This window comes from Terriglobus albidus (assembly GCF_008000815.1).
GTDB classification, from domain to species: domain Bacteria; phylum Acidobacteriota; class Terriglobia; order Terriglobales; family Acidobacteriaceae; genus Terriglobus; species Terriglobus albidus_A.
Genome location: NZ_CP042806.1, coordinates 57,672 through 115,342 on the forward strand (window position 1 = coordinate 57,672; position 57,671 = coordinate 115,342).

The 57,671-nt window shown below is 58.6% G+C and carries 45 protein-coding genes (1 of these 45 only partly in view); 22 read left to right on the forward strand and 23 right to left on the reverse strand.

Annotated elements, in window-relative coordinates; translation table 11 throughout:
• Positions 1-327 precede the first annotated feature (327 nt).
• Positions 328-1,473: a radical SAM protein gene (locus FTW19_RS00255; protein WP_222705512.1), complete on the forward strand. Its 1,146-nt coding sequence runs from the start codon at positions 328-330 to the stop codon at positions 1,471-1,473.
• Here FTW19_RS00255 and FTW19_RS00260 read toward each other — a convergent pair.
• The 7 genes from FTW19_RS00260 to FTW19_RS00290 form a co-directional block, all read right to left on the reverse strand.
• A complete protein-coding gene (locus FTW19_RS00260; RefSeq protein WP_147645711.1) occupies positions 1,413-2,276 on the reverse strand; it encodes a phosphatase PAP2 family protein in 864 nt (287 codons plus the stop codon). The two genes, FTW19_RS00255 and FTW19_RS00260, sit on opposite strands and share 61 nt — an antisense overlap.
• A gap of 232 nt (positions 2,277-2,508) precedes the next feature.
• On the reverse strand, positions 2,509-4,146 hold the full coding sequence (locus tag FTW19_RS00265) for a DUF6531 domain-containing protein (RefSeq protein WP_187143178.1): 1,638 nt from the start codon (positions 4,144-4,146) through the stop codon (positions 2,509-2,511).
• A 387-nt stretch (positions 4,147-4,533) separates the two neighbouring features.
• The gene (locus tag FTW19_RS00270) at positions 4,534-7,413 is read right to left on the reverse strand and encodes a bifunctional YncE family protein/alkaline phosphatase family protein (RefSeq protein ID WP_147645713.1); all 2,880 of its coding nucleotides are present in this window, start codon (positions 7,411-7,413) and stop codon (positions 4,534-4,536) included.
• Between the two features lie 360 nt (positions 7,414-7,773).
• Positions 7,774-8,181, reverse strand: a complete 408-nt coding sequence (locus tag FTW19_RS00275) for a putative toxin-antitoxin system toxin component, PIN family (protein WP_147645714.1) — start codon at positions 8,179-8,181, stop codon at positions 7,774-7,776.
• Positions 8,178-8,474 carry a type II toxin-antitoxin system Phd/YefM family antitoxin gene (locus tag FTW19_RS00280; RefSeq protein WP_147645715.1) on the reverse strand — a complete coding sequence of 99 codons (297 nt, stop codon included), beginning with the start codon at positions 8,472-8,474 and terminating at the stop codon, positions 8,178-8,180. Before FTW19_RS00280 ends, FTW19_RS00275 begins: the two co-directional genes overlap by 4 nt.
• 79 nt (positions 8,475-8,553) lie before the next feature.
• Complete coding sequence (locus FTW19_RS00285) at positions 8,554-8,787, reverse strand: KTSC domain-containing protein (protein ID WP_147645716.1); 234 nt, start codon at positions 8,785-8,787, stop codon at positions 8,554-8,556.
• Positions 8,788-8,842: 55 nt separating this feature from the next.
• Positions 8,843-10,027: a GGDEF domain-containing protein gene (locus FTW19_RS00290; protein ID WP_187143179.1), complete on the reverse strand. Its 1,185-nt coding sequence runs from the start codon at positions 10,025-10,027 to the stop codon at positions 8,843-8,845.
• 314 nt (positions 10,028-10,341) lie between these two features.
• Here FTW19_RS00290 and FTW19_RS00295 point away from each other — a divergent pair, with 314 nt between their 5' ends.
• The 5 genes from FTW19_RS00295 to FTW19_RS00315 all read left to right on the forward strand — a co-directional run bounded on the left by FTW19_RS00295 (position 10,342) and on the right by FTW19_RS00315 (position 19,236).
• On the forward strand, positions 10,342-11,967 hold the full coding sequence (locus FTW19_RS00295; protein WP_147645718.1) for a putative bifunctional diguanylate cyclase/phosphodiesterase: 1,626 nt from the start codon (positions 10,342-10,344) through the stop codon (positions 11,965-11,967).
• 65 nt (positions 11,968-12,032) lie between these two features.
• On the forward strand, positions 12,033-13,196 hold the full coding sequence (locus FTW19_RS00300; RefSeq protein ID WP_246153499.1) for an alpha/beta hydrolase: 1,164 nt from the start codon (positions 12,033-12,035) through the stop codon (positions 13,194-13,196).
• 127 nt (positions 13,197-13,323) lie between these two features.
• Positions 13,324-14,052: a phosphatase PAP2 family protein gene (locus tag FTW19_RS00305; RefSeq protein WP_147645720.1), complete on the forward strand. Its 729-nt coding sequence runs from the start codon at positions 13,324-13,326 to the stop codon at positions 14,050-14,052.
• A gap of 58 nt (positions 14,053-14,110) precedes the next feature.
• Positions 14,111-16,705 (forward strand): TonB-dependent receptor, encoded by a 2,595-nt coding sequence (locus tag FTW19_RS00310; RefSeq protein ID WP_147645721.1) that lies wholly within the window; start codon positions 14,111-14,113, stop codon positions 16,703-16,705.
• A 77-nt stretch (positions 16,706-16,782) separates the two neighbouring features.
• A complete protein-coding gene (locus FTW19_RS00315) occupies positions 16,783-19,236 on the forward strand; it encodes a RelA/SpoT family protein (protein ID WP_147645722.1) in 2,454 nt (817 codons plus the stop codon).
• 222 nt (positions 19,237-19,458) lie between these two features.
• Here FTW19_RS00315 and FTW19_RS00320 read toward each other — a convergent pair whose 3' ends face one another.
• Positions 19,459-19,899 carry an RES family NAD+ phosphorylase gene (locus FTW19_RS00320; protein WP_147645723.1) on the reverse strand — a complete coding sequence of 147 codons (441 nt, stop codon included), beginning with the start codon at positions 19,897-19,899 and terminating at the stop codon, positions 19,459-19,461.
• Positions 19,896-20,378, reverse strand: coding sequence for a type II RES/Xre toxin-antitoxin system antitoxin (gene parS / locus FTW19_RS00325; protein ID WP_187143180.1), 483 nt, complete (start codon positions 20,376-20,378; stop codon positions 19,896-19,898). The genes FTW19_RS00320 and parS overlap by 4 nt, the downstream gene beginning before the upstream one ends.
• Here parS and FTW19_RS00330 point away from each other — a divergent pair.
• The 4 genes from FTW19_RS00330 (at position 20,377) to aspS (ending at position 24,169) form a co-directional block, all read left to right on the forward strand.
• On the forward strand, positions 20,377-21,342 hold the full coding sequence (locus FTW19_RS00330; RefSeq protein WP_147645725.1) for a VWA domain-containing protein: 966 nt from the start codon (positions 20,377-20,379) through the stop codon (positions 21,340-21,342). The genes parS and FTW19_RS00330 overlap by 2 nt on opposite strands.
• Before the next feature lie 10 nt (positions 21,343-21,352).
• Positions 21,353-21,757, forward strand: a complete 405-nt coding sequence (locus FTW19_RS00335) for a RidA family protein (RefSeq protein ID WP_147645726.1) — start codon at positions 21,353-21,355, stop codon at positions 21,755-21,757.
• Positions 21,758-21,794: 37 nt separating this feature from the next.
• A complete protein-coding gene (gene msrB / locus FTW19_RS00340) occupies positions 21,795-22,229 on the forward strand; it encodes a peptide-methionine (R)-S-oxide reductase MsrB (RefSeq protein ID WP_246153500.1) in 435 nt (144 codons plus the stop codon).
• Positions 22,230-22,312: 83 nt separating this feature from the next.
• Positions 22,313-24,169, forward strand: coding sequence for an aspartate--tRNA ligase (gene aspS / locus FTW19_RS00345; RefSeq protein ID WP_147645727.1), 1,857 nt, complete (start codon positions 22,313-22,315; stop codon positions 24,167-24,169).
• A 317-nt stretch (positions 24,170-24,486) separates the two neighbouring features.
• On the opposite strand, the gene rbsK is transcribed toward aspS, so the two are convergent.
• The 5 genes from rbsK to FTW19_RS00370 all read right to left on the reverse strand — a co-directional run bounded on the left by rbsK (position 24,487) and on the right by FTW19_RS00370 (position 30,929).
• Positions 24,487-25,392 (reverse strand): ribokinase, encoded by a 906-nt coding sequence (rbsK, locus tag FTW19_RS00350; protein WP_246153501.1) that lies wholly within the window; start codon positions 25,390-25,392, stop codon positions 24,487-24,489.
• A 244-nt stretch (positions 25,393-25,636) separates the two neighbouring features.
• Positions 25,637-26,953 (reverse strand): peroxiredoxin family protein, encoded by a 1,317-nt coding sequence (locus tag FTW19_RS00355; RefSeq protein ID WP_147645729.1) that lies wholly within the window; start codon positions 26,951-26,953, stop codon positions 25,637-25,639.
• A 90-nt stretch (positions 26,954-27,043) separates the two neighbouring features.
• The gene (locus FTW19_RS00360; RefSeq protein ID WP_147645730.1) at positions 27,044-28,438 is read right to left on the reverse strand and encodes a hypothetical protein; all 1,395 of its coding nucleotides are present in this window, start codon (positions 28,436-28,438) and stop codon (positions 27,044-27,046) included.
• 702 nt (positions 28,439-29,140) lie between these two features.
• Complete coding sequence (locus FTW19_RS00365) at positions 29,141-30,088, reverse strand: aldo/keto reductase (RefSeq protein ID WP_147645731.1); 948 nt, start codon at positions 30,086-30,088, stop codon at positions 29,141-29,143.
• Between the two features lie 13 nt (positions 30,089-30,101).
• Positions 30,102-30,929 carry a rhomboid family intramembrane serine protease gene (locus FTW19_RS00370; protein WP_147645732.1) on the reverse strand — a complete coding sequence of 276 codons (828 nt, stop codon included), beginning with the start codon at positions 30,927-30,929 and terminating at the stop codon, positions 30,102-30,104.
• Between the two features lie 125 nt (positions 30,930-31,054).
• Between FTW19_RS00370 and FTW19_RS00375 the strand changes: the two genes are divergently transcribed.
• Entirely contained in the window at positions 31,055-31,414 is a 360-nt protein-coding gene (locus tag FTW19_RS00375; protein ID WP_147645733.1) for a carboxypeptidase-like regulatory domain-containing protein, read from the forward strand.
• Between the two features lie 201 nt (positions 31,415-31,615).
• On the opposite strand, the gene FTW19_RS00380 is transcribed toward FTW19_RS00375, so the two are convergent.
• Positions 31,616-33,667, reverse strand: coding sequence for a glutaminase family protein (locus FTW19_RS00380; protein ID WP_147645734.1), 2,052 nt, complete (start codon positions 33,665-33,667; stop codon positions 31,616-31,618).
• 169 nt (positions 33,668-33,836) lie between these two features.
• On the opposite strand from FTW19_RS00380, the gene FTW19_RS00385 reads away from it, so the two are divergent.
• Entirely contained in the window at positions 33,837-34,892 is a 1,056-nt protein-coding gene (locus FTW19_RS00385; protein WP_147650393.1) for a hypothetical protein, read from the forward strand.
• Positions 34,893-34,940: 48 nt separating this feature from the next.
• Here the strand turns inward: FTW19_RS00385 and rpmA are convergent, their stop codons facing one another.
• From rpmA to hisS, 5 genes are all read right to left on the reverse strand, one after another.
• Positions 34,941-35,201 carry a 50S ribosomal protein L27 gene (gene rpmA, locus FTW19_RS00390; RefSeq protein WP_147645735.1) on the reverse strand — a complete coding sequence of 87 codons (261 nt, stop codon included), beginning with the start codon at positions 35,199-35,201 and terminating at the stop codon, positions 34,941-34,943.
• A 49-nt stretch (positions 35,202-35,250) separates the two neighbouring features.
• Positions 35,251-35,568, reverse strand: a complete 318-nt coding sequence (gene rplU, locus FTW19_RS00395) for a 50S ribosomal protein L21 (protein WP_147645736.1) — start codon at positions 35,566-35,568, stop codon at positions 35,251-35,253.
• A gap of 261 nt (positions 35,569-35,829) precedes the next feature.
• Positions 35,830-40,173, reverse strand: a complete 4,344-nt coding sequence (locus FTW19_RS00400) for an FG-GAP-like repeat-containing protein (RefSeq protein WP_147645737.1) — start codon at positions 40,171-40,173, stop codon at positions 35,830-35,832.
• A gap of 110 nt (positions 40,174-40,283) precedes the next feature.
• Positions 40,284-41,978: a M20/M25/M40 family metallo-hydrolase gene (locus FTW19_RS00405; RefSeq protein WP_147645738.1), complete on the reverse strand. Its 1,695-nt coding sequence runs from the start codon at positions 41,976-41,978 to the stop codon at positions 40,284-40,286.
• 469 nt (positions 41,979-42,447) lie between these two features.
• Positions 42,448-43,755 carry a histidine--tRNA ligase gene (gene hisS, locus FTW19_RS00410; RefSeq protein WP_147645739.1) on the reverse strand — a complete coding sequence of 436 codons (1,308 nt, stop codon included), beginning with the start codon at positions 43,753-43,755 and terminating at the stop codon, positions 42,448-42,450.
• A 178-nt stretch (positions 43,756-43,933) separates the two neighbouring features.
• Here hisS and FTW19_RS00415 point away from each other — a divergent pair, with 178 nt between their 5' ends.
• From FTW19_RS00415 to FTW19_RS00445, 7 genes are all read left to right on the forward strand, one after another.
• The gene (locus FTW19_RS00415; protein ID WP_147645740.1) at positions 43,934-46,489 is read left to right on the forward strand and encodes a TonB-dependent receptor; all 2,556 of its coding nucleotides are present in this window, start codon (positions 43,934-43,936) and stop codon (positions 46,487-46,489) included.
• Positions 46,490-46,618: 129 nt separating this feature from the next.
• Positions 46,619-47,410, forward strand: a complete 792-nt coding sequence (locus FTW19_RS00420; RefSeq protein WP_147645741.1) for an SDR family NAD(P)-dependent oxidoreductase — start codon at positions 46,619-46,621, stop codon at positions 47,408-47,410.
• Positions 47,411-47,429: 19 nt separating this feature from the next.
• Complete coding sequence (locus tag FTW19_RS00425; protein WP_147645742.1) at positions 47,430-48,260, forward strand: hypothetical protein; 831 nt, start codon at positions 47,430-47,432, stop codon at positions 48,258-48,260.
• Positions 48,261-48,320: 60 nt separating this feature from the next.
• On the forward strand, positions 48,321-48,827 hold the full coding sequence (fabZ, locus tag FTW19_RS00430; protein WP_147645743.1) for a 3-hydroxyacyl-ACP dehydratase FabZ: 507 nt from the start codon (positions 48,321-48,323) through the stop codon (positions 48,825-48,827).
• A complete protein-coding gene (gene lpxA / locus FTW19_RS00435; protein WP_147645744.1) occupies positions 48,824-49,609 on the forward strand; it encodes an acyl-ACP--UDP-N-acetylglucosamine O-acyltransferase in 786 nt (261 codons plus the stop codon). The genes fabZ and lpxA overlap by 4 nt, the downstream gene beginning before the upstream one ends.
• A complete protein-coding gene (locus FTW19_RS00440; RefSeq protein ID WP_147645745.1) occupies positions 49,606-50,472 on the forward strand; it encodes an LpxI family protein in 867 nt (288 codons plus the stop codon). Before lpxA ends, FTW19_RS00440 begins: the two co-directional genes overlap by 4 nt.
• Positions 50,473-50,520: 48 nt before the next feature.
• On the forward strand, positions 50,521-51,066 hold the full coding sequence (locus FTW19_RS00445; protein WP_147645746.1) for a peroxiredoxin: 546 nt from the start codon (positions 50,521-50,523) through the stop codon (positions 51,064-51,066).
• 312 nt (positions 51,067-51,378) lie between these two features.
• On the opposite strand, the gene FTW19_RS00450 is transcribed toward FTW19_RS00445, so the two are convergent.
• Positions 51,379-52,134 carry a hypothetical protein gene (locus FTW19_RS00450; protein WP_187143181.1) on the reverse strand — a complete coding sequence of 252 codons (756 nt, stop codon included), beginning with the start codon at positions 52,132-52,134 and terminating at the stop codon, positions 51,379-51,381.
• Positions 52,135-52,259: 125 nt separating this feature from the next.
• On the reverse strand, positions 52,260-54,065 hold the full coding sequence (locus tag FTW19_RS00455) for a lytic transglycosylase domain-containing protein (protein ID WP_246153502.1): 1,806 nt from the start codon (positions 54,063-54,065) through the stop codon (positions 52,260-52,262).
• Between the two features lie 102 nt (positions 54,066-54,167).
• On the opposite strand from FTW19_RS00455, the gene lepA reads away from it, so the two are divergent.
• The gene (lepA, locus tag FTW19_RS00460) at positions 54,168-55,970 is read left to right on the forward strand and encodes a translation elongation factor 4 (RefSeq protein ID WP_147645747.1); all 1,803 of its coding nucleotides are present in this window, start codon (positions 54,168-54,170) and stop codon (positions 55,968-55,970) included.
• A 371-nt stretch (positions 55,971-56,341) separates the two neighbouring features.
• Here lepA and FTW19_RS00465 read toward each other — a convergent pair whose 3' ends face one another.
• Positions 56,342-57,001 (reverse strand): OmpH family outer membrane protein, encoded by a 660-nt coding sequence (locus tag FTW19_RS00465; protein ID WP_147645748.1) that lies wholly within the window; start codon positions 56,999-57,001, stop codon positions 56,342-56,344.
• Between the two features lie 311 nt (positions 57,002-57,312).
• Between FTW19_RS00465 and FTW19_RS00470 the strand changes: the two genes are divergently transcribed.
• Entirely contained in the window at positions 57,313-57,519 is a 207-nt protein-coding gene (locus FTW19_RS00470; protein ID WP_147645749.1) for a hypothetical protein, read from the forward strand.
• Positions 57,503-57,671, forward strand: the 5' portion of a protein-coding gene (locus FTW19_RS00475) for a sensor histidine kinase (protein WP_187143182.1). It continues 929 nt past the right edge of the window; the window shows 169 of its 1,098 coding nt (coding positions 1-169); it begins with the start codon at positions 57,503-57,505; the stop codon falls past the right edge of the window. The genes FTW19_RS00470 and FTW19_RS00475 overlap by 17 nt, the downstream gene beginning before the upstream one ends.

Here is a 57,671-nt window from a genome sequence, read left to right on the forward strand (position 1 = left end):
GAGTCCATCCCTCGTACAGGACCGTTCTCACCCGGCATCGCAGGTGCACGCGCGCAGCCATTCATCTGAGAACTTACTTCTGCTTCCGAAGTGGAGGCATGAAGCTGCCCCGCAGGCCTGTGATATTGGGGACAAACCTATGTCTTGGTCAACATCTTTTTCCAATCATTTGTAAAAGGCCCAGGCCACCGGAAGTGTGCAAACAATTGCACACTTTTGGGCAGAGCTGAAGGAGAACAGACCACGCGTCACCGCGGCAGAAGAACTACGACGGGCGTAGACTCAAGTCGGCGTTCCTCGGATTCTTTTCGAGGTCGCGAGGTCTAAATGGGACTTGCGCGCGCATTTAGAAAAGTGCGTTCACTGCCACGCAGCTTTCGTTATGCGCGAATGGTGGCGCGCGCACTTAAATCACGCCGTCATCCCATCCTCGCCCACATCATCCCGATCCGACGTTGCAATCTCGCCTGCGCCTATTGCAACGAGTATGACAAAGTCTCCAGCCCGGTGCCCACAAGGGAGATGGTACGCCGCATCGATCTTCTCGACGCCTTGGGAACGGAGATCATTACATTCAGCGGTGGAGAACCGCTATTACACCCCGATCTCGACGACTTGATCCGGCGTATTCGCAGCCATGGTCGTATCGCTACCCTTATTACCAATGGATATCTGCTTACTCCAGATCGCATTCGGCAGTTAAACCGCGCCGGCCTGGAGCACTTGCAGATCAGCATCGACAACGTGAATCCCGATGACGTTTCCAAAAAGAGCTTGAAGGTTCTGGATCAGAAGCTGAAATGGCTTGAAGAGCATGCCCAGTTCGCCATCAGCATAAATTCCGTAGTGGGGGCCGGAGTAAAGGATTCCCGAGATGCGCTCATCATTACACGACGTGCTCTGGAACTGGGCTTCGATACAACCGTTGGAGTGATCCACGATCATGGCGGTCAACTGCAACCATTGCCAGAAGCGGATCGGGCTGTTTACGAGCAGATCCAAAACGAGCGAAAGCCGGGATTTTGGGCATTCTCGTATGACAACTTATTCCAGAAGAATCTGATGGCCGGAAAGCCGAACGACTGGCAATGCCGTGCGGGAAGCCGATACCTCTATATCTGTGAAGATGGACTTGTTCATTACTGTTCGCAACAGCGAGGGTACCCTGCAATTCCATTGGAGAAGTACACCTTCGAAGACCTGGACCGTGAATACTGGACGAAGAAACCGTGCGCTCCTTATTGCACTGTTTCCTGCGTGCACCGGGTAGAAATGATCGATATGGTTCGGGTGGATCCTCGCACGGCTCTGAAGAAGTTCTTTCCGCCGGGGGCACAGGGTGAAGCCCCCAACCTCCCAGTGGGCATAAAAATCCTCTCCTCACTGTTTCTCCCACCGGAGACTGACAGACCTCAGAGTGGAGTAACGAAAGCCGTGGCCGGCGCGGTAATGAGAGTGCTTGGAATCAAATGAGCAAGCCATGCCAGATACATCGCCAGCGCCAGAACCGCTCCCAGCAGGACATCGACGGCGTAGTGATACCTTTCCACGACGGCGGCTACGGCAATCCAGAGGGAGATGACCAGGAAGAAAATTCCTGCCGCCAAGACTCTGTGCAATAGGAAGAGGGATATTGCCAGGGAGGCGGCGACGTGCGCGCTGGGGAAGGAAATCGCATGGATGCTTCCATGCTTCTGAATCCATAGGTTGAAGATCTTGCTTTTCGTGGCCTGAGATTCCTTATGTTCTGATTCGAGAAAGCGAGGGGGCATCGCGGGCACAAAGGGTGTGATGGCATAGCAGAGGTACGTCGGTAAGAGGACGAACGCCCAAAAAGAGTCTGCTTCGCGGCTTAGTCCAGCCGCGTAGAGTGTCGCCAACCCCAGGAGCGGCAGCGGATAGCACAGCATGTAAGCCCACTCCATGGAGAGATGGGCAAACCGGCCGAGCGTCCAGCCGCTATGCGACGCGAAGTTCCATAGCCTGCGATCCGATTGCATGAGCCATGCCTGAATCTTCTCGTTCGGTCCGAGGAAGAATTGGCCAGTCTGCCAATAAGGGATGAGCATCAAGACCGCGGGCAGCCAATCACGGAGAATTGAAACCTGAACCGGTGCGAGGATGTACACGGACAATCGCGCCAGCGCGATGACGAAGATTGCGCCCGCGGCGAGCGAGGTTATGATCAATCGCCGACGGGCAGCAAGCGGGTAAACCCATGCCGCCACAGCGAATATGCTGGCGAAGCCTGCCTGGATCCACTCCGAAATTCGCATCGATCTCCCAAGATCTTTCTGTGGCCGACCTTACTACAGAGAACGTGAATAGAGCATTTTTCCTGTTGCTGGGTATCCCGGAAGGAGCGTGCAGCGGCGTTTTCATTGAGGAAAACGCCCATAGATGCAAAAGCCCTGCACTACTACACCTACAGGAAAATACTCCAACGTATTGCAGGCGGTGCTAACCCGGGGACAGTCCCGGCACAGTGAGCTTGCGAGGCCGTCTCGATCAATTTGTGGGAACGCGCTCTTTCACAATGGAGGAATCGCCTCCAGTAATAAGGACATCAAAGGTACGTCCGTCAGGGTCACGGACCGTAGCGCTCACGACAGAGTCGTCCCTGGTCAGGCCGTACTTGTAGCTGAACACAGATCCATCAGCGAGAGTCTGCTTTGCGAGCCGCCCGCCGGCGTAGCCGTTTGTCAGTAGCAGACGAGGAGAAGCCTGTGCATTCTGCGCGACGCTGAAAGTCAGCAGGTGCTGCGTTCCGTCGTAGGTATAGGAATAAACCTCCCCTGAGGGATACGTGACTGTCGTGAGCAGGTCACGTTCGTCATAGCTGTAACGAACCACATGCCCCTTGCTGTCTTCGATTAAAACGATGCGGCCACCGGGATCGTAACTTAGATGCAGCCAGTTCTTGTTCGGAGACATCAGCAGCGTCAGCCGGCGCTCGGAGTCGCGAGTAAACTTAAGCTCTTCGCCACGGCCGTTGCGATAACCCGTCATATAACACATCGTCTTGTTATCGCAGGGAAGATACGTGGTCACTTCTCCGTCAAACCGCCTTAGTTCGTAGTGCTCAAAAGGGCCACTGTGCCAACGCATCTCCAAGAGCCTTCCTGAGTAATCCGTATCAACGTACTTGGCAAAAGCCAGCGGAACTCCCCATCTCGGGACACGAATCAGATTGTCCCGCCCGCCATCGGCATATGTGACTGAGATCTGGATATTGTCATCGGAGGACAAGAATCCATCGTAGTTATGGGTTCCGCTCCCAAATACATTCACACGCCTCCAACCATCCCGCGTAGCCCGCTGAAACTCAATCGGGACTACATCCGGCAGATTGAAGTCCATGTGCTTATCAACGAGCAATCCAAGGCGCAGGTCAAGCTGGAAGATCTCCGCTGAGGTATCGTCATATAGATCACGGCCCAAGCAGTCCCGGACCAATCTTCCCGGCGCCGCATGGATACCGTCCTTTTCTGAATAGCGAAGAAAAACACACGGTTCGCTCTCATACTGGCCCCACTTTGTTCGCATCGGATCAAGATCTGACGCAAAAATGTCTTCGGCCGGGATATCCGGATCGAGATTATTCTGCAGCACGCTTGTTGCGTCGTTGTTGAGTAGTAGATGCCAGTAGACGATTCCAACATCCTTCAGCAGGATGCGCCGCAAGCGTGCACGAAGATGCTCCTCAGAGACTTTGGGATCCACACGGAATCGCTGCCACCAGGCATCCTTCATCCTGTTGCTGGAAATGACGGCCGCACGCTCCGAGCGCACGGTAAATGTAAAGCGCCCGTTTGCATAGACGTTGTACATATCGGCGTCAGTGAAACCGATGAAGTACGCGTTGGGATCACCTGCAAGATCTGAATGTTCACGCTTCATCTGCTCGATCAACAATTGGGAAATGTACTGTGTTCGCTTGGGGTCCCAAGCTGACGGCGCCAGCCGCATCGGCGATAACAGCTGCACCTGAAGTCCGTACTTGGAACGCAGCCAATCCCCAAAATCGTTCAACGCATAAGGAGCGGTATGCGGCCCGATCTGGACAAGATAAATACGCCCATTGCCCTTCAGATCTTTGCGATCGGCTATTGGGCCCTTGTGGAAGGCGGCTCTGGAACGAGCCAAGCTTGCCTTTTTGCCCACCAAGGTAAGGACAAAGGCCACAGAGGACAGCCCCACGCATACCACCAGTAGAAAAGCTATGACGAGCAGGACGATCCAGCTCAATCGACGCACAGGTTTTGCTTCGCCGTTCGTGGGCGGCACGCCTGCGGCTTCACAGCGTGAGCAAACCCCTTCATGCATCCATGTATTGCATCGCGGGCAAGCTTGGCTTGGCGGCATGCCCACAATCATGCATCAAGGTTTATTGAAAACAAAGGATTAAGCGATCTGAGTTTCCGTACCCGTCATACGAGGCAAAGCATCCACGAGAGCGTTCCCTGTTTTGGATATCCCGAAAGGACGTGTAGTGGCGTTTTCATTGCGGAAAACGCCACTACACGGAAGGCTCTAGTCGTCGTTGTCGTGATACTTTTTCGCGGCTTTGACGAAGGGGCCGGGCATCAGCACCTTGTCTTCGCCCGGATAGGGACGATCCCATCCTGTTGTCGCATACCAGGTCACGTGATTGAGGAAGTTCGGATCGACTGAATCTGCTTTGTCGTACTTGCCTTTCATCACCTCCGCAGTGGCCTTCAACCAGGCCTTTTGTAGCGGAGTCTCCGAAGCGTCCTTGCCGGCCTTCAAACCGGGCCCCTCGTCCAGAGCAATCACAGCAGGACAGACGTCGTAGGGCGTCAGGTCCGGCGTGTTCTGGAATGCGTCAAACATCGGCGAAGCCACCAGATCGAACTGCGTGAGCGGTTGCGTGCCCAGGATGTTCTCGATCGTGCGGTTGATATTTTCCGCGGTATAAGTCGTGTGAATCGTCTTGCCCTTCCCTGGCTCCTTCGGAGCCGCCGTATACGGGCTGATTACATAGACCGGCTGACGGTGGCCATCAACATGGTCGGTACCACCTTGCGAGTCGTCCTCCTCGACAAAAATGGCCGATTGAGCCCAGACCTTGCTATGGCTGATGGCTTCCACCATGCGGCCGAGAGCCAGATCGTTATCTGCCTGGTAGTTGATGGGATACGGATGGCCCTTCGAGGTGCCGGCAGTGTGATCGTCGGGAAGCCAAAGAATCGTGAGATTGGGAACCTGACCGGCCGCGTCCAGCTGCTGGAAGTCCTTGATCCAGTAGTCGACGCGGTACTGGTCTGGAATGTCGAGGTTGAACGGCGGATAGTGCGGATCCATGATCTTCGCCGCCGAGGGGATCGACGAAGTTACTTTGACGGCGTCATCCGGAACGATGCAGCTCTCAGCCGGCGCCTTCCCTTCCTTGCACAGTGAGGTGTTATAGAAATCGGTCCAGGTGTAGGCGGAACCGTCCGCCTTACGGGCGATGGTCGTGCCGCTGCTCCACTCGCCATACAGCTTCGACGTAAGTCCCTTGGCTTCCGCAGCTGTCCATAAGAAACCTTTCGGCGTGTAGGTCAAAGGATCGTCTGCCCCACCACCTGGATAAGAACGAATCCAGTCCGGAGACAAGATGTCATTGGAGTAGAACGATCCCGACATCCCGATCCACGGATGGCCGTCCGCGGACTGGCGGCTTGGCGCGTAGACGTTGTCGAGCAGCGGGAAGCGCTTCACGAAGGCATGCTGATTCGGCACCGCTGAGGCAAAAACCGCAAGCGCGGGAGCGCCATTGCCCCAGGCAACATCACCTAGTATCTGGTCGTAAGTACGATTCTCTTTAATGATGAGAAAGACATGCTTGATGAGTGAGGGCTCGCCGATGTGTTTGGGAACCGCAACCGCCACCGCATGGAGATCAATGTACTCTTTTCCGACTTCGATATTCGTCGTCAGGTTCCAATGATTGTTGTCAAAGACCTGCTTGCTGAGCTTCGCCAACTCGCCGGCGTTTGGCTCGGGAATCAGGTTCACGACGCCCATGTCGGCATGGGTGTTATAGTGCGGGATCCCATCCTTCATGTTCGCGATCTCCCGCGCTCCCAGTCCCTTGTCGTCAGCCACCACAAGTTGCTTCTGCGCTGTGTCGTAAGAGATGGAAGTCGGGAAATAGGCAGTCGGAATATAACCGATGACTGGGTGCGCATCACGGGTCAGGAGATTGATGACAGCCACGGCATTCGCCTGGCCCAGCGTCACATAGGCCTTCCCATCGCCGGTTACGGCAACACCATTGGGCCCAGAACCGAATACGCCACCGGCGATCGGAACACTCAGGTTAATGGCGCGTACGACCTTATCCGTCTTGAGATCAATCACCGACAAGCTGTCACTATAAGCATTGGCCACGTACAGAGTGGAGCCGAAGATCGTCATGCCGGCCGGATGCAGACCAACGGAGATCGTTTTCTCTTCCTTGCCCAGCGCGAGATTTACGACAGAGACCGTGCCGGTGAGAGTAAAGGCATCCTTACGGTCGACCACAATCGGCGTGCCGTCAGAATAGTTCGTGAAGTCAGCGCTGGTTGCCGGCCGGCCACCCTCGTTGCTGACATAGGCGTAGTTCCCCCGAACCAGGACGCTGTTCGGAACATTGCCGACAGGGATCTGGCTGATAAGCCTGGCAGGAGACGCCGTCAGGTCGATTACGCCGAGCGTGTTCGTGACATTCAACGCCACATAGGCGCGCTTATTGTCCTCAGAAAAGGCGATGCCGCCAGGGTTGATCGACTTCGCGTTGTGATAGGGACGACCGTCGGCAGGTGGCTCAGGCAAACTAACCCTCTGCGCGTTGCTCAACAAGCCTGTCTGCCGGTTTACATTCGCGATGACGACGTAATTGTTGTCCTGGCTGAAGAGGAGCTTCGTGCCGTCGGCGGAGTAGGTGACTCCCGTAAAGGAGCCCGCTGTCAGTTCTTTGGCGGAGGCTGCCGCATCCGCTGGAATGAAGCGCTGCAGAACCTTCCCGGTTACGGTGTCGAACACAATGATTGGCTGCGGCGACCCCATAAGCAGCACGGCAGCGCTGTGAATTGCTCGATTTGGATTGAGCGCAATCGCCTTGGCGCGTACGGGCGAGCCGAGTTCAACAATCTTGCCGGCCGGGGTCAGCGTCTGGTTGTCCGATGCGACGATCGAACCATCCTGCTGCAGACCCACGGTACGGTTCGGACCGCCTGATTGGGATGTTGCCCCATGCCCTGAAGCCGTAACCGTTCCGGCCGAAACCGCCTCATCCTTCGGCGCCGCGGTGTTGAAATCGGGACTGCCTGTCTGCGCAGGCGCCGCTTGACCGAACGAAAACGCCGGGCCAAGAAGTAAAGAAACAGCCAGAACGCCAACTTGCCTAGACCTTGCGAATTCCATCGAATCTCCTCTTCAACTGTTTACATCCCGCAAGATAACGAGATATTTGTTTTTTTGCCCCTGCCTCTAAGCAAAACGGCAATCTCACGGTTGTTCCAGCAATCGAATCGATCTATGCAACTTAGGGGCTGTATTGCCGGCTTTGTCTAACCCGGGCATGATTCGGCGGAATACCGCTGTCCATCGCCTGAATCTCACGCCGAGTTCCGAAAAAATATATCACCACAACTTGCAATGAATGATGAACTCCAACGATGGCACAACGATGTAAATATCGTGGGTTGGGTGCCCGCAAAACTGCCCACCGTGTGCATCATCTGCAACTTGCACTACGAAATTCCGCTTGATGGAATTTTCTCTCTAACCCTCGGTCAACCGATTCAGGTATTCCGTCGGTGAAAGCACCATAACTCCGCGCCGGGCTGAAACTGGAAAATCTTTCAAGTTACCAGTAATAAGCCACGCACCTGCCATATGGGCAAGGGAAAGAAATGGAGCATCCTTTGGATCTGGCATTAGGAGAGGCCAAGCCGGCGGGTCGGACAGATGCAGGCTTTCAGCAATCAGGAACTCCAGCCAGAATGGCGGAAAACCATAACGACGAAACTTTTCTCGCTGGGCGACTTCTCGATATTCAGCTACGGTCCACGGACTGGTCACAGTCTGAACTAGCCCCTCCAGCACCCAATCCATCACAAGTGCAGGGGCTGCACCTGTGTTAATGCCAGCAGAGATTACAACATTCGTATCAAGAACGATCAGCCTCATTTGTTCTTTCGTTGAATACGGCGAGAACGAACAGTCTTGATCTCCTGCTCGATTTCCTCTTCGCTCAGCTTCGAAGCTCGGGACTTTTCAGCGAGTCTCCAACTCTTACGCAGGCTAGCCTTTGCCAGCGCTCTACGAAGCTCGCGGTCTTCCGCAATCACATCATCGAGTACCGGGACAAGGAAATAGACAGGACCATCCTGCCCAGCCAGCAGGACTGTCTCGCCCTGTGGTACCTCTTTCAGCGCCTTTGAGCCTCGCGTACGGAATTCCCGTAAAGACACCTGTCGCATAGGAATGCCTCCGAAACCTCAGTGTAGCCATTTTGGCTACACTGAGCAAACGTATTGCCCAAGGGAATGATGCTGTCGCCTACCTTTGGCCGCCCTCGCGCACCACAATATACCGATGCTCTCTGGGTTTAAACACCTGGTTGAGATAGGTTCCCTTAGATTCGGCTGCCATAAATTCGATGTACACCTCAGGTGACACCCCGAAATACCGATACACCGATCCGTTTTGGCGAAACTCGATCTCTAACTCGTTCCGGCTCGCGTCGTAGCCAATTGAGGCGATGCTCTCCGACTCCACCGCTCGCCGCCTCATCTCTCAGGAGTACCCCCACCATGGATAAGACAGGTTCCGGAAACGGATGTACGACCTAAGCTAACTGCTCGCTCGTCTCCGCAGACGAAGGATGCTCTTCTCCCGTGACGACCCGGTTGCGGCCGGCATTCTTTGCCAGATAGAGCGCGGCATCGGCACGTTTCACCATCGTCGTCCAGCTTTCAGCTGCTCCATTCCAACTCGCCACACCCAGGCTGGCGGTAACGCCGACCTTCTTGTTTTCTACCGGCACCACGATCTGCGAGATACGCTTGCGCAGACGCTCAGCCAGATGCAACGCGGTGGCATTGTCCGTATGAGGCAGAAGAATCAGAAATTCTTCTCCACCCGAGCGGCAGAGAAGGTCCGTCCCGCGAAGCGCCGATTGCAGATCACGCACCACCAGGCACAGAGCGGCGTCACCGGCGTTGTGACCGTGAGTATCGTTCAACAGCTTGAAGTAATCAAGGTCCAAAACGACGACCGACAGCGGAAAGCCGTAACGGCGGCAGCGGGCCATTTCGCGCGCGGCCTGGGATTCCAGTGCACGGCGGTTCAAGGCTCCGGTCAGGGCATCGGTACTGGCAATCTCGCGCAGATCCAGCCCCATCTGGCTGACGAAGATCCCGACGAAGCAGAAGATCGTGGCCGCATTGAAGAGCATATTGACCGGCCACTGCGCATGAGCGATGGACTCGCCGGAGACTCCCAGAACATTGGAACGGATCTCAACCACCTGCCAGAGCAGCCGGAAGAGGGCGACCAGGGAGATCACGATACTTGTAAGAATGCGCAGCAGGCGGTTTTCTTCGATACCGAATCGCAGCAATACTTCGACACTCAGCGCGGTTTGAATCGCCAGAATCACCGAGAGTAACTGAAAGCCACGGAGCGGCTCATTCCGAAGTACGACAAACCACATCAGAAAACCGGCATAGAGAGCGACCAGAACGGCATTCGTCCATAGATGACGGGTTTTGACATGCAGGAACTCGGCGAAGCCCGTATGGCGCAGCCACAGGCTCACCGGTAGCAACAGCATGCTGAGACCGAGATGGAGATTCCTCGAAAAAAGGCCGTGGCCCGCAATCAGAGCGCTGGAGGCGCCGGCGGCAACGCACGAAACCATGAACCACCAGATGCCGCGCGCCCGCCGGTAGCTGATGTGCAGCGAGCAGAGCCCCGCAGCATAAACCAGCATGGTAAGCGCATTGATCAGCAAGAGGTTGTACGTATTCATGGCAGGAGCGGCCACACCAGAGAAACTGGCCTGATGGTGAGGCCGCAGGTCGCGGACAGCGAGATTGTAACAACGCAGGGGTCCGTCACTCCAGTACCAGTTTGGTAATCCGTTTCCATGGAAACCGTTTTGGTACTCAGGCTTCTCTTCGTTCGGAAATAACATATGATGAGAGCCGCCGGCCCGATCGGATCTTTTCGGGCGGCAATTTATCTGATGGGCAGTCGCTTTTCCGTATCCTGCAGAGCTGAGCCGCGTGGTCCAAATGTGCCAATGCAGTTTCGATGTGGAGACCAAAGACGGGATGAGCCCGAATGCCTGAAAACCCATCGACAACAACCATGTTGTTCTGGGCTGTGCTGGTGCTTGCCACCCTGCTGCTCGCATGCTGGCTGCTGCGCCTGAGCGCGAGGCGCGCCGACCTGACTCCGCAGAGGCGTCAGTTTCTGGCTGCAATCGGCGGCGCCTTACTTGCCTGCGCCATTTGGTCGCTCTACCATCTGACCTCCTTCTCTCCCGCCGGCAGCTTCGGCACACGGCACCCGGCCATCATGCTGGGAGTTTCTCTGGTTGTCGCCATGGTGGGCTGTGGACTTGCCGTGGGCAATGTCGCCCTGCTGATAGATAAGCAGGCCAGCAGCAAGGCTTCCAGCGGAATCGATGCTCTGACTGGTCTGCAGACACGGTCGCAACTGGAGATCAGTATCCGCAACAGCATCCGTCGCTGCGGCCCGGATGGAAGGTTTGCCGTAGCTCTGGTCGATCTGGATCGTTTTAAAGGCGTCAACGATACGCTCGGACACGAAGTAGGCGACCTGATCCTGCGGCAGACCGCGCAGCGCCTGCGTACCGTCGTCGGTCAACGCGAGACCCTCGCGCGTATCAGCAGCGATGAGTTCCTCGCCGTATTGCCAAAGATCGAGCAGGAAGGCGCGCTTTCCGCGATCTGCCGAAAAATCCTGCATGCAGTCTCGGAGCCGCTCACCGTCGGCAGCCACAAGATCCACATCACCTCAAGCATCGGCGTAGCCGTCTATCCTGATGACGGCGCCGACGTATCCACCCTGCTTCGCAAGGTCGACACCGCGCTCGACCGCGCCAAAGCCGCGGGACGGGGAGACTTCCGCATCTTCAATCCAGAAGTCGACAAAGCCCTGCTGGAGCGGCTGGCGCTTGAAAACGATCTGCGCCATGCGCTCGGACGCAACGAGTTCCTGCTGGCTTATCAGCCGGAGTTCGACTTGCAGACAGGTGAAGTCGTCAGCATGGAAGCTCTTCTGCGCTGGCGCAGGCCGACGGGTGAATTTATCTCTCCGGCGAAGTTCATTCCTGTCGCCGAGGAAACGGGCGTTATTGTCCCCCTCAGCCAGTGGGTTCTTGAAACGGCCTGTCGCGAGCTCAAAGACCTGCGCTCCACCCTCGAGTACAGCCCTCGCTTTGCCGTCAATCTCTCTCCCCGCCAGTTTCAGCAGGACAACCTTGTGGAGATGATCGTCTCCACCCTGGAGAAGTACGAGGTCGCTCCCGGCAACCTGGAGCTGGAGATCACGGAAGGCTCCCTGATGGATGATCCGGAGAAAGCAGCGTTCTCGCTCCACCTGCTGCGCCAGCATGGCATCGCCACCGCCATCGACGACTTCGGCACCGGATACTCCTCCCTCAGCTATCTGCGGCGTTTCCCTATCGACAAACTCAAGATGGATCGCGCCTTCGTCACCGATATCCAGGTGGATAAAGACAGCGCGGCCCTGGCGGAGTCCATCCTGCGCATGGCCCATCAACTCGGTCTGAAGGTCGTGGCGGAGGGTGTCGAACTACCCGAGCAGCTCGACCTGCTGCGCCATCTGCGTTGCGATGCCGCGCAGGGCTTTCTGCTGGCTCGGCCCATGTTCCTGCCGGAACTGACCGGGTTCCTGCTGGATCACCAGGAAAAGGGATAACCTGATCGCAGGCACGAACTCCCGTAGCCTGCACGACGTATCTTCCGCTTACAATGGCTTCACCCATGCGCCCAGTTGTTTTGCTTCTCATCTCCAGCCTCTGGCTGGCAACCACGGGATTTGCCCAGCGCACCCCTGAAATCGAAGAGGGTCCGAGCACGCCACCGAACATCCTGAAAACCCAGTCCGGCACCGTTGAGACCGGTTCCATGGGCAATGCAGCCTACCGCATCGATGTTCCGGCAAACTGGAACCACTCCCTGGTCGTCTTCTACCACGGCTACAGCGAGCGGTCATTTCACTATCGTTCTGACGCGCAACTGCACGATCAGGCCCGGCCGATGTTCCAACGCGGCTTCGCCGTGATCCAGAGCGGCTACTCCCAGACCGGGTGGGCCCTGCAGACCGCCTATCCTGAGACCGAACATCTGCGGAAGTACTTCACTAAGAAGTACGGTCAGCCGAAAGAGACCTACGTCGCCGGAGGCTCCATGGGCGGAGCCCTGACCATGATGACGCTGGAGCTGAATCCCAAGCCATATGTCGCCGGTCTCGATCTCTGCGGAGCTGTGGAACCAACCTACGAGTGGGCCTCGCGCCGATTTGCCTGGCGTGCTGCTTTCGACTACTTCTTCCCCGGCATCTTCCCTCCGCTGGTGCCGACACCGCAGGACTTCATCGAGAATGACGGCCTGCGCCAGAAGATCCTCGCTGCCCTGAAGGCAAAGCCCGCCGCCGCCGCGAGTATGCGGGATATCACCTACGAACACACCGATCTGCAGGTGGCCAACCTGATGATGTACATCACCTGGCAGATGGCCGATTTCCAGAGGAAGGCCGGCGGCAACCCCTTCGAGAACCGCAACTACATCTATACCCGATCCAGCGAAGACCCCCATACCGACTACGCCCTCAACGATGGTGTACGCCGCTACGCTGCCGACGACAAGGCGCGCAAATGGGTCGCCACGTGGTACACCCCTACGGGAAAGCTCACCCGGCCGATGCTGGCACTGCACACTGTCTTTGACCCCCTTGTACCGGCAACTCCCATGACCCTGTACGGCCGCATGGTGGAAGAGGCAGGCTTCGGCAACAACTACGTGCAAACCTACGTTCATCGCGAAGGTCACTGCACGATGAATGCCGACGAAGTCGGCCGCGCCTTCGATCAGTTATTGCTGTGGGTCCACCAGAAAAAGATCCCCCAGGCAGGTCTGTTGCGTTAGCTTCCGCACGGTCAAACTTAAGCCATCCTTAAGTTCCACAGAAATCAAGCCAAAACAGGGCAAATCAACCTGTCATTCATAGACGCCACACCTGTTATTCACATTTCTTGGCTATTTTCAGCCCATTGTGAACAACAGAATAGTTGTCTCTTCTCTGGCAATCTTGCTGTCTTTGGAGGCAGGTGGAGGTGCGCAATCGGCACCCGCGCCGGCGAAGCATACCGCCTACTACGTCAATACGCAGGTGCTGCATATCGCCGACCTAATTCCGGCGCCACCGTCGGACAACGATCCGCAGACCCGCACCGAACTCGCTGAAGTCCATCGTGTCGAAGCGTCACGTACACCGGCACAGGCTGCAGCCGCCAAGGCAGACGACGAGGAAGAGGATATCTTCGTCTTCCGCAGCGTCATGGGTCCGTCGTTTACGGCGGCAAAGCTGCCGCTGATCGCGGAGCTTTCGAACCATGTCAAAGGCGACCAGTCCGTTCTTGGCGGAGAGCTGAAGACACTATTCCAGCGCCCACGCCCTTACCAGTCGGATAAGACGCTTCATCCGGTATGCAAGCTGACCGACGTGCATAACTCCTACCCCAGCGGTCATTCACTCTCCGGCTACATGCTTGCGCTCACTCTTTCCGAGTTGGTTCCAGCAAAGCGCGATGCCATTCTGGCGCGCGCCGATGAGTATGCGCACAACCGGCTGGTATGCGGCGTTCACTATCGCGCCGACACCGAAGCCAGCCGGCGCATCGCCTACGCCGCCTTCGGCAACATGCTTGCCAATCCGAAGTTTCAGACAGACCTCGCCGCCGCACGCGAGGAGCTGCGCACCGCCTCAGGCAACACGCACTAACGCTTGCACCTGCACCTTCCGGCCCAAGTAACAACGATAAATATCAGGAGACACCCTCGTGCTTCGACATTCTCTGTTAGACAGAACACGCGCTGCCTTTGCTGTGGCGCTTGTCGCCGTTTCCCTTGGTTTGCCTGCAATCGCGCAGCAGACCGGAACTCTCTCTGGAACATTGAAAGACGCCATCGGCGCGTCCATTCCCAACGCGACCATCGTGCTGCGGAATGAAGAGACCAAGGTTGTCCGCAACGTACGCGGCGACGCCGAAGGTCACTTCAACGCCAGCGGCCTGCCCGCGGGAACATACACCGTCGAGGCTTCCGCTCCCGGTTTCGCCCTCACCACACGCCAGGGTGTACAGCTGACTGCCAGCAATACGCAGGACGTTACGTTGACGCTGAAGGTTGGCGGCGCCAACGAGCAGATCACCGTTGACGCCGCTAACGCTAATTCCATCGCTGCCGCCTATGCCGTGATGGATGGCGTGCTTGACGCCCGCAGCGCCCGCACCGAAGTCAATTCCACTTATATTCAGAACTACGTCGCGCCGACCGCGGATTACACCGAAGTTCTGCAGAACGCACCTGGCACCTACAGCCTGAATGCGAACGGCGTAGGTCTGGGCGACGCGAAGATGTTCTTCCGCGGCTTCTCCGACGGTAACTATGACATCACCTTCGACGGCATTCCATGGAACGACACCAACTCGCCCTCGCACCACTCCTGGGCCTTCTTTCCGTCGCAGTTCCTCGGCGGCGTAGACTTTGACCGCTCGCCCGGCTCGGCCTCCACCGTTGGCCCGACGCCTTTCGGCGGCTCCATCAATCTGCTCTCGAAGGAGATGCCCGACGTCCAGAACATCCGCGGCGGCATCAGCTACGGGTCGTTCAACACCAAGCTGATCGATGTGAACTATGACTCGGGAAACTTCGGTGGCGCATCCAAGCGGAATAACGTCTTCATCGATGTCCATCACATGGACTCCGATGGCTACCAGACCTTCAACTATCAGACCCGCAACGCCGGCGCTCTGAAGTACCAGTTCAAGTTCTCTGAGAACAAGATCCTGACGGGCTTCGCCAGCGTGCTCTGGCTGGACTCCAACACGCCCAATATCAAGGGACCCACGCGCGCGCAGGTTGCCCAGTACGGCGATAACTACCTGCTGCAGAATACTGACCCGACGCAGGCCAACTACTACAAGTACAACTTCTACCATGTGCCTACGGACTTCGAGTACGTCGGCTACAAGCAGCAGCTCGGCCACGGCTGGTCGCTTGATACCAAGCCCTATACCTACAGCTACAACAACAAGCAGAACTACGCTGCCACGCCGAAGAAGGGCACCATCAGCGATCCGAACTGCGCCACGCCCGTCAGCGGAGCTCTGCCCTGTGGCACCGACAAGCTGAACAGCTATCGCAAGTACGGTGAGATCACCAGCCTGAGCCAGGTCTCGCGCTTCGGCATCTTCCGCGTGGGCATGTGGTACGAGTGGGCAGCAACCGACCGTTTCCAGATCCCGCAGGATCCCATCACTCAGGCCGACAGCCCGCTGCCCAACTTCCATGAGAAGTTCTGGACCAACTCCTACCAGCCCTACGCCGAGTACGAATACCACGCCACCAATAAGCTCACCCTGACGGGCGGTCTGAAGTTTGCGCACTACACCATGGACCTGAAGCAGTACGCCGACAACGGATCCACGGTCGGCAGCCTGAACGGCGCTCCGTACGTGCGGAACAACGCCAGCTACAACTCGGTACTGCCGTCCGTCGATGCCAACTACCGCATCCGTCCGAACTGGTCGGTCTATGGACAGTTCGCCACCGGTAGCGTGATTCCGCCCAGCAGCGTCTTCGATATCAACCAGACTTCGACCAGCTCCAGCCCGGCCGCTGTACTCAAGACGCTGCCCGATCCCAGCTATGCGAAGAGCTACCAGACCGGCTCGGTCCTCAAACTGCACCGCCTAACAATGAGTGCCGATGTCTACTACGTACGCTTCGGCAACGCCTACTCAGCACCCAGTGACCCGAACTTCGTGAACTACACCTCACAGGGCGACTCGGTCACGAAAGGCTTTGAAGGCGAGACCAATGTCTACCTGACCAAGGGTCTGAGCTTCTTCGCTAACGGAACCGCCGGGACAGCGAAGTATGTCAGCCAGACGGTCGGAGGAGCCTCAAACCCGAACTACAACCTTTGGGTTGCCAGCACTCCCTCGGACACCGAAAGCCTGGGCATGACCTTCCAGGACAAGTACCTCAACCTCGGCATCTTCAACAAGCGCATCGGTTCGATGTGGAACGACGGCAAGTACGCTACGCCGTCCGCTTCCAGTGGCCAGAGCCTGAACCCGGTTCTGGGCACCAACGCCAACCAGGCAGTGCCGATCGATCCGTTCAACGTCACTAACATGTACGTGAACTTCACGATGCGCCGCGGGTCCATCTTCGACCAGACCAAGATTCGCTTCAGCGTCAACAACCTCTTCGACCAGCACAACATCACCAGCGTGAATCCATCTGGCTCGGTACCTCTCAACCGCATCGGTTATGCCTTCACGCCAGCCTCAGGAGACACCTTGGGCCTCCTGCCCGGACGCAGCTTTATGGTCTCCTTCACCATCGGCCTGTCCCCGCGACAGTAACCGAAGCACGAGGTACCAACCTTGCGGAGAGCCGGAAACGGCTCTCCGCTCTTTTGTTTAAGGGGATAGAATCAATCATGGCCATCGCACGGCCTGCTACCACGCAGGCTGGGTCCGGATTGACGCCTCCCGAGATCACCTCCAGCGCCGTCTCCGCCGCCAACGGCGTTGATCTGGAGCAGCCAATTTCTGTGCCTAAAGCTCCGGAAGATCCCTCAGTCCACGATTCCCTGGCCTCACCCAGTGGCATTCTGGCGGAAAAGCCCTCGGCCCCTCCCCTCAAGCCCACCTCAGTCACCCCCTACCTGACCTGGCTGGACAGCGTCTCGGCTCGGCGCATTGACGTCAAGTTCGCTCACCTGTTGGAGACCGTCCGGACTTTCCGCCCCGGCGACGACCTGGAGGTCATCCGCAAAGCCTGGATCTTCTGCCTGGAAAACCACGCCGATCAGAAACGTGCCTCCGGCGAGCCTTACGTCATCCATCCGCTCGAGGTCGCCCAGCTACTGGCGGAGATGAAGCTGGACGCCACCGCTATCGCCGCCGGCCTGCTGCATGATGCCGTGGAAGATACCGACGTCACCGCCGACGAGATCTCGACCCGCTTCAGCGACCAGGTCGCCCACATCGTCGAGGGCGTCACCAAACTCGACAAGATCAAGTTCGCCAACCGCGAAGACCATCAGGCCGAAAACATCCGCAAGATGCTTCTCGCCATGGTCACCGATGTCCGCGTCGTGCTCATCAAGCTGGCCGACCGCCTGCACAACATGCGGACGCTGGAGCACCTGAGGCCCGAGAAGCAGCAGAAGATCGCCCGGGAGACTCTCGACGTCTACGCCCCCCTCGCCCATCGCCTGGGTATGGGTAAGCTTCGCGGCGAGCTCGAAGACCTTGCCTTCCGCTACGTCGATCCCGTCGCTTATCAGCAGGTCGAGAAAGAGGTCGACCAGGTCCGCGACGAGGGCGAACGCTTCCTGCAGGGCATCGTTAAGGTCCTGGAGGAGAAGCTCGCCTCACACCACATCCACGGCCGCGTCGAGTACCGCATCAAGCGTCTCTACTCCATCCAGCAGAAGCTGCAGGATGGGACGCTCCCGTTGAACCAGGTCTACGACCTTCTGGCCGTTCGCGTCATCACCCAGACCGTAGGCGAGTGTTACGCCATGCTCGGCCTGCTGCACTCCACCTGGCGTCCTGTCCCCGGCCGCATCAAGGACTTCATCGCCATGCCGCGGCCCAATATGTACCAGTCGCTGCATACCACCCTCATCGCCGATGGCGGGCACCAGTTCGAGGTGCAGATCCGGACCGAGGAGATGCACCGCATCGCCGAAGAAGGTATCGCCGCGCACTGGAAGTACAAGGCCAACGAATCTGTCACAGACAAGGACGAACAGCGCCTCGCCTGGGTACGCCAGATCATGGAATGGCAGCGCGAAATGACCGACCCCAACGAGTTCATGTCGACGCTCAAGATCGACCTGTACCCAGAGGAGGTCTACACCTTCACCCCCAAGGGCAAGGTGGTGGTGCTGCCGAAGGACGCCACACCGATCGACTTCGCGTATACCATTCACACCGACGTCGGCAACACGACCGTTGCCGCCCGTGTGAACGGACGCATCGTCCCTCTCCGCACCAAGCTGCACAACGGCGACATCGTCGAGATCTCCACCCAGACCGGACACACGCCCAGCCGTGACTGGCTGAGCTTCGTCAAGAGCTCCCGCGCCCGCAACAAGATCAAGCACTGGATCAACGTGCACCAGCGCGAGCGCGCCATCGAGATAGGCCGTAAGCTCCTCGATCGCGAGGGCCGCAAGTTCAAGGTCGCGATCACCAAGCTGACCGAAACCGACTTCACCCGCGTTGCCAACGAATATGGTCTCGGCAATGGAGAGGATCTCTTCGCCGGCCTCGGCTTCGGCAAACTTTCAGCCCGCCAGGTGCTCAACAAGCTGGAGCCCGGCAGCACCATGCCGGTTGAAACCGAGACTGAGCCAACCCTTCCCACACCCGGACAGATGTCCGAGGCGGTCAAGCGCGTCTTCTTCGGCAAAGGATCGGACTCGCTGCAGGTGGAGGGTCAGGACGATCTGCTCGTCTACCGCGCGCGATGTTGTAATCCCATCCGCGGCGAAGAGATCGTTGGCTATGTCACCCGCGGTAAGGGTGTCGCCGTACACGCGAGAAGCTGTCCGAACGTACAGAATTTGCTCTACGAGAGCGACCGCCGCATCAATGTAGAGTGGTCGGCAACGCCATCGGCGAACGCCCGCCAGACCACCTATCCGGTGAAACTCATCCTTACCTGCGACGACCGCACCGGCATGCTGAAGGAGTTCACCGCCATCATCTCCGACGACGACACCAACATCCGCAGCGTGGAATCACGCTCGAACGACGATGGCACCGCCACTGTCGAGTTCGTCGTCGAGACCGTCGACCTGAAACACCTGAACAAACTGGTCAACGATCTCCGCCGTGTCCACGGCGTCCGCGACGTCCAGCGCGTGAACAAGATCTAGGAACATCCATCTTTTCCTTTGTCATCCTGAGCAAAGCGAAGGACCTGCTTTGTGCTGCCCATACATTGGGGTGCCCCATATCTCGGCACAGCCGAGATGTGGGAGTATCGAGCGGAGCTCGATCCGCTTTAGCTTTTGTGACTTCCTAACCCACCCCGGCGGGTATGAATTAGAAAAGCGGTCCTTCGCGTTGCTCAGGATGACAAAAGTTACAGACCGAATCTACCGCTTCAACCGCTCATCAAACGGATACGCATAACTCTCCGCAATCCGGAATCGCTTCGCCGAACGATGCAATGGATTGAAGACGTAATTCGCTGTCTCCGGCACAATCGCGCTCGGGACTTTCGATAGAACCGTCTCCGCCTTGCGTAACCACTCTGTCCCCAGACGCTGTGTGCGTTCGAGATTATGCTGCCATCCCGCACCAAGCTGTGATGCGCGAATCTCATCCAGCTTCACCGTCGGACCCACAATGCGGAGCAACGTGAATTCCGGCGGGACATCGTTAGCCGCCGTATGAGCGCAGACCTCGAGTAGCGCAGCCGCCGGGTGCTCCGCCAGATAGACAACCGGCTGGCCGGCAAAGTGCCAGCGACCAGGCGCACGCTGTCCGCCGACGCCCTTCAGGTCTTTGAAGCGGCTGATGCGCCAGAGAATCACTCGACGAAAAAGCCTTCGTCGATCTGTACCAGCATCTCTTCGACAATGCGGCTGCCGGTGTCTGTCTTCAGCAGAGACAGCGGAGCTCGGCCATCCAGGCGCGCATGCGGCCGGCGAAGCCACGCCAGAGCACGCTCGCGCGAACCATACGTTGCCTCCGCCGCCGAGAGCACACGGATCACCCTCAGTACCCGGTCAGACTCCTCCAGTGTCAGCTTCTCCCGCTTCGCCTTGCGATGCTGCAGGGTGCGCGACGGAATCACAACCTCGTCGATCTCCGCCCTCTCCAGCCCAAGCTCAGAAAGGCGGCCAACGACCGAGGGCGCAAGCCGCGCTTCAACGATCTTCAGCACCGCCGCCTCGGTCACCGGAGCACCGAGGCCAAGCCAATCGCCGATCTGGACCATGGCGGTATTCATGTAAACATTATGCCATAAAAATGATGGCAAAATGCTGGTCGAGTTATCCTGAAGATCCATGAAGAAGAGCCTCTTCGCCGCGCTTCTCCTCCTCGTCCCCAGTATCGCCTTCGCGCAGGAAACCCCGACCATCCGCGTCAACACCAACCTGGTGCAGGTGCCGGTCTCAGTCGATTACAAGGGCGAGCGGCTCTATGGCCTGAAACCTGAACAATTTGTGGTGCAGGATAACGGGGTCGAGCAGAAGATCCGCCTCGATGAAGACGCCGATCAGCAAGGGATCGCACTCTTTGTCCTGGTGGAGTGCGGCCGCGAATCCATGATGCAGTTCGGCAACATCAGCGGCCTGGCCACCATGGTGGAAAGCATCGTCGGCGGTGCACCCAAACTCATTGCAGTGGCCCGCTACGCCTCCGGGCCGGAGCTGTTGCAGGACTTCACCGGCAACATGGAAAAGACCACGATGACGCTAAACGCCCTCAAGCCCTGTGAGGATGGCGGCGCCAACACGCTCGACGCCGTGAAATATGCCGCCGAGGCACTAAGCCAGCGTCCCAGTCGCTACCGCCGTGCCATCCTGCTGGTTGGGGAGACGCGCGACCATGGCAGCAAGGTCAAACCCGAGGCCGTCGTCGAAGAACTCGGTCGCTCCAATGTCGTCGTTGATTCGGTGAGCTTTAACCCCGGTAAGACCGAGATCGTGAACAGCCTCTTCCACGGCCAGATGGGCTCTGGGCCCCTTGGCCTGCTGATCATGGCGGTCAATGCTCTGAAGAAGAACGTCCCCAAAACCCTGTCCGAACTCTCAGGCGGCGAATACATCAACTTCACCACCCAGAAGGGCTTCGACAACGGCATGTTGCGGCTTTCGAACCACATCCACGACTACTACCTGCTCAGTTTCCAACCTCCGGCCAACGTCGAACCAGGGCTGCACCGCATCACCATCTCCATCCCCGACTATCCCGACGCCAAACTCCGCGCGCGTCAGAGCTACTGGGCCGGACCAGCCGGGGCACAGTAAACTCGACAACATGAGCGACATCAACAAGACCGCCGTCTCCACCAAGGAAGCACCGGCCGCCATTGGCCCCTATTCGCAGGCTATTCGGGTCGGCGACACACTTTTCACCTCCGGCCAGGTGGCCCTCGACCCCGCTACCGGCAACCTGATCGAAGGCGGCATCAAGGAGCAGACCGTCCGCGTGCTGGAAAACCTGAAAGCTGTTCTCGCCGCCGCCGGCCTGGACATGGTGCACGTGGTCAAGACCACCGTTTTCCTCAAGGACATGAAGGATTTCGCCGCGATGAACGAGATTTACGCCAAGTATCTCGCCCCGGCAGGTATTGTCGCTCCGGCGCGCTCTACCATCCAGGTAGCAGCGTTGCCCAAAGACGCGCTGGTTGAGATTGAGGTCATCGCCAAGGAATCCGCTTAAGCGCCGTGGGCGTCTAAATCTCCAGAAGGAGATTCCAATGGCCGAAACCCCTATGCTCGACCTGCAGACGACCAGCGGTAAGATCCATAAGACCGAACAGGAGTGGCGCGAGCTGCTCACCCCGGAGCAGTTCCATATCCTGCGCGGGAAGGGAACGGAACCGGCATTTACCGGCGCCCTGCACCAGAATCATCAAGATGGAACCTATTGTTGTGCAGGGTGCGGAGCTGAGCTGTTTACCTCAGACAAGAAGTTCGACTCAGGTTCCGGCTGGCCCAGCTTCTGGCTGCCTATCTCGGAAGATGTGATTGAAGCGCACGAAGACAGCAGCTACGGCATGCGCCGCATCGAAGTGACCTGCGCCCGCTGTGGCGGCCACCTCGGCCACGTCTTCCGCGACGGTCCCCGCCCCACCGGTCTTCGCTACTGCATCAACTCCGCGTCGCTGGAGTTCGACAAAGAACCCAAGTAATACTGCCCATTACCTCGAAATGGCCCGCGAACCTGCGGGCCATTTCGATTTTATGGCCCTGAATTCGTACAATAGACCCTATCGTGACACTGGATTTTCTAGGTTCCACTACCCGCACACACCGGTGCGGAGAACTTCGCGCCGCAGATGCCGGCAAACCCGTCGTCCTGATGGGCTGGATCAACCGCCGCCGCGACCACGGCGACCTGATCTTCCTGGATCTGCGCGACCGTACCGGCATTACCCAGGTGGTGCTCGACAAGTCGCTCTCCGGCCACGACGCGCTGGCCAAGGCCGAAACCTCGCGTCCTGAGTACGTCATCGCCGCCCTCGGCAAGGTTCGCCTGCGCGACGAATCGCTGGTCAATCCCAAGATGCCGACCGGTGAGATCGAGGTGCTAGCCACCGAGCTTCTGATTCTGAACGACGCCAAGACGCCGCCCTTCTCGCCTGCCGACGACGCCATTCAGAATGAAGAGATGCGGTTGAAGTACCGCTACATTGACCTGCGCCGCGCCGAGATGCAGCAGAACTTCCTCGTGCGCCATAAGGTCAACCAGGCCATCCGCCAGACTCTCTCCGACGAAGGCTTCCTCGAGATCGAGACTCCGTTCATGACGCGCTCCACCCCGGAGGGCGCACGTGATTACCTGGTTCCCTCTCGCGTTCATCCCGGCACCTTCTACGCTCTGCCGCAGTCGCCGCAGATCTTCAAGCAGATTCTGATGATCTCGGGCTTCGACCGCTACTTCCAGATCGCCCGCTGCTTCCGCGATGAAGACCTCCGTGCCGATCGCCAGCCGGAGTTTACCCAGATCGACCTGGAGATGACCTTCCCCACACAGGATCAGGTCTTTGCCGTCGTCGAGCGCTTCCTCACCGCCTCCTTCTCGGCCGTGGGCGAGACCATCAATACCCCCTTCCTGCGTATGAGCTACGACGAGGCCATACGCAAGTACGGTATCGACAAGCCCGACATGCGCCTGCCTGCGATGGCCGATCTGACCGACGTGCTAACACCTGAGCTGCGCACCACCCTCAAGATCGAGCAGAAGCTACCTGTACTTGGCTTTGTGATTCCTTCGGTGGGCGAACTCTCCAGCACCGCCCGCAAGTCGCTGCTCAGCGAGGTTCGTGCCTCGTTCGGCGACAGCGGCCTCGACCTGCTCGACCTGGTCCGCCTGCGCACCGCCGAGCAGTTCGTTCCGCTCGCCGATGCTATCTCTGAGAAGCTGAACGCGGAACTCGTTGCCTTCAACGGATCGAGCCTTACGTCCAACGATCTGGCAGTAGTCGTCACCCCCAAGCTCGAAACACCAGAGATGTGGAACTTCGACCGCCAGTGGATCTGGAAGCGCGTCGGCCAGCTTCGCCTGGAGCTGGCAAAGAAGTACGCCGACAAGCACGGCCTCTTCGAGAAAAAGGGCACGCCCGACGACTACAAGTTCCTCTGGGTCACTGACTTCCCCATGTACGAGTGGAACGAGGAGAAGAAGACCTGGGACGCGGCACACCATCCGTTCACCTCGCCGCACGAAGAGGACATCATCTCCGGAGCTCTCTTCAACGACAAGGGAGCCGTTCGGGCCTCGGCGTATGACGTAGTGCTCAACGGACTGGAGCTCGGTTCGGGCTCGATCCGTATCCATCGCAAGGATGTGCAGGCTGAGATCTTCCGTTCGCTGGGCATGAGCGATGAAGAAGCCAAGGAGCGTTTCGGCTTCTTTCTCGATGCGCTGGAGTACGGCACGCCTCCGCACGGCGGCATCGCCCTCGGCATCGACCGCATCGTCATGCTGCTGGCCGGCGCTCAGAGCCTGCGCGAGGTCATCGCCTTCCCGAAGACAGCAAAGGCCATCGACCTGATGGTCGATGCTCCCAGCCACGCCACCGACATGCAGCTGAAGGAACTCCACCTGCGCCCCACGGTTCGCAGCTAGCAGAGTCAAGGGAAACAACATCGAACCCGCCCTCGTAGGGCGGGTTTCTTTATGAGCCGCAACACTGGGTGCCCCATCCATCGCTACTCACCCCAACGAACAAGTTCGCCGGGAACCCAACACGCGATGGGTGGGATATTCGAGCGAAGCTCGAATTAGGTGGGAGCCGTGGGCTTTTAGCCCACGGTCTACCGGCTTAACAAATAACTGGGCTTTAGCCCTGGGCCTTTTCCTTACAGATAGCGAAGGCCCAGGGCTAAAGCCCAGTTATTTCTAACCTTTTATCAGCGGGCTGAAGCCCGCTGCTCCCACCAGTTTCAGCCATGATTTCCTGACAACGCCTCCACTTCATCCCGCGACGGCATCGACACCTGCGCCCCCAATCGCGTCACCGAGATCGCAGCGGCAGCATTCGCATATCGCGCCGCTGCCTGCGGCGAGTCCCCGGCCAGGAGCCGCACCGCAAACGCTCCATTGAAGCAGTCCCCTGCCGCCGTCGTATCCACAGCCTTCACCGCAAATGCGGGCACCAGCGTAGGCTCACAATCAGCGCCCATCAGAAATGCTCCGCGTTCGCCCAGCTTTAGCGCCACGTTGCGGCATCCTATCGCCAGCAGGCGTTCGGCCGTTTGCTGCGGTTCCATCGAGCCTGCAACAAGCTGCGCAGCCTCAGTCTCATTCGGAGTCAACCATGTCACCGCGCGCAGCAACTCTTCCGGTAGCGCTGCAACAGGGGCAGGATCGAGGATGACTGCAAGGCCGGCCTTGTGCGCCTCCTGTGCAGCCGCAACCACCGCATCCATCGGGATCTCGAGCTGCAACAAGACCACGCCGACTTCGGCAAACTCAAGCGCACGGATATCCGCTGCTGTGACTAAACCATTCGCGCCTGGTTGTACGACAATCGCATTCTGCCCATCGGAGGAGTGAGTAATCACCGCCAGCCCTGACGGTCCGTCACTTACCTGCACACCAGCAACGTCCACCGCGGCCTCATCCAGACCGTCCAGCAGTGCGCCGCCGTAACTGTCGCTACCGACACGGCCCGCCATGCGCACCTGCGCCCCCAGTCTCGCCGCAGCGATAGCCTGGTTCGCGCCTTTCCCACCCAGCAGCGAATCGTATCCGCTGCCACGAACGGTCTCTCCGGCCAGCGGAATACGCTCCGCATGCACGACGAGATCGAAGTTGAGGCTTCCAATCACCAGCACCGACTTCCGCACGAACCTCATCCTAGAGCATTTTTCCTGTTGCTGGGTATCCCGGAAGGAGCGTGCAGTGGCGTCTTCATTGCGGAAAACGCCCATAGATGCGGAAGCCCTACTTTACACCTACAGGAAAAATGCTCTACGGCAAATACAAAAGCTCCGCGCAGCGAAGCCTTGGGTGCATTTCTTATTCAATCCTTCAATCCCCATAAAAAACGGCAGCGGAGGTGTCGCGGCCTCCGCTGCCGGCGTGAGGGGTCTAGTAAGAAGCGTTATGGTTTGTCGACGCCGTCGTGTGCGAAGCCAACGGTGCAGTCCCGTTGTCCGCGAGGTTCTTGACGTCCTTCTCTGCGAGGAGCGCTTCTATCTCCGCAGTGAATTCCTGTTTGAGCTGATCGTTGAAGGCTCCGCTCGAGGGCGAGGCGAAGCCCGAGTGGACCAGGCGCACGCGGCCATCCTTGCCGACAAACAGCGTCGCCGGCCAGGTGTTCAGATTGACCGCCTGCGGGACCTTCTCCCACATCTCTGCCGGGGCGCCGGCCAGCAGATAGGTGTACTTCACACCGTAGTGCTGGATGAACGCCTTCTCGCGAGCGAGCGAGTCCTGCTGCTCAGGCTCTTCGAAGTTCAGAGCAACGATCTCCAGCCCCTTATCGCGATACTTCTTGTCGAGCTCGACCAGGTAGCGCGCTTCGTCATGGCAGTTCGGGCACCAGGTTCCGGTCACGATCGCAAGAACCACTTTGTTTTTGAAACGGGCATCATCGCTGGAAACCAGCTTGCCGTTCACGTCCGGGAACTTGAAGCTGAACCGCTCATTCGCATCGCGCACGGTCGTGTGCTTGCTGTAGTTCTCCGGCTCCGCGAAGCCCTTGCTGCGTGCTACGTCAGAGCGGTATGCAATCAGCGGCTCTGTTGGCGTGTATGCTCCTTCGGTCTTCACCTCCAGCGTCCCGTCGTCCTTGGGTGTTACCCGCACCAGCAGAGGACGAGCTCCGTCGAAGTGGCTCAGCAGCCAGCTTCCGTTCTTATAAGTTCCGGTCAACGCTCCGGTGTCGCCATCGATACGCAGAATCGACGCCTGCGCTTCCGCGCCGTTCTGCTTCACGATAAAGCGCCATGCTTTCTCGCCCTTTGCGGTCTCATGCGGAATCTCCCAGTTGCCCGCAATATTCGGGGCCTGCGCAGAGGCTGCTGCCGTGGCATCAGCATGACGGGTTGCATGGAAGGGATAGTCGGCGATGTACTTCTCACGCTCAAAGCGTCCACGCAGCTTACCGGTAAGCGTGTCCCCGTTGGCGTTTGCCGAGATCGTCGTCAGGTAATGCTCAAAGTCGAGTACGACTTCGTTGTTGTTGCGCTTCGCTGCGGTTGTGGTTTCGGTCTCCTTGTCTCCGTTGAAGAGTGTGCCTTTAATCTGCTGGCCGTCTTCGGAGATGTCGAGACGGAACGGAATCTCCGTTCCATTGAGAGTGAAGGCCGCGTCCCAGCGTCCTGCGAGTGAGTTCTGCGCGAAGACGGCAGAGCTGCTGAGGACCACGGCAGCGAGTGCGATAGTTCGATTGCGGAATGTCATGGCAAGCTTCTCCTGAATTTCAGTTGCGAAGGAAGTTCTGTTGCGAAAGGTTGTCGGTGAACTGCAGCGATACGGGCGATTGGTAATTGGCTATCCCGCCCTTCGGCGGGATAGCCTTTCTGCCCGTGCTGCTGCAGCAGCCGACTGTCGCCACTCCTCCGGTAGATGTGGCTTGGTCGCGAGCAGAATCTGGTACGCGGCGGTGCGATCAGCCGCGGAGATTTTCTGGAATGCGGGCGATTGGTCCGCTCCGCTCAGTACCTCATAGAGGCGGTGATAGACATAGCTCTTCGCCTCTTGCGGCAACTGATCGAACTGATCCGAGTAGACGAGATAGCTGACGGGATATCGGAAGATCCGCGTCTTTAGATCGAAGTCACGTAGAGAGCGGCCCTTGCTGTCACGCAATCCCTCTGAGGCAAAGGTCCGCGCAAAGCTGTTGTTTCCCGCTATTGGCCCGGGCAGCGGAGCTTCGTTAGCAAACAACAGATACTGCACCAGCTCTTCCGCCGGTTTCTCAAACGTAGCGCGCTCTTCAGGCGTGAGCGAACCTTCGACACCGTTGTTCTTCTTCGCATGCTCAAAGAAAGCAATGCGTGTCTTGTAGTTCGTCAGCGTGATGAGGTTATGCATCTGGGTCTGATGTGTGAGCACCAGGTGCGCCACGATGTCGCTCTGCGGATTCAGGTAATCCGCATTGAGAAATCTCTGTTCCAGCGGCTGCAGGCTTTGATCGGGATCGCCATGCGGTCCATTGGCAGTCCCGTATCCCGCCGGCATGATGGAATTACCCATCGTACGTTCGCTGCCCGCCGAGCCGGTAACATACCATCCACCCCAGCGCTTTGCGATCGGCGTCTCCTGCCCGGTAACAAACGACTCCGTCGAGTTCGCCAGCGTGCCCGTGGGCGATGGATAGATCGAGCGCACCAGCACACCGGGAACATTTCGAGTGCCGGGCGCGATGTGGCACTGCGTGCAGTCCAGCTCGGCGCGCTCAAACTTCGGATGCTCTGCCTTATTGGCGTCGAGCAGATAAAACGCAGCGCCCTGGTTGGGATCGAACGAGACGATCTCCAGCGCCTTGCCTTCGTGCACAAAGCCGACATACACATCGTCGTTGAAGTAGAGTGCACGCGGATGTTCCGGAGAGATCTTCTTGTACTGGAAGCTGGTCTTGGAGAAGACGAGTGTCTGCGAGTCCTGCGGAATGTGCAGCGCCTTCAGCACCGCAGGCAGATAGCCCAGGCGTTCGTCATACGAGAGCTTCACCGTTCCCGCTTCAAGCTTCTTCTCGAGCTCGGCTACCGGATCGTGCAGCTCATCCTGCAGATAGCGGATCGGCGCATCCGTGTAGGGAATATATCCCTGACGCTTCACGGCTATCTGTCCGCGGGCGCTCCATGCTCCAACACTTACGGCGAATAACGCAGCCGACAACAACAACACCACGACAGGCAGACGCAAACGTGCCATCTGGTCCATGACCTTTTCTGGGCTGCACGCGCGACAAGGCGCACGCAACACCGGAAGACGATGCGATATCGCGGATATGAGACTCCGCGGTAAATCGCTTCAAATTGTCAGAGGGTGGTCAACGATATGAGGTAACAAGCAGCGCATGCACGCCCTCACACTCTCGTTGACCGGAAAGCTATCGTGAGCGGCAACAACCACAGAGCGTGGCCGCAACGGAGAGAACACGCGCAGTCGCCGCGAACATTGCGTTCCGGCCTGCACTCATCGCGTTGTTGTGAAGATGGGTCTTCAAAACGCCTGCTCCGTTGTACTGCTTAGTTGTCTATTATGCACTTCTGGAAAAATCGTGCAAGTTCATTTCGGAATAACCCAAGCTCTGGGTGCCCCATCCATCGCATATCGGGGTCCCCGACGAACTTGTTCGTTGTTGGGGTGATAACGCGATGGCTAGGATGTTTGCGCTTCGCGCGAACCTTTTTTGTTTGTCATCCCGCAGGGATCTGCTTTTCAGATTGTGGCCGGTAAGAAGCATCGGTAGAGAAGCAGATTTCTCCGCTCCCGTTGGTCGCTACGAAATGACAAAACAAAAAATACGATTCGAGCTTCGCTCGAACATCCCACCCATTGCTACGCAATGGATGGGGCACCCAGTGTATGGGCACCGAATATACCAACTAGCAACCAGGAACGAGCAACCAGCAGCTGCGCTTACAACGCGCTCGCCTTACACAGCTTCACCGTGTCATCACGATGCAGCTTCAACTCCGCCGCAGCCAGCACTTCATGCAACTGCTCGAGGCTCGTCGCACTCGCAATGGGAGCGGTGACGGTACGACGGCTCAACAGCCACGCCAGCGCTACTGTTGCCTGCTTGGCGCCGGTTGATGCCGAGACCTCCGCAAGCGCCTTCAGGATGCGCTCTCCGCGTTCGTCAAAGTACTTGGTCACATAGCCCGCGCGCGCTGCGCCTTCCGCATCTGCCTTCGACTTGTACTTCCCTGTAAGAAATCCGGCAGCCAGCGAGAAGTAAGGAATGACACCGATGTTGTGCTTATCCACCACCGGTTCCACACCCTCTTCATACTCCTGACGTACTACGAGGTTGTAGTGTGGCTGGATCGACTCGTATCGCGGAAATCCATTCTGTTTGGCGATATCAAGAGCGACGGCGAGGCGTTTACCGGTGTAGTTCGAGGCTCCGATCGCACGCACCTTCCCGGCCTGCGCTAGTGATGCAAAGGCTCCAAGCGTCTCCTCGAGCGGAGTCTCGGCATCATCCGTGTGCGCCTGGTAGAGGTCGATATAGCTCGTTTGCAACCGCTGCAGCGATTGGTCCACGGCTTTCACGATGTGCGCTTTACGCAGGCCCTTTCCTTCGGCGACTTCCATGCCGACCTTCGTGGCCAGCACCACCTTGTCGCGTTTGCCGCTGCGGGCGAACCAGTTGCCGAGGATCGTCTCGCTCTCGCCGCCCTTGTTACCCGGAACCCAGCGCGAGTAGACATCAGCCGTATCGATGAAGTTGAAGCCGCGATCGACAAATGCATCCAGGATGGTGAAGGACTTTTGTTCATCGATCGTCCAACCAAAAACATTGCCACCCAGGCAGATCGGTGAAACCATCAGGCCCGAGCGGCCAAGCTGCTTCTTCTCCATCCCAACCTTCTCCTCAGTTCATCCACTTTCTGTCGCGGGGATCGCGGCGCTCGTCATCCGGAGCAATGTAACGGCCCTCTTCATCGAACTTCACCACGCGGTTCTGCTTGCGCATGTAGACCTCAAACTTACGCGCGGCACGGCGGCGCTTCCAGCGATAGTAGCCATTGCGCAGACCGAAGTAACGCTCGCTGGCGCCGAAGACAACTCCACGCGTCGGCGCGAACTTGAAGTAGAGCCAGCCGCACAAAGCTCCGCAGAGCTCCGCCAATGCACCAAAACGATCACCGCCCTGGATGACAGTCGCCAGTTGCAGCAGGATAAAGATCGCGACCGCATACTTTGCCTTCATCCGGATGACGAAGAAGACATACATCTCGCTGTCGCCCATCAGCGAGGCAAACGCCGTCATCAGCCCCATGACCGCGGGCCATGGACCGGCAGCAACGAGATCCTGGCGCAATCCGAAGATGTGCGTATAGGAAATCGCCGAGGCCAGCAGACCTGCGCCGACAGCGGTAAACAGATAGAGCTCCACCAGACGCCGGCTGCCGAAGGTTCCCTCCATCCACACGCCCAGGAACCACAGCGAGAGCAGGGCGAAGATCATCCCCAGAAGACCAGCCGGGTAGAAGATGAAGGTCAGCAGTTGCCAGACGTAGCCGTGGAAGACACTCTGTGGCACCAGGACCACATATCCGGTTAGCAGGTGCGCGATATCCCGGGCTGCCCATTCCAGCACAAGGAAGCCAAAGAAGGACGCCAGATGGATGAGGATGAGCTTGCGGGTCGCGCCGGAAAAGTGGGGTAGGTTCAGCGTGATGGGTCCGGTGCTGCGCATGCACTCCATTTCATCACAGCGGCCCAGCCGCCGTCCCGGGCTACCGCAGGCATCCCCGCCGGCGGCCTCAGCCCGGAACGATTCACCGCATCTTCGGGCTTTAACGGGTGTTTATACTCAGTGATATGCGTCGCCTGTCCTTAATTCGCCTTGTCGTCGCCGCCGGCCTTACCGCCGCGGCTGCTCTGCCGATCGCAATGCCTACCGCTGCCGTGGCGCAGCAGAAGCAGCGCACCGTGGAAGGCAAGGTCATCGACGGCTCTGACGGCGCCCTGAAGGGGGCCGTGGTCTACCTGAAGGACACCCGCACCCAGTCCGTAAAGAGCTTTATCACCAGCGAGGACGGAGCCTACCGCTTCGGCCAGCTCTCCCAGAACACCGACTACGAGCTCTGGGCCGTGCACGAGGGCAAGAAGAGCAACACCAAGACGGTCAGCTCCTTCGACAGCAAGAACGCCTTCCAGATCAACCTGAAGGTTAACTAGGCGTGCTTTTTGTCATCCCGAAGGGATCTTCGGATTGTGGCCGGTAAGAAGCACGGTAGAGAAGCAGATTTCTCCGCTTACGCTTTGCCCCAGACAGCAGAGCTGTCCGGGGACCCCATCGCTCCGAAATGACAAACAAAAGGTGCGAAAGCAAAAAGCCCCGCTCAACGCGGGGCTTTCGTCATGTTCGTAACAAACTGTCTACTTGTGTCCTAAACCGCTCTGGCGAAGCGACTTGATGAAGATTCCTCCCACCACCGAACGAGCCTGAAAGCCCTCCTGCTTGCCGGTCTTGGTGTCGTACCAGTCGGTCAGCGGGACGCGTGTTGGTGTCTCGTCCAGCCACTTCCCCAGCGGATCGACAAGCGTGTGGAAAGTCGCATCATCATCGGCCAACGTGGCGGTCCATAGCTCCCAGTCCAGCTTGGTGTAGTCTCTGCGGCTGTCGAGCGGAAGGCCATATTGATTGAGCTTGGTCTTGTAGAAAGTCAGCTCGGTATTCTTCACCGACGCCGGGAATAGCTTCAGTCCCAGCAGATCGTCCCACACCAGGTTGTACTTCTGGCTCCACGTGTTAGCCGCATCGAAGGCCAGTTTGTAGTGGTCTCCTTCGCGGGCAAGATCGCTCCATTTCTTCGCCATCTCCGCAGCTACACCGGCATACTCCTTTGCCAGTTTGTCGTCGCCTACGCCTTTGGCCATCTCCGCAAACGCTCCCAGAGCATCGATCGCCTTGATGGACAAGTTGGCGTTGTGCGCCAGGTGGCCGGCAAAGTCATCGGTGGAGAGTTGATTCTCCGGATCCAGGCCTTTGTCCTTGAGATACGCCGCCCACTTCACCAGCAATGGCCAGTACTGTTTGGCGAAGTGCCAATCGCCCTGAGCGCGGCCCATGGCGGCGATCATCAGCAGCATGTTGCCGCTCTCTTCGACCGGCATCTGGTCATCCTCGGTACGCTCCCCGCCGCCATAGACCTGTCCATTCGCCAGCGGATACGTCCCCAGGTCGTGCGGTGCGAAGGGAAACTTCCACCGCGACAACGCTGCATACTCCATTACCGGCTTGAGCTGTGCCTCCAGCAACGCGGGATTGAAGTACAGGAAGAACGGCGAGGACGGATACAGCACATCCACTGTCGCAATGCAGCCGTTGGAGAAGTTCTCCTTCGGGAACTGCAGCGGTGAGCCATCCAGATCAGCCGCCAGCCCGTTGGCCGCCAGCGTCTGGCGGAAAGCCAGCGTGGCCAGGCGTGCATACACCGGGCCACCGTCCTTCAGCAGCTTCGACGTCAGCTTCTCGTCGAATTCCTTTGACCGCGTGACCACCGACGCATACTCCTGCATCGCCTGGGTCAACATCGCCTGCGGTGTCTTCCCGTCTCGCGCCCAGTAGGGCTTGAGGCGGCGGTTCAGATACTCGATCGCCAGGGGCTGCGTGAAGGCCAGACCGACATGACGCTCTACCGTCTGCGATGCGGGAACCTGCAGCTTTATCTCCATCGCAAGCTGCGGCGCACGGCCGGCAGCACGCGGCTGATCCAGATCGTCATCCTGCGGCAGGCTCCCCGATTTCAGGAACTGCGTCGCACTGTCGGCGCTAAGCGAGGTTACAGCTTCAGCCTCCGCCGGAACCGCAAGATGGAAGTAACCCCAGTCGGCACGCAGGTTATCGCCCGCACGTACCAGTGCTCTCTGTTCAACGGAGCCGGAGCTCAACACGTCCATTCCACTCACGCGGGCACGATGCCAGGTCACCTGCTGATCCGGCGAGTCCACGGCGATGCGCGTATCGACACCCAGGTAGAGCTCGACCGTGTGCGGCTTGCTGTCGATAGCAGAAATCTGCCAGGTCAGATAGGTCACCGGCCGTGCCAGCAGCTCCAGGTCCGTCGGCAGACTTGGGGAAAGAAAGGTCGCCTGCAGCCGGACTCCGCCACCCTCAAAGGTGTACTCCGTCTGTGTCGGAGTCACGCGCAGAGCCTTCTGCTCCATCGCAGCAGCCGATCCGGGGCCCCGCCCCATCCAGCGATACGAAGTGCCATCCACGCGGAGATATCCACGCATCGGCATCTCTGTTCCAGTCCAGTGCTTTGTGTTCTGGTCCGTAAGATGATCTGCCATCGACCAGACGCTGAAGTAGGGATCGAACGCAATCAGAGGAGTTGCCGGGTTACGTTCATTCTGCGCGTACGCCGCCGCAGCAGACAGGGGGAGCAGGGCGGCCAACGCCGCCACAAACGTCTTTATGGCCATGCCCGACAGGGTACAGGAGCGCTCCCCGTAATGACCACCAGCCGACACAACGACGCGTCTCTCGTAGCGCGATCCACTTTTCATACGGGCGAAATCAAAAGAAAACTCCCTCTCACGCATCTATCTACGGATGATTCTGCGCCGTTCCCCACGCTCCATCGCGTGGAGCATGCTCGCTCTGGTAGCGTTTGCCATCGTCTTCTGGCTGGGCCGGCAAAGCCGTGCATACATCCTGCGCCCGGATGCCACGCTCCCCTCCGGCACACGGCCCGCACCAGATGGCCATGAGCCCACGCGCCTCTATGCGCATAACGTCATGCTTCGCAAAGGCCCGCACTTCCGCGTCTACGTTCGCTGGATCCGTGGACAGATGCGCTCCACCCGCACGGGGCAGCACCCTTCCTTCGACCTGCCGGAGTCGTTCCTGCTTGAGATCGAGAAAGGCGTCATCAACGTCAAGCTGGCCGATATCGCCGACTACCTGAACTCCGGAGAGACAGGAAAATCGCCGCTGACCGACATCTCCATCGAGAACAAGGATGGAGAGAGCAAGAACGGTGAGATTCAGGTCCATGGCACGCTGCACAAACTAATGTCACTGCCAGTGCAGCTCCGGGGTGTCTTGTCCCCTCTTCCCGATGGGCGCCTGAAGTTTCATCTGAATAAGATCAGCGTCTTGAAGATCCCGATGAAGGGCCTGCTCGGCGTCTTTCATGTCAATGCCGAAGATCTTGTTCCCAGCAGCGGCGTAGAGGGTGTCCAGGTCTCCGAAAACGATCTTTATCTCGATACGCAACGCTTCCTCCCTCCGCCTCACATTCAGGGGCAGATCAGCAGCGTCACGCCTTCGGGCGAGGAACTGAAGGTCATCTATGGCAATGCCGACACGGACGAGCAGAAGCTGGCGCAGTGGCACAACTTTCTACGGCTGGTGGGCGGCTCACTCGACTTCGGCAAACTCAGCATGCGGCAGGCCGACCTCACCATGATCGATGCAACTGACGATCCCTGGTTCGAGCTCGACCTGGCCAACTATCAGGCACAGCTTGTCTATGGAACCACTCGCATGACGGAGAAGGCCGGAGTCGAGGTCTACATGCCTGACCTGAAGAACCTGCCGCCGGAGAAGCGCTCCACCAAGGGGGTCACCGTAGAGTGGCTCAGAAACCGCAACACCTCTCCTCCGCTGGACGTGGAGAAGGTTGCGGAAACGAAAAATCCTTAACAAGCAAAAGCCCCGCAAGGCGGGGCTTTTGCTCGACTACAAACCTGCTTAGGCCGAGACAGTCTCAATCGAGACAAAGCGTCCCAGGCGGCCACGGTCGGTGAACTTCACGCGGCCGTCGATCTTGGCAAACAACGTGTCGTCGCTACCGCGGCCGACGTTCAGACCGGCCTTCAGCGGTGTACCGCGCTGACGCACGATGATGCTGCCGCCCGTCACAACCTGACCGGCAAATGCCTTGACGCCAAGCCGCTGCGCGTTTGAATCGCGTCCGTTAGAAGAACTACCGCCACCTTTTTTATGTGCCATTGCCTTGAACCTCGTTCATGGGCCGGGCGTTCCCGGCCGAAATCAAATCTTAAGCCTTGAAGCTCTTACCGTTCACCTGGATCTCGTTGATCTTGACCTCAACGAAGCTCTGGCGGTGACCCTGCAGCTTCTTGTACTGCTTCTTACGCTTGTAGTGGAAGACCAGAATCTTGTCGCCGCGACCTTCGCTGACAACTTCGGCCAGCACCTTAGCGCCGTCCAGCTTCTCGAACTTGCCCTCTTCCGGGCTCACGGCCAGGACATCAGAAAACTCAACTGCGCCGTCGACGGCCAGCTTTTCGATCTTCACGGTCTCGCCGGGAGCAACGCGGTACTGCTTACCGCCGGTGCGAATCACTGCGTACATGGTCAAACCCTCCACAGACAGTCGCACCCTATGGCACTCTGCCCGGAAATCTCATTGGTATTGCAAGGGGCGAAACAGGCCTGCTTCCAAGCCGCCTTCTATCCTTCACCAAGTCCACTCTTCAGGACTCCAGCCCCAGGACAAACGGCCGCATCGCCAAACTTAGAAAGTTTACCCCACTTTGGGGCCGGGTGCAAATGGGGATTAGGCCTCAAATCAGGTTGCACCATGCATTGTGCAACCCCAAATCCCGCGAGTACTCTAGCGAGTCACCTTTACGGGAAGCTCCAACACATGCGACAGCCCAGTCGCCCGTCCGGTTGCACGAATCCGAATGGTGTAGTCCCCTGGGGTTACCGACGCCGGATACTTATTTCCGCACCCGGACATTCCAAGAGCCACCAGCAGGATCATTATCCCGGGAAGCATGATCTTCTTTCTGCGGCGTGTCAGCAACAACAGCCCCGGCGCCAACAAGCACCAGGCCACAACCGTCGTTGCTCTGCCACCCCTGACCTCGCTCTTGAACCCGATCACGTCATCGGTATCGAGGTAGACCGAAACGTTAGCCGTTCCTCCCGTACTCAGGAACCGAGCCTGTGGCGTGAAGTTCACCGTCATGTGCTCCGGCAGATTCTCGGCGGTGAAGCTCAACGTGTCAGAGAAGTTGCCGATGCTCTGCGCCGTCGCAGTGAAGGTCAGGTGATGCTCTGTTTGTAACACCGTCGCGGTTGGATCCGAACTTAGACCGAAGTCCCAGGGAAGAACATCAATGGTCATCACTGCTGACGATGAGACATCCGTCTCTGCTGCTCCAAGATAATTTGCGGTGATGCTGTGCCTGCCGACGGGCAGTGTCGAGGTCTGGATCGAGCCTGGACCATTGACTGGCACGTACACCGATTCCAGGACCGTACTGCCTTCCAGGAACTGCACCTGTCCGGTGCACGGAATGCCCGTCAGCGCGCTGACCTGCGCGCTCAGCGTTACCGCGGCATGCTGGTACACCGGCGGCGCCGATACTGTCAGAGTTATCGCTGTAGGTGATCGATCAATCCCCTGGGATAACGTCGACGCGCTGCCGTTGTAATTTGCCGTCTGCACGAAGGTAGCGGTCACCGTCCATGTACCGGTCCGCAAGATCCAAGGGAGCACCGCCTTCCCCGAAGCATCTGTCTTTGCCGTCCCGATTGGAGCGCCGTTTACAGCAAAAACTATGTTTCCTCCATTGACCGGCGCGGCCGCCGGCACATTCGTCAGCGACGCTGTCAACGTAATCGACTCCCCTGAGTACGCCGGATTCTTCGACGAGGCCAGCTTCATCGTCGTATCCGCGCGCTGCGCCTGCGCGGCAGCATCGGCAGTCGCCGGCAGGCGGAAGTCATCTCCGTCGAAGCTGGCATGCACGGTGCGACTGCCTGCGCTTGCAAAGCTCGTCGTCAGCGAAGCAACTCCGTTTACCCCGACATTGGCCTTCCCCAACAAAGTCGTTCCGTCATAAAAGGAGATAGAACCCGAGCGCACACAGACCGCACAACTCCGCGCGTCCGCAAGAGTCGCCATCAGCACAATACCTTGACCAACAAAGGAGGTTACTGGAGATACCGACAGCGTCATCGTCTGAGGTATGCCTTCCACCGTTTGGCTGACGGTCGCCGAACTTCCGGCGTAGTTATCGTCTCCGGAATAGGTGACGGTAATGCTGTGTGTCCCACGGGGCAGCGATGCGGTATCCCAGGCGCTTGTCCGCGGCAAACCGGCGCCGCCCAGGGTCTCCGTGCGGATCACAGATCCACCATCGAGGACGTAGCCTACGGTTCCCGAGGCTCCCGCAGCCGATGTCGACGTTGTCGACAACACGCTGGTGAAATGCACGTTATCACCCGCCTGTGTCGACAACGGCGCATTCGTGAGCGTCAGGAGCGTAGGAAGGCCCACTACGGCATGGACGCCGTCCATCTCCAGCGAGGAGTAACCCTGGGCGCCACTCCAGATCGCATGAAGACGGTGCGTTCCCTTCGTAAGCACTGAAGACGCCATGATCTGTGCAGCATTGCTCGATACTGGAGCAGTTCCGACGGAGATTCCATCAACGAAGAACTCGACTGCGCCGCCCAGACTTACGGTGCCGGGTGGTGACAAGGTCACATGAAGCTCAGCCGGATCACCCACGGTGGAAGGCTCCGGCGTTCCCCATACGGTACCCGTGACTTGAGGAACATTTCCCAGGTTCATGAGGACTGTAACCGAGTTAGCAGCCCCGTTATAATCGCCGTTACTTGCGACGATTTCAGGAAAACCATCATGGTTCAAATCCACCAAGTGAATACGCGGAAGTCCCTGGCCGGCGACATACGGGACCGGAGCTGCGAAGGTGCGGGCCGTCGTGCCATGGATCACCTGCAGCTGTATTCCCCCGTTCAGCGTACCGGCCGCATGCTCTACGATCTCAGGCCGCCCATCATGGTCCAGATCGCCCAGCAGCACATACGCGGCGCCCGTCGCCGAGGTGTCCGCCACAACGGCGGAGCTGAAGCTGCCGCGCTGATCGCCGTAATAGACCACCGTCTGCGTCCTTGGCTCCGTCTGGGGTGATCCGCCGAAGTCAAAACCGCCCCACAACAGAACAACATCGTTCTTCCCATCCCCATCCAGATCGCCGATCGCGACGGAACGCGATGTCAGATTCGGATATAGCTGCGGAATCGCAAGCGACTTCGCCAATGCGAATGTGCCGTCTCCATTTCCGTGGAGCACATAGAGGTTCTCATGAGAGCCGATTGCCAGGTCAGCCTTACCGTCGCCATCCAGATCGGCGACCGCTGGCAGGCTCTCGACCCAGGCAAACGTTCCACCGTTGTAGTACTCCTGTGGCACTGGCGAGATTTTAGTGGTGAAACTGCCATCACCATTCGACAGCAGAACGTAGAGCTTGCCATCGTTGTTGTTGGGTGCGCGCAGAATGTCGTCGCGTCCATCCCCGTTCACATCGGCGACCACCATCTGGTCATACATCGGTAGGCCTGCCGAACGATAGACGTCGCTTTGTATCGGAACGGGAGGTCGAAACGTTCCATCTCCATTCCCCTGCAGATAGTAGTACGCAGTATCAGCGAAGAACGTGTTTACCGTTCCGTAAGCGAGGATGTCCTGCTTTCCATCACCATTGAAATCGCCGTTCACCAACCGGTTCCCCATACGGTTCTGATACAGGCCTTCAAAATGTACAGAGCCGGTTGTGATCTTTGTGAACGGCTGGAAGGCTCCATCCCCCTTTCCCAGACTTAACGCAAGATAGTTATCTCCACCCGCAATCAGATCGGGATTACCATCGCCGTTGAAATCTGCGGTGACGGTGTATCCAATCACGCCAGTCACCTCATAGGCCTCGGGCGCCAGCGGCATGCCGTCCGACTGCGTCAGACTGTACAGGATTGAATTGATATGAGCCCCCACCAAGTCGGGCCGGCCATCCCGGTTCACATCGATGAGAAATGGACCGAATGCCGACGCTCCTCCGATGGAATCAGAAGCTCGGGTCGCGAAATGTCTCGGCTCCGCCAGTGTCCTGTCTGTCTTTTGAAGGAAAATCGACTCTCCATCAACACCCGTCGTCACGACATCTGGTAGACCATCTGCATTCATATCCGCAATGGCGAATGGATATCCGACTGTTCCATAGTTTTCATACTCATTCGATTGGTCACCGTAGTCCATCTTCAGATACGGTGTCCCATCAAAACTTCCGTCGATATGCCCTTTGTACAGCCAGAGGCCCCATTTTCCAGTGATGTCACCGTTCACAGCATATGTGTGAAAGCATGCGGCATCAGGAACACCATCGCCGTCGATATCCCCGAAAGCACAAGTGTCGGAGAGATCCTTCCCGTATGTCTTCGAGGCGCCAAAAGCTCCATTGCGGCTTCCAAGGGCCACTGTCGGGCCAGAGGTTAGCTTGTCCGGTATCCCGTCTCCGTTGACATCAAGAAAGAATGCACCGAGAAGCGAGTTCGAATTCACGTCCGATCCTCGCGTAAAACTTCCCGCACGATCAGTTAGAAGGCTCCAGCTTCCGTTAAACAAGGGTCCATTCGGATCCAGGAAGATCAGATCGGATAGACCGTCACCGTTCATGTCTCCTACCGGCAACAGCCACTCATATTTGGAGATATAAGTCACGGAAACGCCGCCAAGGCTCTTCGGTCGCGGAGCCGCGAACGTACCATCTCCCTGCCCCCGGAACAGAGCAACCTGCGCAAGGGAAGTATTGCCATACACGCAGGTCAGATCGACAAAATGATCTCCATCCACATCCGTCAGCGCACACCCGATCCCAACATCCACCAGCCCGCTCATCGTTGGCGCTGGGACATAACTTCCGTTCCGGTTGAGCAGTACATGAATGTCGACACTAGTCGCTGCGGCGCCATTCGACGGCACCACATAGACGAGATCTTCCCATCCATCGTTATTCAGATCGGCGTGATAGAACGAGTACGGTGTAGCGGGCAGAGCAACCTTTATCGGATTCCGGAAGGTTTCTCCGGACGAAGTAGCTACAACCGCAAGAAACAGGAAAAGGCAAAAAAGTCGGGGAAATCGCATAACTGGCGGAATTAATTCAGGGGACTACGCCAGCCTACGCGATTTTCCAGATTCCTCGAATTAAAAACAAACAGGAAAATGACGCAGCCGCCTGTTCCTGAGGCGCCACCTCAAGGTTTCGGTGACGCAATGAACTCCGGGGTCTTCGCATCGCTGCCGAACCTCCATGCCGACAGATACGCCAGCTTCAGGATCTTCTCCATCTTTGGATAGTCGATCTTCTCTGCCGTATCGGAGGTGTGGTGATAGTCCGGATGGAAGCCGGTGAACCACCAGAACGCCGGAATGTTGTGCAGCACGAATGGAAACTGGTCGGAGCGGAAGAAGATATTCAATGCTGCCTCGTGATCGAAACGGTCATCCAGCACCAGACCTACCTGCTTGTTCTCTTCCACCACCACGCGGTTGTACTCCGGCGAGTACAGCGCACCGATCAGGTTCAGGCGGTTCGACGTATCCGCAGGAATCTCGATCAAGCCATCTGTCTGCGGGCTCGGCTTTTCATCACGCCCGATCATGTCGAAGTTGATCTGCGTCCGCGTCGTTGCCAGCGGACGCACCGGATGAGCCGCCATCCAGTACGCTCCCAGCAGGCCTCGTTCCTCTGCCGCAAACACCACAAACAAAATCGACCGCTTCGGCCGCTCAGGATTCGCCGCAAACGCACGCGCCAGCTCCACCACACCGACCGTGCCGGAGCCGTTATCGTCGGCTCCATGCCAAACCTGGATGCACTCAGGGCTCGAAGGAGTCGGCTTCCCCTGTTCGTCGACATCGCCCTTTCCCGCGGCGCATGGCGTTGCTCCATCGTGATCGTGATGCGCCGTAATCAGGATGGTCTCTGCCGCCAGCTTCGGATCGGACCCTTCCAACAGACCGGCGACATTCACCGTCGTTCCGACACGCTCCCTGCTATTGCGCAGCTTTACGGTGAGCTGCGTATCGGGCAGCAGCCGGCTCTGCGGCTTCAGATCGCGATCGATTGCGGTCTGAAGCTCGTTACCGGTCGCACCTGAGGTTGCTAGCAACTGCTGCAGCACCTCGTCGCGAATCAAGATCGACGGAATATCCACTTCGTCATCCTGAATTGCCTGCAATGGAAGCGGCTGCGTGCGGGTCACACTGCCGCCGATACGGGCGGAACGTTCCGCATTGGTGAGATGTTTGCGATTCGGCTCAGCGACAACCAGCAGCGCCAACGCTCCGTGTGCCTGTGCATTCTTCAGCTTCACGCGCGTGGTGGCGTAGCGCGTATTGCCGGTACCGTTGAAGACCGAGTGAGCATCGTCCTCCTGCGGCTCATGGTCAAAGACCAGGACGATTTTGCCCCGCGCATCAATGCCCTTGTAGTCGTCATATCCAAGCTCCGGCGCGGTAATACCGAATCCGGCAAAGACTACCGGAGCAGTGATATCCACCGCGCGCTTGAATGCTCCCGTGGCCTCGGGCGAATGAAAGGCAGTCTCCTTGCCTGCACGCGTGAGCGTAACCGAACTCGCTGCGCGGTCCGGAGCATACTCGACCAACTGGAATGGTTGGAAGTAACCGTGCGTTCCCGCTTCTCCCGTGATCGGCTTCAGGCCCGCAGCAGCGAACTGCTTCGCCACCCACTCAGCGGCCTGATCGTCGCCGGGCTGCAGGCTCAATCGCCCGCGCAACGCATCGCTCGCGATATACACCAGATCTTTGCGCAGATCGCTCTGCGTGATGCGATCGAATCCCTTGCGTTCCGCGGCGGGAATACCGTTCTGCGCGGGGACGAAAGACGGCAGCAATAAGATTGCGGGCAGGAGCGCTCTCTTCATGGCGCTATGGTAGTCGCCTATTTCGGATAGTCCAAACTTGGGTGCTCGAATACATTTTGTTTGTCATTTCGTAGCGACCCGGGTCCCCAACCAGCTTGCTGGTTGGGGTGGTCGACCGAAGGGACCGGAGAAATCTGCTTCTCCCAGCACAAGGCCCTCAGCGGCTAAAGCCGCATCTTATTGCGGCGGGGGGTGGCATGGCTGAAGCCATGCCCTTAAGCAAGGCATTTCGCGCGTTGCGCGAATCAAGAAACAAAGTCGATGGGGTGAGTTACGGAACATGTGTTTGGAAATCAGCGGATGTTTCGTCCATCGAGACCCAAAGGATGAGGATGATTTTTGTTTTGCTTAAGGGCACGATATGCGAGCGGTTTCAGCCGCTGAGGTACCTGATCGATACCTTCGATCAGCGAAGAATAAGCTCAAGTCACTTCACTACGAAATGACTTGAGCAGTCGCACTTCAAAGCTTATGCGCGCAACTTTTCCGGCAACTCCGTGAATGCCACCTTCACCTGCTCCCCGGTAGCGAAGGTCTTCACCGTAGCCGTTCCGCTGGCCACCTCATCCTCACCGAGAATGAGGATCGTCCGCGCAACGCGATCCGCTGCCTCGAAGCTCTTCTTCAGACGGAAGCTTCCATCACCGACCTCGACCGCCAGCCCAGCACGGCGCAGATCGCGCGCCAGCTTCAGCGCAGCCGCATTCTGCCCTTCGCCCATCGGGGCGATATAGGTATCCATCTTCTTTTCCGGTGCCGCATTGCCGGCAGCAGCTTCTGCCTCGGCTTGTGCCTGCAGCGTCAGCACCAGGCGGTCTTCGCCGATGGCAAAGCCGATACCTGGAGCCTTTGGCCCGCCGATGATCTCGCTCAAGCCGTCGTAACGTCCGCCGCCCAGCAACGCATTCTGCGTTCCCAGACCGGTTTCAGTCACGAACTCGAAGGTCGTACGCGTGTAGTAGTCGAGACCACGTACCAACCGCGGGTTCACGGTGTACTGCACACCGCAGGCATCCAGCGCCGCCAGCACCTGCGCGAAGTGCGACTTCGAGCTCTCGTCCAGATAGTCAGCGATCTTCGGCAGGCCGTTAATCAGCTCCTGATCGGCCTCTTCCTTCGAGTCCAGCACGCGCAACGGATTGGTCTCCGCGCGGCGCTGATTATCCGGCGACATCTTGTCCTTGATCGGCGCCAGCGCGTCACGCAGCGCAGCCAGATAGCGTGGACGATCGGTGGAGCTGCCCACCGAGTTGATCATCAGCTTCCAGTCCTTCACGCCCAGCTCATCGAGGAAGGTGGCGAGCATCTCCAGGATCTCGGCATCGCGCACCGGCGACTCCGACCCCGAGCTCGACGGTCCAATAACCTCCGCCCCGATCTGGAAAAACTGGCGATAGCGACCCTTCTGCGGACGCTCGCGGCGGAACTGCGGGCCGATGTAGTAGAGCTTCTGCAGCTGCCCGGTCTCACCCAGCTTGTGTTCGATATAGGCACGGACAACACCAGCGGTGTTCTCCGGGCGCAGGGTCAGCGACTGCGATTTCTCACTCGCGGCACGCGCACGGTCCTCCCAGGTAAACATCTCCTTGGAGACGATGTCCGTCTCTTCGCCTACACCACGGGCAAAGAGCTCCGTCGCTTCAAAGATCGGCGTACGAATCTCGCCGAAGCCGTAACGTGCGAAGACAGAGCGTGCGACCGAATCGATATGGTTCCAGAGCGCAGTATCAGGCGGCAGCAGATCGCGCGTGCCGCGGGGTGCTTTAAGCGTAGCCATCAAGGGTTAAGTTTACCGGAACGACCACCCCGCGCCCGCAAGACCAGGTGCTCCACCCCGGCAACGCCAGGCTGGGTAATGGAACCATAAACGTCAGAATCTATACCTTTCAGTGAACTTTAAGGTCATCCAACTACCGTAGATTGCAGCACCCCTGTGCCATTGGAATAACTGCCGCATGTCCCTCGCTCTTCGCTTTCTTACTCGCCTCCTCGCCCCCGTGCTCCTCCTCTCCGGCGCATGGGCACAGACCGTTTCAACGGTAGGTGGCAATGCACTGGATACGACTGGGGCGTTGATTCCGCATGCACATATCACGTTGCAGCGAGCCGACGGAACCGCGCTCGAAAGTGAGTCCGACTCAGCAGGCCAGTTTCACATCGCCAACGTCCGGCCCGGCAGCTACACCTTACGCATCACAGCCGACGGCTTCCAGACCTGGGAGAAACCGATCTCCGTTCCTACTCAGACTCGCTCTCCGCTTCGCATCACACTCGACGTCATGGGAGCCGTTGCCGACGTCAACGTGAACGCCGAGGAACAGACGCTGCAGGTCAACACCGACACCAGCAATAACCAGAGCGCAACCGACGTCGATCGCGACGCTTTGGATCGTCTTCCTGTCTTCGACGGCGACTACATCACGACACTCTCGCGCTTCCTCAGCTCGGATGCTGTCGGCACCTCCGGCGTAACGCTGGTGGTCAATGGAACGGAAGCCAACGGAGCCGGCGTCACCGCCTCCGGAGTGCAGAGCGTGAAGATCAACCAGAATCCCTATACCGCGCTCTACGCTTCCCCTGGACGCGCTCGTATCGAGATCACCACCAAAGGGGGCACCGACCACTTTCACGGCTCGCTGAACGCCTTGGGACGCAACTCCATCTTCGACGCGCGCAATACGTTCGCACGGACAAAGCCTGGAGAGAGCAGGCTCTACTTCGAGGGCGCAGTCACCGGGCCTCTACGCCTCGGCCGTAAATCCACCTTCCTGCTCACCGGCAATCATGACAACAATCGCCAGCAGGCCATCGTTTTGGCCGCTACTCCCTCAGGCCAGGTGCAGACCAACGTTCCCAATCCCACGACACACGACTTCTACTCCGCGCGCGCCTTTCACAACTTTCGCGAGTCGGACCAATTCTGGATCGGCTACTCCTACGAGCGCCGAGCGGTGCAGAACGCCGGTATCGGCGGCACGGTCCTTCCCGAGGCCGGCACCAATACCCATATGTTCGAACACGAGATCAACATGGGTTATACCCGCGTGATCTCACCGCGGCTGGTCAATCAGCTCCGCTTCCTCGTCGGCAAGAATGAGAGCCGCACCGACAGCATCACCGCCGCACCGCAGGTGTTGGTCTCTGGCGCCTTTACCGGCGGCGGAGCACAGGCCGACTTTCGCCGCACGGAAAACCATGTCGACGGCGCGGATATCGTCACGTACACCGATGGCAAGCACGAGCTGAAGGTCGGTGTAGATATTCCGGACATCAGCCGCCGCGGCTTTGTCGACAAGACAAATGCGCTCGGCACCTACACCTTTGCCAGCCTCTCCAGCTACGCTGCGGGAACACCCTCGTTGTACGTTACCCAGCGCGGACAACCGCGAGTTGTCTTCTGGGAGACGATCTTCGGTGGCATCGTGGAAGACACTGTTCGCCTGCGCCCGAATCTCTCCATCGCGGCAGGCTTTCGTTATTACTTCCAGAACTATTTCCACAACGTTCCCTTCAACGTTGCTCCGCGGTTGAGCTTCGCGTATGCCCCTTCCAGGAAGGGACGCACCGTTATTCGTGGAGGAGCGGGCCTCTTCTATGACCGCTCCGGTCCGGCTTCCATCTCTGACCTGCTGCACTTCGACGGAGTAACGCTGCGGAAGTACATCGTCTCCCAGCCCAGCTATCCCTTCCCCGGATCCGCGATCGCTGCTCTCCCCACCAGCCTGGCTACGCTTGACCCACGTGCGCGCATGCCGTCGACGCTGCAGTTCAGCATCGGTGTCGAAGAACAGATCACCAGGAGCAGCACCCTCAGCGTGACCTATGTCGGCACACGCGGTATGAATCTCTTCCGCTCCATCGACGCCAACGCCCCTCTGGCCGGCGCCAATGTTCGTCCGAACCCCTCCTTCGGCCAGATCCGCCTGGTGCAACCCGAGGGTTATGCCAAAGGCAACTCGCTGGAGATAAGCTTCCGCGGACGCCCAACCTCCTACTTCGCCGGGCAGGTGCAGTACATCTTGATCAAAAGCTATAACAACACTCAGGGCATCACCTGGTTCCCTGCGGATAGCCATACACCGCTGAATGACTGGGCACGGTCCGACAACGATCGCAGGCAAAAATTCGATCTGCTCGGTACCTTCACCGCAAAGAAGTGGTTCAGCCTTGGCACGGCGCTCTCGCTCTACTCCGGCCTTCCGGTCAATATCGTCACCGGCAGCGATACCAATGGCGACGGCGTCACCAACGATCGCCCGTCGGGCGTCCGGCGCAATGCGTTGCATGGCCCCGGCTATATGAACGTCGACTTTAACCTGGCGCACGACTTCGTCCTGACCAAAGACAAGAAGTCCGCGAAGACTCTGACCGTCTCCATAAACTCCTTCAATGTCGTCAACCGGGTGAACCCAACGACCTACGTCGGGGTAGTCACCTCGCCTTTCTTCGGCAAACCGGTAGCAGCCCAGCCCCCACGCCGCATGCAGTTCAACCTGCAGTACAAGTTCTAGGTTTGCTACAACTCCGTGACCCGGGGCATGGACTACCTGAATATCCCTCACGTCACAGAAATTTTCCGGACAGCTATCATGGCAATCGATGGCAGGCATACCCATCGGCCTGGAGATTACTGAGTAAACATGTCCACAAACACCGTCCCCCTCTCCCTCTTAGGCAAAGTCGCTCTCATCACCGGCGGCTCCCGTGGCATCGGCGCGGCCACTGTCCGCATGTTTCGTCAGGCCGGCGCCCAGGTCGTCTTCAACTACCGTGCCGCCGCCACTCGCGCCACACAACTCGTCGAAGAGTGCGGGGCCGACGATACCTGTCCCGTGCAGCAGGAGCTCGGCACCGTCGAGGACGGTCGCGCCCTGGTCGAGGCGGCGGTCCGCGCCTTTGGCCGGCTCGACATTCTTGTCGCCAACCACGGCATCTGGCCACCACACGACCAGCCCATCGGCTCTATGACCGACGAACAGTGGCGCACCACTATCGGCGTTAACCTCGACTCCATCTTCGGCCTGGTCTCTGCCGCCACAGCACAGATGCAGACCCAGCGGCCTGATGCTCATGGAACCCGCGGGCATATCGTTCTTGTTGCTTCCACAGCGGCACAACGAGGCGAGGCCTTCCACGCCGACTATGCCGCCAGCAAAGGTGCACTGCTTTCGCTGACCAAGAGCCTTTCCTCGGAGCTCGCCCCTCAGGGCATTCTGGCCAACTGCGTTGCCCCGGGGTGGGTGCAAACCGAGATGAGCGCTGAAGCCCTGAACGGCCCTTCCGCGTCCAAGTATTTGGCGACCATTCCCCTGGGCCGTGCCGCACACCCGGAGGAGATCGCCGGTCCGATCCTGTTTCTCTGCACGCCGCTGGCCGGTTTCGTCTCCGGCGAAATCTTCAACGTCAACGGCGGCGCGGTACTTGTCGGTTAACCTTCTCCTTGGAGTCTGAATGCGCCTGAAGACCAGGTTTGCCACTGCCTTACTCGCCGCCACCCTCGCCGGTCCGTGTGCCTCCATCGTGAAGGCGCAGGCCGCGCCCGCCACCGACGCCTCCGGCGAGCAGAAGGCCCGCGACCTGCTCGACAAGATGGTGATCGCGCTCGGCGGCGACGGCTGGTTGAACCGCCGCGACTGGCTGCTGGAAGGCCAGGTTGGCTACTTCTTCCGCGGAGCGCCTACCGGCGCGGTCACCGTCTTCTGGGACTTCCATCGGCAGACCGGGGGTCCGGAAACTGAAGTCGAGCGCATCGAATACACCAAGAAACGCGACATCGTGCAGATGTTCACCGCCAACTCCGCCGACGAGGTTACCTTCCGCGGCAAGGTCGCTCTGCCCGAAGACGTCTCCGAAGATTACTTCCGCCGCCGGAAGCACTCGATTGAAGTCGTACTCCACGATTGGCTCAAGCTGCCCGGAACCATGGTCGTCTTCGAAGGCACCACCATGGTGCAGCGCCGCGTCGCCGACAAAGTGACGGTCATCTCGCCGACAAATGACGCCATCACCATCGAGCTCGACGCCAACAGCCACCTCCCCCTCGCCCGTACCTTCCAGTACCGGAATGAAAAGTACAAGGACTTCGATATCGACCGGGAAGAGTACGACGGCTATCACGGCGTACAGGGCATCCAGACGGCCTATACCATCACCCGCTTCCGCAACGGAGACATGGTGAACCAGAAGTTCTATACCGACGTGAAGTACAACCAGAACCTCTCCCCGGATCTCTTCGACATCCAGGCGACCATCGCCGCCAAACAGAAGGTCGGAAAGAAATAGTCTTGGGACGTGCCCTCACGGAGGGTCTTGAAAACGAAATTCGGTAGAATCGGGGATGTTATGGACACCGTAGCCACCCCGGAAGCGCAGGCCGTTGCCACAGCGAAGCGCACTATGGATATCAACGAAGTGATGTCCTTCCTGCCGCATCGCTATCCCTTCCTGCTGATCGATCGCGTACTCGACCTTCAGACGCGCGAGCGCATCCTTTGCCTGAAGAACGTCACCCGCAACGAAGAGTTCTTCCAGGGCCACTTCCCTGGCCAGCCCATGATGCCCGGCGTGCTGATGGTAGAAGCCATGGCGCAGGCAGGCTGCATCCTGATGCTGAGCGAGTTCGAGGACCACCGCGATAGGCTTATGGTCTTCACCGGCATCGATGCCGCCAAGTTCCGCCGCCCTGTCACTCCCGGCGACCAGCTTCACATCGAAGCCAAGGTACTGAACTGGCGCAGCCGCGCCGTGAAGATGCAGGGCACTGTGCACGTCGATGGCAAGCTGGTCTGCGAAGCCGTCATTACCTCGCAGATGATCTCCCGCAACAAGAAGCAAGAGGGCGCGGAGTGAGTGTCCATCCCACGGCGATCGTCGCCGAAGGCGCCGTTGTTCCAGCAAGCTGCACTGTAGGTCCTTATTCCACCATCGGTCCGAATGTGGTTCTCGGCGAGGACTGCACCCTGGTCTCCCATGTCGTTCTGGACGGCCACACGACCATCGGCTCCGGCAATCGCATCTCCCCCTTCGCCTGCATCGGCGTTCCTCCGCAGGACCTCAAATACCGGGGCGAAGCGACCCAGGTCATCATCGGCGACAACAACGACATCCGCGAGAGCGTGAATGTCTCCCGTGGCACTGCAGGTGGCGGCGGCGTGACCCGTATCGGCTCCAACAACCTGTTCATGTGCTTCGCGCACATCGGGCATGACTCCCATATCGGTGACCACTGCATCTTTGCCAACAACGCCACGCTCGCAGGCCATGTTGTCGTGGAAGACTTCGCCACCGTCGGCGCCTTCAGCGCCGTGCATCAGTTCTGCGCCGTAGGCAAATACGCCTATATCGGCGGCGGCACCATGGCGACGCAGGACGTAATGCCCTACTCGCTGACCAGCGCGACCCGCGAAAACCATGCCTACTCCATCAACAAGGTGGGTCTCGAGCGCCGTGGATTTACTCCCGAGGAGATCAAAGAGCTCCGTGCCGCCTATCGGCTGATCGTCGGCTCCAAGCTGAATATGAGCGATGCCCTCGCGTCGATCCGCGAGAAGGTAGTTGCGGGCGAGTTCGGTGACAAGGTTGCCTACCTGGCGGAGTTCATCGGCCGCAGCCACCGTGGAGTCATTCGGTGAGCGAGAGCGGCAACGGAAAACTTGGCTTGATCGCGGGGAACGGAAGGTTCCCCTTTCTCTTGCTCGAAGCCGCGCGTTCGCACGGCCTGACCGTTGTTGTGGCTGCAATCAAGGAAGAGACCGACCTCGAAATAAACGATCTCGCCGCCCTGGACCCCGGTGTGCGCGTGCATTGGCTCTCGCTCGGCGAGCTCTCGAAGCTGATCGAGACCTTCCAGGAAGAGGGTGTCTCCCGTGCAGTGATGGCTGGACAGGTGAAGCACAAGCAGATCTTCTCTTCCATCCGGCCGGACTGGCGCCTGGCCAAGCTGCTGCTGAATCTGCGCACCCGCAACACCGACATGCTTCTGGGCGCCGTGGCTAAGGTGCTGAGCGACGAAGGCATCGAGCTGATCTCCTCCACCGCCTACCTCGAACCGCTGCTTGCCAAACCGGGCGTGCTCACCAGCCGTCACCCCGATGAGCAGGAGCTTGCCGATATCGAGTACGGCAGGAAGGTTGCTCTGGGCATCGCAGGCTTCGATCTCGGTCAGACGGTCGTCGTCGCCGCCCAGGCATGCGTAGCAATTGAGGCTATGGAAGGTACGGATGCAACCATTGCCCGGGCCGGGGAGATTTTTCGTACGCTCGAGGCTGAGTCTTCTACGCTGGCCCGCCGTCTAACAGTCATCAAGGTAGCCAAGCCCCGTCAGGACATGCGCTTCGACGTGCCTGTGATCGGCCTGAAGACCATTCAGACCATGATCGCGGCGGGAGCAACATGTCTTTCCATCGAGGCAGGGCGCACCCTGGTATTCGATCAGATCGCGATTGTTGCCGCGGCCAACGCCGCGAACATTACCATTTCGGTGACATCCGTCTGATGGGTCCAGGAATACACTGGTGACGCTTCACCTAAGGAGAATTGCAGCATGCGTAAAGGTTTGTTTGCCGCAGTCGTCATCGCAGGTCTCGCCCTGTCCGGAACCTTCGCTCTGAAGGCAAAGGCCGCAGGCGATTACCTTCCGGTCGGCTCGAAGGCGCCGGACTTCTCAGCCATCTCGCAGGAAGACAAAGCTGTCCACCTGAGCGATTACAAGGGCAAGTGGGTCGTCCTGTACTTCTACCCCAAGGATCAGACCACGGGCTGCACGATTGAGGCCCACAACTTCCAGCGCGACATCAAGAAGTACGAAGCCGCCAAGGCAGTCGTTTTGGGTGTAAGCCTCGACACCGTGGAAAGCCACAAGACCTGGTGCAGCAAAGACACCTTCGACTTCAAGCTCCTCGCCGACCCGGATCACAAGGTCATCGATGCCTATAACGTCCCCATCTCCGAGCGCGGCACCATGAAGTTTGCCGCCCGCACCACCTACCTGATCGATCCCAAGGGCAAGGTGGTCAAGGTGTGGGAGGTGAAAGACATCCCCAACCACTCCGAACAGGTACTGGCCGAGATCGCCGCAGCACACAACTAGATCTCATCGTTCCCTTGAAAGAGGCCCGCTTCGGCGGGCCTCTTTTGCTGCTCGAAGCACAGGTGGGGCTATTGCGCTTTTTTAGTTTGTCATCCCGCAGGGATCTGCTTCTCCGGTTTTACCAGGCAAGAAAATAGGGTAGAAAGCAGATTTCTCCGCTTACGCTTCACCCCAGCCAGCAAAGCTGGCCGGGGACCCCGAACGCTCCGAAATGACAACCCCCAAAGACGTCGCCACACCGTCGTACAGACGCAAAAAAGCCCGGGCCTCATTCGAGGAACCGGGCTTTTTTGCTTGCCTTAGGTTACAGAGTTACTTGGTGGCCTTCTTGGCGGCCTTCTTAGCAGCCTTCTTGACGGCCTTCTTTACGGCCTTCTTGGCGGCTTTCTTCGCCGGAGCCTTCTTCACAGCCTTCTTTACAGCCTTCTTTGCAGCTTTCTTCGTTGCCAAGGTAATACCTCTCTTCAATGATTTTTGAGCGCCCTTTTTAGCGGCGGCCTTTTTGGGGGTCGCCTTTCCGCCGCGTAGAGCGCTCGACTTCTTCGCGGCAGATTTCGTAGAAACTTTCTTCGCAGCCTTCTTCGGCGCGGCTTTCTTAGCGGCCTTCTTCACGACGGCCTTCTTGGCGGCTTTCTTCGCCACCGTTTTCTTGGCTGCTTTTTTCGCTACAGCCTTCTTAGCTGCTTTTTTCGCTACAGCCTTCTTAACGGACTTAGCGGCGGTTTTCTTTACCGCCTTCTTAACCGCAGCCTTCTTCGGCGCGGCTTTCTTAGCGGAAGCCTTCTTCGCCGGCGCCTTCGTCACGGGCGCGGGTGCGGCAGCGATGGGAAGCGCGGCTTCCTTCTCCGCCGGCTCATAGGTATGGACCGCGTCGGCCGGAGCCGCCGGGATGCTTACCTCTTCGGCGTGCAACGCCTCATGCAGCAGAGGCTCGGCGTCATCATCATCAGAGGTCACCTCGACCTCCTCTTCTTCATCGACTTCATCGAGCTCGTCTTCGGACTCGTCGTCGTAGTTGTCTTCTACTGCCGATGCGTGAAGCTTGATGATCTCGTCGTCGTAGGCCATATATCTCCTCCACCCTCTCCTGCAGTTATATAGACTGCAGCTCCGGCGGAACGAATTCTAGCTAAAGAATGCAACGATGAGGAAGCGTTGGCAAGAAGAAGTTGCGTTAGAGGAACTCTTTTTGCTTACCGTCGTCTTTTGGCAGACGAGCTCGACGGCTTCTTTGATGCCGTCACAGTCTTCTTCGAAGAGCTCTTTGCGGATGTCGAAGCCTTCGCGCTCGATGATTTCTTGCGAGCTCCGCGCCCCTGTGGAGCAAGCCTTACCGGCTCACTCACGATGAGCGATTTGCCTGCGCTCACGTGGCTTGAACGCAATGCATTCCAGCGCCGCAACTGCTCCACGCTGACACCGAAGCGGTCTGCCACAGTGATGAGCGTATCGCCCTTGCGTATGGTGTAACGCTGGATATGGACCGCGCCCGATGCGCTGGTGGTGTTCACGGGAGCCACTGGAATCACGAGCTCATCGCCGAGATCGAGCGCGCTTCCATCGGCGATGTCGTTCACGCTGGCGATCTCGGAGGCATGGACGTGAAAGCTCTCCGCGATCGAACTCAGCGTCTCGCCGCCACGCACCTCATGGAAGCGCCAGCTCACGCGCTTGTCTTCCGGAATGGCGCTGATGCGTTTCTGGAACTCGTCCTTTGTCCCCGCCGGGATATGGAGATCGAAGGTCATATCGCGCGGCGTCACCAGCCGCAGCAGGCTCGGGTTCAAGCTCACCAGGGTCGCGACCGATGAGTTCGTCACATCCGCCACCAGGCGAAGGTCCACCTGCGAGCCGACCGGCACTGTGTCATACACCGCCGGCGGCTCCGGATTGATCTCCGTCAGGTTGTACTGCTGCGGGTTCTTCGCCATGATGATGGCCGCGATGATGCCCGGCACGTAGTTCCTGGTCTCGCCCGGAAGATTGCCGCGCCGGTACAGCTCCCAGAAGTCTGCATAGCCGGTGCGCATCACCGCACGCTGCACATTACCCGGACCCCAGTCATAGGCAGCCAGAGCCAGGTACCAGTCACCGAACTGGTTGTAGAGCTCCTTGATGTAGCGCGCATAAGCGCGCGAGGACTTCTCCGGGTCGAACCGTTCGTCCACCCAGCCATTGCGTGTAAGTCCATAGGCGCCGGCGAACGGCATAAACTGCCACATGCCGCCCGCGCCGCTCTTCCCATTCAATGCCTGTGGCTGAAAGCCGGACTCGGCGACCGCCAGATAGATCAGGTCCTGCGGCACACCTTCCTCACGCAGGATCTTCTGGATCATGTCCTTGTACTTACCGGCACGCTCCAGCGACCGCAACAGGTGCACGTGCCCGCCGGGAGACTTGGTGAAGTAATTGATGAATCCGGCGACGTAGTCATTCACCGCCAGCGGAAAGTCCGACACGGTGGTGCGCAGCTCGGCATTCAACCTCGCAGTCAGCTCCGGATCGGGGGAGAAGGTCACGTCATTGGCCGCGTCCAGAGGCGCGGCCTCCAGCTTCGGAGAGAAACCGGTGCCCTGCTTCAATGCGTCCAGCTCCAGCGCATTCACCGCGGTGACCACGCGCTCAAACTCGTCATTGAGCTGCTGAATCGACCGGATATCCAGACCGCTGGTCAGCATCATATCGACCGATGCATCGAAGTCCATGCGCGCCGCATCGAGTCTTCCGGCGCGATAGTTCTGCAGACCGGAGTTATAGCTGCGATCGACCTGGGTGATGAGCTGCTGCACGCGGGTAGCCTGGGCGCGGGCGGCATAGTCGGGAACCTGAGAAGCCGCGGGCTGCTGCACCGGGGTAGCCGTAATAGTAGGCGGAGCCTGAGGAGTGGGTGCTTTGACCGGCTGCTGCTGCGGACAACCCGTAAGAAACACCACGGGGGTGCAGGCCAGGCCCAGAAGCACTTTGCCGAATCGGGTCGGCATGGAGGCAGACGATCGCACGCGGTTCCTGCTCATTGTATGACGCCGGCTGGTCCTGATTGTTGCGGTCACTTCAGCGCTGCGCGGATGTTAAGATGGAGGTTGAGGCTGTTCCCACCCGAGATGGACCCTAAATACATCCGAAACTTCGCGATCATCGCGCACATTGACCACGGCAAGTCCACACTCTCAGACCGTCTGCTGGAGATGACTGGCTCTTTGACCGCGCGCGAGATGCAGGCTCAGGTGCTGGACGCCATGGATCTGGAGCGGGAGCGCGGCATCACCATCAAGGCCCACTCGGTCCGCATGATGTACACCGCGCGCGACGGACAGACCTACCAGTTGAACCTGATCGATACGCCCGGCCACGTGGACTTCAGCTACGAGGTTTCGCGCTCGCTCGCTTCCTGCGAGGGCGCGCTGCTGGTCGTCGATGCCTCACAGGGCGTGGAAGCTCAGACCCTGGCCAACGCCTACCTCGCCATCAACAACGGTCTCGAGATCATTCCGGTCATTAATAAGATCGATCTTCCCAGCGCCGATATCCCGCGCACCAAGGAGATGATCGAGCAGGCCGTCGGCCTGCCCGCGGACCACGCGGTACCCGTCTCCGCAAAGACCGGCCTCGGCGTCGACGAGATTCTGGAGTCCATCGTTCATCTGCTGCCGCATCCGAAAGGTCATAGCGATGCTCCCCTGCAGGCGCTGATCTTCGATTCGTGGTTCGATGCCTACCGCGGCGTGATCGTACTTGCCCGTATCATCAACGGCCGCATGTACAAGGGCCAGAAGATCAAACTGATGTCGAACGGCAAGGTCTTCGACATCGAGAACCTCGGCGTCCTCACTCCCAAGCCGGTTGAGATCGAGTCCCTCAGTGCCGGCGAGGTCGGCTTTTTTGTCGCCACCATCAAGAACGTCGCCGACACCAAGATCGGCGACACCGTCACCGACGCCAACCATCCCGCGACGGGGATGCTGCCCGGCTTCGAAGACATCAAGAGCATGGTCTTCGCCGGTCTCTACACGGTCGACTCGCACGAGCACACCCTGCTGCGTGACGCTCTCGAAAAGCTCCGCCTGAACGACTCCAGCTTCTTCTTCGAGCCGGAAAGCTCGGCCGCCCTTGGCTTCGGATTCCGCTGCGGCTTCCTCGGTCTTCTCCACATGGAGATCATCCAGGAACGCCTGGAGCGCGAGTTCAATCTAGATCTCATCACCACCGCCCCCGGCGTGCGCTACAAGATCACCATGACCGACGGTTCGGTGCTTGAGGTGGATAATCCATCGCGCTGGCCCGACGTCACCTCGATCGAAAAGATCGAAGAGCCGATCATCACCGCGATGATCATGACCAACGAAGAATATGTCGGCGGCATTCTGAAGCTGGTGGAAGAGAAGCGCGGCAAGCAGAAGAACTTCGAGTACATCACCCCGACACGCGTCATGCTGACCTACGAGCTGCCGCTGAACGAGATCGTGCTCGACTTCTATGACCGCCTGAAGTCCGTCTCGCGCGGCTACGCTTCGCTGGACTATCACCTCACGGGAACGTGGGTCTCGCCGATGGTGAAGATGGATATCCTCGTCTCCGGCGAACCGGTCGATGCGCTCTCCATCATCGTTCACCGGGATGTCGCCTATGAACGCGGCAAGGCACTCGTGCACAAGATGAAGGAACTGATCCCGCGGCAGATGTTCGAGGTCGCCATCCAGGCTGCGATCGGTTCAAAGATTGTCGCCCGCGAGACCGTCACCGCCATCCGCAAGAACGTAATCGCCAAGTGCTACGGCGGCGACATCAGCCGTAAGCGCAAACTTCTTGAAAAGCAGAAGGAAGGCAAGAAGCGGATGAAGCGTATCGGGAAAGTCGATATCCCGCAGGAGGCCTTCCTCGCTGTCCTCAAGATCGGGGAAGACTAAAGCATTCCGCGCGTCGCGCATCAAGAAAGCCTGCCATTCCTGGCAGGCTTTCTTTTCACGGAGACGGTTGTCTCTTTAGATTCAGCAGGATCGTTTAACGGTGGTGTAACACGATCTGTGGAAAGCCTGTTTCGGGTCCGTAATGGGAAAAAGCTCAAAACCATCTCCGTCGCGCTGTCAAACAGTGTCTCCAAGCTAATGAAAACAATCATGTTGTTCGCTTACAACGAACCATAGATAGTGCATTCTTCAACGGCGGGTCCGCCTTTTTCCGCCAGGACCCAAAAGTGATCCACAGAGTTTTCCACAGAAATGCCGAAGGGCCGGAGGATATTCCTCCGGCCCTTCAGTCCGTTTCGCGGAATCGGTTTTTACTTCTTCGGGGTCGTCGACGGACGCGGCGTCGTTGGCTTGGTGGCCGACGGAGCGGACGGCGGAGGAGCAGCAACACCGGACTGGGTGTTGTAGGCGTCCACAACCGCCTGCGAGATATCGGTGTTCGGAGTCGCCCACATTACGTTGCTCTGCTGGCTGCCGATGTCGATCAGAAGCGTGTAGCCATTCTTGGAGACATACTGCTGGGCCACCTGGCTTACCTTGCCGGCGATCTTGCTGATCGCTTCCTGCAGGTCCTGGTTGTAAGCAGCCTGTGCATCCTCGGCATCGCGGTTGAGCTGCTTTTCCTTCGTGTCGATGGTGCGGGCGCGGCTGGCCTTCTCCTCGTCGGAGAGGCTGGTACCGCTCTGGAGCTGCTTCTTCAGCGAATCGACCTCATTACCCGCGGCTTCGATCTTGGCTTTGGTGGGCTCGTACTTCTTCTGAACGGTGGCGACCGCCTGCTGGCCCTCGTTGGTGGCCAGAACCACCTGCTCGAAGGCGATCAGGGCGATCTTCGCGGGAACGGCTTCGGGCTTCACCTGCTGCTGCGGCGCCGCAGCGGGAGCAGCGGGCTGCGGAGCGGCGGTCTGTGCCAGAGCGGGAGCCGCGATGCCGGCGGCGATCGCGGAAATGAGAAGAACGTTACGATTCATGCGGATGGTGAAACTCCTTGATGGTCGATGTGACCCGTATACCTCTACACCTTGGCTCCTGCGTGCATGCGATGCGGCGACTTGGCCGCTCTTCCATCGTTCAGCCGGTTGTCGCGGGGGTGAAACGAGATGGCGCTGCTCTCAGGGAACTGACGAAATTATAGGCGGGCCGTTAGCACGGTGCAAGATAACGAGCGCGCTCGCGGAGCTATTTCACCGCTCGTCAAAGATTCCCCCTAAGCCGCGCCAAACCCCTTTAATCTCAGACTTCGCCGAGGTACTACCCTATGATTCGCTTCAGGAGTCTGGTGATGTTATTGATTGCGCTGGCCATCTTCCTTGCGGGCTGCCTTCTGCTCGCCGAAAGCTGCCCGCGCGCGGCTGCTTTGCTGGAGCGCAGAGCCGGCGCCGCCGTGGCACACCTTGTCCTGGTGGACAGCCACCACGACTTCCGCGTCCTCAATGCCTTGGCGCGCATCGACAGCATCCTGGAGGAGTTCTTTGGCCGTACCTCGTAGTCTTACGCGGCGTTACCTCTGGCTGCAGTTCGGCGGCTGGGGAATTCTCTGCCTCATCCTCTTCTCTATTGCCCTGGTCTACCTGCAATACAGCCACCACACTCTTACCCGGAAACTCTTCGGCCAGGTGGCTCTCTCCTACGGGCTTTACC

Excerpts from the sequence above, each read along its gene's own strand:
- FTW19_RS00255 (WP_222705512.1), top strand. The coding sequence starts at position 328 with ATGGGACTTGCGCGCGCATTTAGAAAAGTGCGTTCACTGCCACGCAGC.
- FTW19_RS00260 (WP_147645711.1), bottom strand. The coding sequence starts at position 2,276 with ATGCGAATTTCGGAGTGGATCCAGGCAGGCTTCGCCAGCATATTCGCT.
- FTW19_RS00270 (WP_147645713.1), bottom strand. The coding sequence starts at position 7,413 with ATGGAATTCGCAAGGTCTAGGCAAGTTGGCGTTCTGGCTGTTTCTTTA.
- FTW19_RS00275 (WP_147645714.1), bottom strand. The coding sequence starts at position 8,181 with ATGAGGCTGATCGTTCTTGATACGAATGTTGTAATCTCTGCTGGCATT.
- FTW19_RS00280 (WP_147645715.1), bottom strand. The coding sequence starts at position 8,474 with ATGCGACAGGTGTCTTTACGGGAATTCCGTACGCGAGGCTCAAAGGCG.
- FTW19_RS00285 (WP_147645716.1), bottom strand. The coding sequence starts at position 8,787 with ATGAGGCGGCGAGCGGTGGAGTCGGAGAGCATCGCCTCAATTGGCTAC.
- FTW19_RS00290 (WP_187143179.1), bottom strand. The coding sequence starts at position 10,027 with ATGAATACGTACAACCTCTTGCTGATCAATGCGCTTACCATGCTGGTT.
- FTW19_RS00295 (WP_147645718.1), top strand. The coding sequence starts at position 10,342 with ATGCCTGAAAACCCATCGACAACAACCATGTTGTTCTGGGCTGTGCTG.
- FTW19_RS00300 (WP_246153499.1), top strand. The coding sequence starts at position 12,033 with ATGCGCCCAGTTGTTTTGCTTCTCATCTCCAGCCTCTGGCTGGCAACC.
- FTW19_RS00315 (WP_147645722.1), top strand. The coding sequence starts at position 16,783 with ATGGCCATCGCACGGCCTGCTACCACGCAGGCTGGGTCCGGATTGACG.
- FTW19_RS00330 (WP_147645725.1), top strand. The coding sequence starts at position 20,377 with ATGAAGAAGAGCCTCTTCGCCGCGCTTCTCCTCCTCGTCCCCAGTATC.
- parS (WP_187143180.1), bottom strand. The coding sequence starts at position 20,378 with ATGGATCTTCAGGATAACTCGACCAGCATTTTGCCATCATTTTTATGG.
- FTW19_RS00335 (WP_147645726.1), top strand. The coding sequence starts at position 21,353 with ATGAGCGACATCAACAAGACCGCCGTCTCCACCAAGGAAGCACCGGCC.
- msrB (WP_246153500.1), top strand. The coding sequence starts at position 21,795 with ATGGCCGAAACCCCTATGCTCGACCTGCAGACGACCAGCGGTAAGATC.
- FTW19_RS00355 (WP_147645729.1), bottom strand. The coding sequence starts at position 26,953 with ATGACATTCCGCAATCGAACTATCGCACTCGCTGCCGTGGTCCTCAGC.
- FTW19_RS00360 (WP_147645730.1), bottom strand. The coding sequence starts at position 28,438 with ATGGACCAGATGGCACGTTTGCGTCTGCCTGTCGTGGTGTTGTTGTTG.
- FTW19_RS00365 (WP_147645731.1), bottom strand. The coding sequence starts at position 30,088 with ATGGAGAAGAAGCAGCTTGGCCGCTCGGGCCTGATGGTTTCACCGATC.
- FTW19_RS00370 (WP_147645732.1), bottom strand. The coding sequence starts at position 30,929 with ATGCGCAGCACCGGACCCATCACGCTGAACCTACCCCACTTTTCCGGC.
- FTW19_RS00375 (WP_147645733.1), top strand. The coding sequence starts at position 31,055 with ATGCGTCGCCTGTCCTTAATTCGCCTTGTCGTCGCCGCCGGCCTTACC.
- FTW19_RS00380 (WP_147645734.1), bottom strand. The coding sequence starts at position 33,667 with ATGGCCATAAAGACGTTTGTGGCGGCGTTGGCCGCCCTGCTCCCCCTG.
- FTW19_RS00385 (WP_147650393.1), top strand. The coding sequence starts at position 33,837 with ATGCTCGCTCTGGTAGCGTTTGCCATCGTCTTCTGGCTGGGCCGGCAA.
- rpmA (WP_147645735.1), bottom strand. The coding sequence starts at position 35,201 with ATGGCACATAAAAAAGGTGGCGGTAGTTCTTCTAACGGACGCGATTCA.
- rplU (WP_147645736.1), bottom strand. The coding sequence starts at position 35,568 with ATGTACGCAGTGATTCGCACCGGCGGTAAGCAGTACCGCGTTGCTCCC.
- FTW19_RS00400 (WP_147645737.1), bottom strand. The coding sequence starts at position 40,173 with ATGCGATTTCCCCGACTTTTTTGCCTTTTCCTGTTTCTTGCGGTTGTA.
- FTW19_RS00405 (WP_147645738.1), bottom strand. The coding sequence starts at position 41,978 with ATGAAGAGAGCGCTCCTGCCCGCAATCTTATTGCTGCCGTCTTTCGTC.
- hisS (WP_147645739.1), bottom strand. The coding sequence starts at position 43,755 with ATGGCTACGCTTAAAGCACCCCGCGGCACGCGCGATCTGCTGCCGCCT.
- FTW19_RS00415 (WP_147645740.1), top strand. The coding sequence starts at position 43,934 with ATGTCCCTCGCTCTTCGCTTTCTTACTCGCCTCCTCGCCCCCGTGCTC.
- FTW19_RS00420 (WP_147645741.1), top strand. The coding sequence starts at position 46,619 with ATGTCCACAAACACCGTCCCCCTCTCCCTCTTAGGCAAAGTCGCTCTC.
- FTW19_RS00425 (WP_147645742.1), top strand. The coding sequence starts at position 47,430 with ATGCGCCTGAAGACCAGGTTTGCCACTGCCTTACTCGCCGCCACCCTC.
- fabZ (WP_147645743.1), top strand. The coding sequence starts at position 48,321 with ATGGACACCGTAGCCACCCCGGAAGCGCAGGCCGTTGCCACAGCGAAG.
- FTW19_RS00445 (WP_147645746.1), top strand. The coding sequence starts at position 50,521 with ATGCGTAAAGGTTTGTTTGCCGCAGTCGTCATCGCAGGTCTCGCCCTG.
- FTW19_RS00450 (WP_187143181.1), bottom strand. The coding sequence starts at position 52,134 with ATGGCCTACGACGACGAGATCATCAAGCTTCACGCATCGGCAGTAGAA.
- lepA (WP_147645747.1), top strand. The coding sequence starts at position 54,168 with ATGGACCCTAAATACATCCGAAACTTCGCGATCATCGCGCACATTGAC.
- FTW19_RS00465 (WP_147645748.1), bottom strand. The coding sequence starts at position 57,001 with ATGAATCGTAACGTTCTTCTCATTTCCGCGATCGCCGCCGGCATCGCG.
- FTW19_RS00470 (WP_147645749.1), top strand. The coding sequence starts at position 57,313 with ATGTTATTGATTGCGCTGGCCATCTTCCTTGCGGGCTGCCTTCTGCTC.